The sequence below is a fragment of the Rhizobium sp. 18055 genome (assembly GCF_902706285.1).
In the GTDB taxonomy this organism is placed as follows: domain Bacteria; phylum Pseudomonadota; class Alphaproteobacteria; order Rhizobiales; family Rhizobiaceae; genus Rhizobium.
The window spans coordinates 287,006-344,676 of the sequence record NZ_CACSKD010000001.1; the positions used below are offsets into that span (position 1 = coordinate 287,006).

Sequence of the window (57,671 nt, forward strand, 5' to 3'; positions counted from 1 at the left end):
TCAGGGGAGCGCCAGCCGCGAGGCGCACGAGTTGATGAGTGCTATCCTCTCCGAGAAGGCAGGCTTCACTGCCGCGTTCTGCATGAACGACTTCATCGCAGTCGGCGTTCTCGAGGCGGTGACCGAGGCAGGTCTTCGCGTACCAGAGGATTTCGCGATCGTCGGCTTCGACGACCTGCCCTGCGCCGTCATGACCAATCCGCCGCTGTCCACCATGCGGGTCGATCGCGCCGCGCTCGGCCGTGAGGCCATTGGGCTGATGGCAGCGCGCTTCAGCAATCGGGCAGCACCCGCCCGCCATGTCTGCCACGCGGTCGTGCCGGTCGCTGGCGGAACCGTACCGATGCCCGCAACCGACGAGTGATACAGATGACCTATGATCCGGCCAGCGCCAATCCGCTCGCGGGCAATCCGCTGGAAACGCGCGAGGATATGAGCCGCGCACTGCACGATCTGTTCGAGCCGCTGCTTCCCTACTTCTCCGAGGGCAACGCCCGCGTTCGCCTCGATGGCGCGGCAGCGCATTTTGACAGGGCAGCAGCCGATCTCGAAGGCTTTGCCCGCCCGCTCTGGGGCCTAGCGCCGTTGGGGGCCGGCCAGGGTGACTTTGCCCATTGGCATCGCTATGCCGAAGGCCTTGCCAACGGAACCGACCCCAGCCACCCGGAATATTGGGGCGCCGTCAACGGCCGCGACCAGCGCATGGTGGAACTTGCGGCACTCGGCTTTGCACTGGCGTTGGTTCCCGACAAAATATGGGAGCCGCTAAGCGCGACTGCGCGTGCCAACGTCATCGCCTATCTCAAGCATGCGCGGCAATTCGACTATGCCGACAACAACTGGAAATTCTTCCGCATCTTCGTCGATATCGCGCTCGATCGCGTCGGCGCCGATTTCGACCGCAGCCTGACGAAGCAATATCTTGAAGAGCTCGAAGGTTTCTATATCGGCGATGGCTGGTACCGCGACGGCAATGTGCGCCGGATCGACCACTACATTCCCTTCGCCATGCATTTCTATGGGCTGATCTATTCCAAGCTTGTCGATGACGACTATGCGAAGCGGTACCGCGAGCGGGCCGTTCTCTTTGCCAGGGATTTCCAAAAATGGTTTGCGCCGGATGGCGCCACCGTCCCGTTCGGGCGCAGCCTCACCTATCGCTTCGCCTGCGCCGGCTTCTGGTCGGCGCTGGCCTTTGCGGATGTCGAAGCCTTGCCGTGGGGCGAGGTCAAGCATCTCTGCCTGCAGCATCTGCGCTGGTGGCGAGACAAGCCGATAAGCAATCGCGACGGCATCCTGTCGATCGGCTTCGGCTATCCCAATCTGCTGATGTCGGAAAGCTACAATTCGGCAGGATCGCCTTATTGGGCGTTCAAGGCCTTCCTGCCGCTCGCGATCCCGGCGGAGCATCCATTCTGGACTTCGGCAGAAGAAGCCTCGGCCTCGTCGGAAAGCGTCTCCCCGCAACGCCATCCCGGTATGGTCCTGATGCGCGCCGGTAGCGATGTCGTGGCGCTTTCGTCAGGACAGGAAAATCTCCAGATGCGCTTCGGTACGGAGAAATATGCGAAGTTTGCCTATTCTGCGCGATACGGCTTCAGTGTTGAAGCCGACGAGCGGAGTTTTGCGGGCGGAGCGTTCGATTCGGCGCTTGCCTTCAGCGATGACGGCCTGCACTACCGCGTGCGCGAGACCAATGCCGAAGCCAAGCTTGCCGGCGATGTGCTTTATTCGAAATGGGCGCCGTTCCGTGACGTATCCGTCGAGACCTGGTTGGTACCCGCTTCGCCGTGGCATATCCGCATCCACCGGATCAACTCGCCGCGCGCGTTGCAGACAGCCGAGGGCGGCTTTGCGATCGCCAAGCGCGATTTCGATCTCGATACACTTTCGGCAGAACAGGGCAGCTCCCATGTCATCGGGGAAACCGATTTCTCCGGGATCGTCGATCTGGGATCGAGCGTGAAGCGGATGGGCCTTGCTCAAAAGGCGCTGCCCAACACCAACATGATCGTTGCCAAGACGCTGGTGCCGCAGCTGCGCGGTGAAATTCCGGCGGGTGAAAGTATCCTGATCACCGCAGTTGTCGCACTCGACGATCCAGCAGCTCAGTCGACTATATGGCCAAAGCTGCCGGAGGCTCCAGATGTTGCAGCGCTGATGGCCAAGGTCGAGAGCGAGGGCATCACTGTCAGCGCATTCGAAGCCCCGGGCCAGATGTCATGAGGCGTCCGGGCATCTTGCTGGCCATGCAGCCGGATCGGACCGAGCATGTGCTGCCCGATCACCTGCTCGACCGTCTGGAAATGCTCGGCAGGCTGCTCGACCGCGAGCCATTGCAGACCTTCGGCGACGACCGCGCCAAACGACTTTTGCCTGACGCTGACATCCTGATCACCGGCTGGGGCGCACCCTATGTCGGGCGCGATGTGCTATCAGCCGCACCGGGCCTGAGGATGATTGCCCACGCTGCGGGAACGGTGAAGGGGCTGATAGGCCAGGAGGTGTTCGAGGCGAGTATTGCCGTCAGCCATGCCGCCGAAGCCAACTCGATTCCGGTTGCCGAGTTCACGCTTGCCGCCATCCTTTTCGCCGGCAAGCAGATATTCCGTTTTCGCGACCTCTACGCCGCAGACCGAAATCGCGACCGCACCCATTCGATGCAGCGGCTTCCAATCGGAAATTACGGCCGCACCGTCGGCATCGTCGGCGCATCCCGTATCGGTCGCCGCGTCATCGATGTTCTGAAGCCTTTCGATTTCAATATCATTCTGTTCGATCCTACTCTTGATTCCGAAGCATGCGCAGCGCTCGGCGCGGAGAAAGCCGACCTCTCCACGCTGATGCGGCGTGCCGACATTGTCTCGCTGCATGCACCATCCCTGCCATCCACGCATCACCTGCTTGATGCTCATCACCTTGCGTTGATGAAGGACGGGGCAACGCTGATCAACACGGCACGGGGCGCCGTCATCGACGAGGTGGCGCTGCTTGCCACCCTCGCGACCGGGCGGATCGACGCGATTATCGATGTCACGGATCCGGAGGTGCCCGACGCATCATCCGCCTTCTACGATCTTCCGAATGTCTTCCTGACCCCGCACATCGCAGGGGCCGTCGGACTTGAGCGCACACGGCTTGGCGAAATGGCGATTGACGAGATCGGCCGCTTCCTGCGCGGCGAACCGCTCGAATACGGGATCACGCTCGCCGATCTCGCAGGAATGGCATGAGGCGGTCCGCCGATTGCCTCACGATCGCATTGAAGTTTGCCGCACGGCCGCATTGACCACCGCAGCATTGGCGTTGGCAGCACCTTCCGCTCTCACCCGCGGCAGGCTCGACGGATATTCGCGCTGCACGAACTCGATGATTTTTTCGCGAACTTCGCAGCGGATATCGAAGGTCTTCGGTGCATTGGAGGCCGAGACGAGGATACGGATTTCCATGACGGCATCGCGGAAATCGGTGACCTGAACAGAAACCACCCGCTTGTCCCACAGCTTCGACGCTGCCGCGATCTCCTCCACCTTGGAGCGGATCACCGACACCGGCACCGAATAGTCGAGATAGATCATGACGGTGCCGATCAGCGCCGATCCCTCGCGGGTCCAGTTCTGAAACGGGTTTTCGATGAAATAGCTGAGCGGCAGGATCATTCTCCGCCAGTCCCAGAGTTTGACCACGACATAGGTGGAGGTGATTTCCTCGACATTGCCCCACTCCCCTTCAACGAGCAACGCATCGTCGATACGGATCGGCTGGGTCACCGCCAGCTGGATGCCGGCAAACACGTTCTTCAGCACCGGCTGCAGCGCCAGACCGAGCACAATACCGGCAACACCGGCAGAGGCGAGCAAGCTGACGCCATACTGCTGCACCGCCGGAAAGGTCATCAGCGCTGCAGCGATGGTGATGGCGACGATCATGAAGGAAGCGATGCGCTCGACAATCCGCGACTGGGTGACATGGGTGCGTGCGAGCAGGTTGTCTTCGGTATCGAGTTTGAACCGGCGAAGATAGACCGTCATCCAGATGTGAAGGCTGTTCTTGGTGGTCCAGCCGAGCACCGCGATGAAGCCCAGCAGCAGCATATGACGGATCACCTCGGCCTGCACGATCGTCAGCGGCGCGATGGTGGCGCCAAACGACAAGGTGAAGGTGAGAACGCCGAGGCGCAGTGGACGCTTGCCGCGCGAGACAAGCGAGCGCCAGAAGAGGTCCCGCGTCTCGACCAGCCGCGTGAGAAAGCGAAATGCAAAGCGATGCATCATGAGGCCGACGACAAAGGCAGCCGCGAGAACGCCGATGCTGACGAGCCAGGCCGGCAGCCAAGCCGTGTCTGTTTGAAATTCCTGAATGAAGTGTTCCATGCTGCATCAGCTAGGGTGCAATGCAGCATGGGAAAGGCCAGTCACAAAAATTCTTGGCCGTTGCGATCTTCCGAAGGGCGTCTTCGCGACGCAATCGAGGCCGTTCCCGACCCCGAGGCATGCTTATGCCGAAGCGAGCTTGTCCTGTGTCTTCGTCTCGAAATCGGATGCGTCATGACGTTCGTGCAACTGGCTCGATGGCTCACCGAAGGTGCGGTTGACCATGCGCCCGCGCTGTACCGCCGCACGCTCACCAATGGTGTTGGCCCAGCGCTGGACGTTTTTGTAGTCCTCGACCTGCAGGAACTCCGCGGCTCCATAAAGCCAGCCCTTGACCAGGCCACCATACCAGGGCCAGACGGCAATATCGGCAATCGTGTACTCAGAGCCTGCCAGATATTCGCTTTCGGCAAGCCGGCGATCAAGGACATCGAGCTGGCGCTTTGTTTCCATGGCGAACCGGTCGATCGCATATTCGATCTTGCTTGGTGCGTAAGCGTAGAAGTGGCCGAAGCCGCCGCCAAGATAGGGCGCGCTGCCCATCTGCCAGAACAGCCAAGAGAAACATTCGGCGCGGGCGGCCGGCTCAGTCGGCAGGAAGGCTCCGAATTTTTCGGCAAGGTAGGTGAGGATCGAGCCCGATTCGAAGACGCGGACCGGGTGGGCGCCGCTGCGATCCATCAGAGCCGGTATCTTCGAGTTGGGGTTGATATCGACGAAGCCGCTTGCGAACTGATCGCCATCGCCGATCTTGATCAACCATGCGTCATACTCGGCGCCGCCATGACCAAGCGCCAGCAGTTCCTCGAGCAAGATCGTCACCTTGACGCCGTTGGGTGTACCCAGCGAATAGAGTTGCAGGGGATGGCGGCCGATCGGCAGTTCCTTGTCATGGGTTGGGCCGGCGATCGGACGGTTGATGCTGGCGAAGCGCCCGCCGCTTTCCTTGTTCCACGTCCAGACTGCAGGTGGCGTATAATCGGTCGAAGTGGCCATTCTCGATCTCCTGTGAAGTCATGCCTGTGCACGATATGCGTTGGATGGATAATTCCGGGTTTTCGATCTGAGGACCTGCGTTACGCCTGCCGCTCGAGACGACCGGTGCCAGCGATGGAAGGAACAATGCCCCTGCCTGCCTCGGCGATCATCTCGAAAGATGTCAGCCGTTCACCATGATCATAGACGTCAGACACGATCATCAACTCGTCGGCTGCGGTTTCGTCGATCAGTGCCTGCAGGCCGGAGCGGACGGTTTGCGCCGAACCGACGATCGACCGCGCCAGCATCTGGCCTGCCTGCGCTTTTTCCATCGGTGACCAGTATGCTTCGATATCGTCGATCGGAGGCTGGCTGAGGCCGCGGGCGCCGCGGAAAATATTGGCAAACGACATCTGCTGGGTCGTCGCCAGGCGCCGCGCCTTGGCGTCGGTCTCGGCGGCGATCACATTGACACCCACCATCGCATAAGGCTTCGCCAGCTGCTCGGATGGCTTGAAGCGTGTCCTGTAAATCTGCAGCGCAGGCAACAGAAGCTCTGGCGCGAAGTGCGATGCGAACGCATAGGGAAGACCGAGTTCGGCAGCCAGCATTGCGCCGAAATTGCTGGAACCGAGGATCCAGAGCGGCACTTCGGTGCCGGCCGCAGGCACTGCCTGGATGCGCTGGTTGGGACCCGCAGGTGCCAGAAAGGCCTGCAACTCCATGACATCCTGAGGAAATTGATCGGCCGCCTCCGGCGCGCGGCGCAGAGCCCTAAGCGTCATCTGATCGGTGCCGGGCGCACGCCCCAGCCCCAGATCGATGCGATCGGGAAAAAGACGCGCCAGCGTTCCGAATTGTTCCGCGATCACATAGGGAGAATGGTTGGGAAGCATGATGCCGCCGGCGCCAACGCGGATCGTCTTCGTACCCGCAGCGATGTGGGCAAGGACGACGGATGTGGCAGCGCTGGCAATGCCAGCCATATTGTGATGTTCAGCGACCCAGATGCGATTGTAGCCCCAATCCTCCGCATGGGCGGCCAGATCGCGGGCATTGTCGAGCGCGCCGCGCGCGTCGGTCTCTTCCGTGACGCGAACGAGTTCGAGGATGGAAAGCGAAGACATGGCAATACCTTTTCGATGAAATCCAACAATGCTGCCACCCAATGCACCGGACAGCTCAAGCAACATATGGCGTCCGCGTTTTGGTCCAACAAGGTCGTTGGCCCCGGCATGTAGGTTCGACCGCAGCCGCGCTCAAGCCCCCCGCCTGTCATCGCGGCAGCATGGACCGCTTCAACGCTCGCTGCTGCAAGCAGATCAGTACTGAGTAAAATCACCGGTCTCCGACTGCAGCAGTGTCAGCGGATAGCGCGTTGGGTGATGGACGAGAGCAGTCATGTTGACCGGCCTGTTGTTGTCGTCGAAGGCGATCTGGTCCACGGTCAGGACCGCTGCCGGCAACGGCAACTGCAGCAGGCGCGCCTCATCCTCACCCGCAAGCCGCGCACTCAACGTCGTCTGTCCGCGCTTGGGGAATATCCGGTAGCGTTCGCGCAACTCCTCATAGAGGGAGCGGTTTGCAACACCCCAGTCGAGATCCAGCAGACCCGGCACGCGCGCGGCCGGTATCCAATCGGTCTGGATCACGGCCGGTATGTTGTCGAGCAGGCGTAGTCTGGATAGCACCACGACCTCCGCGCCAGGTGCCAGAAACAATGGCCGGCTGATCTCAAGCGGCGCCCGCACGAGACTGGCTTCGATCAACTGGTGGCCGGGGTTGCGGCCATTCGCCAGCGCAATGCTGGTGAAGCTCTTGAGAACCTGCAGTTCAAAGCCGCCGCCGCGCTCCGTGACGTAGAGCCCCTTGCCCGGCTGGCTATGAACCACGCCCTCCTGGATCAACTCGCGGATGGCATGGCGAATGGTGATTCGGCTCACAGCGTAGAGATCGACGAGTTCGCGCTCGGACGGCAGCTTGCCCCGTAGAGGCAGCCGTCCGTCGTCGATCGCGGCCAGCAATGCCTCGTACACCTGCTTATGCAGCGGGCGCGGGTCGCCACGATCGACCACGCTCTGTGCAGCAATCAATGTGTCTTCAGTTTCAAGCGTCTTCAAATTGCTTTTTCCTCTGGCCGGAATCTCGGCCTCGTCATCTTCGGCGCAATTCTCTCAAAAGTCCATGTTGACATAACTGGTCATAACCAGTCCTATTGTCGCGAGGAGCCAGAGAGTTCCGACGATGCCGATCGTTACCACAATCAAGGGAACTATTCATGTTTAAGAAGAGCCTTGCCGCCCTAGCGTTCTCCGCCGCCCTCTGGAGCGGAACGGCCCACGCAGAGACGATTTCCGTCTTCTGCGCCCCGACGGAGTTCGAACTGTGCACCAACGTCGCCAACGCCTGGAAGGAGAAGACAGGCAACGAGGCCAAGATCAACAAGATGCCCGCGCTGCTGGATGACGCCATCCCGATCTATCAGCAGCTGCTTGCGGCAAAGTCGACCGATATCGATGTTCTGTTCCTCGACGTTATCTGGCTCGGCATGTTCAAGAACGGCCTCCTCGACCTGAAAACGGTGATCCCGCAGGCCGACCAGGACAAGCATTTCGCCTCCACGCTGAACGCCGCCAAGCTGGACGGCAACCTGATCGCGATGCCTGCCTATATGGACGTCGGGCTGATGTTCTACCGCAAGGATCTTCTGGAAAAATACGGCAAGCAGCCACCGAAGACCTGGGATGAGCTGGCAGCCACCGCCAAGGAAATTCAGGACAAGGAACGCACCGCCGGCAATGGCGATATGTGGGGCTACGCCTGGCAGGCAAAGAGCTATGAAGGCCTGACCTGCGATGCGATCGAGCTGATTGCATCGAACGGCGGCGGCACGATCATTGCAGACGATGGCAAGGTGACGATCGACAATCCGAAAGCGGCCGAAGCGATCGAAAAGGCCAAGGGCTGGATCGGTTCGATCAGCCCCGAGGGAACGCTCAACTACGACGAGGAAGCATCACGCGCCGTCTTCGAATCCGGCAACGCCGTCTTCCATCGCAACTGGCCTTACGTCTGGGGCACGTCGCACAAGGAAGGCAGTGCCGTCGTTGACAAGGTCGGCGTGATGCCGCTGCCTGTCGGCATGGACGGCCAGAAGTCGAGCGGTTGCCTTGGCCCGATGTACTATGGCGTCTCCAAGTACAGCGCCAAGCCTGATGTCGCAGCCGACTTCGTGAACTTCATCACCGGCCCCGACATGCAGAAGAAGCGTGCACTTCAGGACGCGGTCAACCCGTCGATCCCGGCGCTCTACACCGATCCAGACGTGCTGGCGAAGATCCCCTTCCTCAAGGACAACCAGCAGGCCTTCGCCGATAGCGCCGTGCGTCCTTCCGGCTATACCGGCACCAGCTATAACAGGGTGTCGCAGGCCTTCTATCGCTCGGTCCACGACATGCTGTCCGGCGGTGGCGATATCAAGTCGGGCCTGACGACACTGGCGGGACGGCTGGAGAAGCTCAAGGAAAGCCGTTGAGCCTGGCCTGAATGCACAAGGGCAGGTCCAGCAGTGGTCCTGCCCTCCTGCACGCGCCGCAAATCGCCGCCGGCAAGGGGGCGAGCCTTTCATTGATATACGTCCGGGTGAAAAATGGCATCGGTTTCGCTTGAATCCGTTTCGAAGAATTTTGGTACGCACACCGTCATTCAAGGCGTCGATCTGCAGATCAACGACGGCGAGTTCGTCGTCTTCGTCGGCCCCTCCGGCTGCGGCAAGTCAACGCTTCTGCGCATCGTCGCCGGCCTCGTGGCCGCCACCAAGGGTGCCGTGACGATCGGCGGAGAAGACGTGACCGACGTTCCGGCATCGAAGAGAGGCGTGGCTTTCGTCTTCCAGTCCTATGCGCTCTATCCGCACATGAGCGTCGCGCGAAACATCGGCTTTGCGCTGGAAACACTGGGACTGGCCAAGGATGCGATCAGCCAGAAGGTCTCGACGGTCGCGCGCATGCTCAAGGTCGACCATCTGATGGATCGACGACCACGGGAACTGTCGGGCGGCCAGCGCCAGCGCGTGGCGATCGGCCGGGCGCTGGTGCGCCAGCCGGAGATATTCCTGTTCGACGAGCCGCTGTCCAACCTCGATTCGGATCTGAGGATGGAAATGCGCATGGAGATCGCCAAGCTACATGACGACCTGAAGACGACGATGATCTACGTCACGCACGACCAGTCCGAGGCGATGACGCTCGCCGACCGGATCGTCGTCCTCAACCACGGCCGGATCGAGCAGGTCGGGACGCCGCAGCAGCTTTACCACGCTCCTGACAATCGCTTTGTGGCCGGGTTCATCGGCAGCCCCCGAATGAACTTCCTTGCCGTCTCGCCGCAAACGGGCGCCAACATCGGACGGATTTCCGGCCCCGGCAATCTGTCCATCGCCATGGTCGCAAATAACCCTACCGGGCCGATCGCCGAGATCGGCGTCCGCCCGGAAGGTCTGCGACTGGTGGCGGAAAACGAGGGCCGTATCACCTGCACGCTGGAGCGTGTCGAGGACCTCGGACACGAACATTTTGCCTATTGCCGCATCACCGATGACACGGTCTGGGTGATCCGGCTGGCGAGCGCGCCTTCGATGGACAAGATTGGAAAATCCGTCGGGCTGGACTTCGCGGACGCTGCGATCTTCGCCTTTGCAGCCGATGGCAAACGCGTGCTGCTCAAGGGATCGTCGAGCGGACCTGCGGAGGTCAGCGAGCCATGAGCGCCAAACTTGCCCGCCGCGATCACCGGGCCGCCTGGCTCTTTCTCCTGCCAGTCATCGCCGTCATTCTTCTGGTCGCTGTCTGGCCGCTGAGCCGCACCTTCTTCTTTTCGTTCACCGACGCCTATCTCGATGACCCCACGGTCTATTCGATGGTCGGCTTCGACAATTTCATCGAAGTGATCAACGATCACAGCTGGTGGGTCGCGGTTAAGAACACGCTTGTCTTCACGGTGATCTCGGTCGCCATCGAGACAGCACTTGGTCTCGCGATCGCGCTGCTCCTCAACGAAGCGATTCCGGGCCGTGGGCTGGCGCGCGCCGCCATTCTAGTGCCATGGGCAATTCCTGTCGTCGTCGCCACCAAGATCTGGGAATGGATGCTCAACGACCAGTTCGGGGTGATCAACAAGATCCTGAGCGGCCTCGGCCTGGTCGATCACGGCATCGCCTGGACCGCCAGCAGCTCACTGATCATGAGTGTCGTGATCTTCATCGATGTGTGGATGACGACGCCCTTCATGGTGCTTCTTATCCTCGCCGGTCTTCAGCTGATCTCGCCGGAGATTTTCGAGGCAGCCGAGGTGGACGGCATTCCGGCATGGAAGCGGTTCTGGTCGATCACCCTGCCGATGCTGCGGCCAGCAATCGGCGTCGCCGTTCTGTTCCGCGTGCTCGACGCGCTCAGGATGTTCGATCTTGCCTATGTGCTCGCAGCCAGCAACGAGAACGTCATGACCGTGTCGATCTACGCCAGAGACAGGCTGATCAGCTTCCAGGAACTCGGCATCGGCTCTGCCGCTTCAACCTGGGTTTTCCTGCTTGTCGCGCTGGTGGCGATCATCATCATCGGGGTCCTGCGCCTCGATAAAGCGGCGGGGACCTGACCAATGGCCAATGCAATCGCCCAAAGATCCCAGCGCAAGCCTTCGTCCTTCTACCGGATGAGACGCCGCATCGTCCGGGGCCTGCAGATTTTCGCGCTGCTACTGGTGCTGATCTACACGCTGTTCCCCTATTACTGGGCCTTCGTCTCCTCGACCAAGCAGGGCGCGGCGCTCTATCGCTCGGCGCTACTGCCGGCGCTCGATTTCACCTATTACCGGCAGCTGATCGACAATCCCGTGTTCATGGGTTCGCTTCTGAATTCGGCCTATGTCGCGATCTCGACCACCTTGCTGTCGCTGATCATCGGCCTGTCAGCCGCCTATGCGCTCGGTCGCATCGAATTTCCGCAACGCCGGGCGGTGTTGATGATCGTGCTGATGATCTCGATCTTCCCGCAGGTCGTGGTCCTCTCGGGCATGTTCGAGCTGATCAACTGGCTCGGCCTTTTCAATCGTCCCAGCGCCCTGATCCTCACCTATCTGCTGTCGACCGTTCCCTTCACCACATGGATCCTCACCACCTTTATCCGCGAGTTTCCACGCGAACTGGAAGAGGCGGCAATCATCGATGGCTGCTCGCATTTCCGTATCCTGATGAAAATCCTCCTGCCGCTGATGGGACCATCGCTCGCCAGCACCGGCATTCTGGCGTTCATCCTGGCCTGGAACGAGTTCCTGTTTGCGCTGACCTTCACGCTCACCGACGAAAACCGCACGGTGCCGGTGGCGATCGGCCTGATCGCCGGCACCAGCCGCTACGAATACCCCTTCGGACAGATCATGGCGGCGTCGGTCACCGTGACGCTGCCCCTCATTGCCGTGGTCCTCATTTTCCAGAGGCGCATCGTGGCCGGCTTGACGGCGGGCGCGGTCAAAGGCTGACAGACATAGGACAAGACCATGGACATGCTTGTGAAACTCTACGAGCTGAAGCGCGACCCGGCGCTTGACAGCCGAATGACCAGCCAGGCGGTCGTCATCCGTCGCGTGCTTGCGCCCGAGCTGCCGGCGCTCACGGCGTGGATCGTACCGCGCTTCGGCGCCGGCTGGGCGGCGGAGGCGACGGCAGCCACCATGCGCCAGCCCCCCACCTGCTTCATCGCCATCCAGGCGGATCAACTGATCGGCTTTGCCTGTCATGAGGCGACGGCAAAGGGTTTCTTCGGTCCCACCGGCGTCGATCAGGCAGCCCGCGGCAAGGGCGTCGGTCATGCCTTACTGCTTGAAACGCTTCTGGACATGCACGCGCAGGGTTACGCCTATGGCGTGATCGGCGGCGCGGGGCCGATGGAGTTCTACCGCCGAAGCGTTGGCGCCATTCCGATCGAAGGATCTGTCCCCGGGATTTACCGGGGCATGCTTCCTCTGGCGCAGCCGAGCGAGGTGTCGGATTGACGTCTCTGACGAGCTGGATGCCGCCAGGGGAACGCGTTCAGCCGTCTTCTTCGGCTTCAAGGCGTCAGCTCCAGATCGTCGAGCTTCGAAAGACTCTTCCGTAAAGCCTTGATATCAAACCAACCGGCAATGCCGCCGCAGCGATTGATAGCCTTGCGGTTGCAGGCATCCGGAAGATATCCACAACCTGCGCCAACGCCCTGGAAAACGAAAATGCATTCCGTTAGCGACTCAAACTTGACTGTTATGATCAAGATAAGTAAACAATGCTGACGTAATATCGAGGCCGCCGTCCGGCAGCCTTTGCGTAGGTTCATTTTGAGATGACAGCACGAGCAAACAGCAAAGCGACGGCCGTAACGGTTGCGATTACGCAGCCGGCCGTTACCCGTGCGACCACGCGTAACGCCAACAAAAAACGCCTTTAAATCGACAGCGGAGGAGCGTCCCAGGTCACCTGCGGCTCCGCCCGCGGGACTGAAGCGACGCGCGCGCTGCGGCGCGGCCAAGGGAGACGGCAGATGAACGCACAGGAACAGGTCACGGGCCTTTACGACCCTACCGAAGACAAAAGCAGCTGTGGAGTCGGCTTCATCACCCGCAAAGACGGTGTCCAGACCCATGACGTTCTGAAGCGCGGCCATGAGGCGCTCTGTGCCGTGCCGCATCGCGGCGGCATGTCGGCCGAAGGCGTGGGCGACGGCGCCGGCATTTCGGTCGATCTGTCGCTCTCCTTCTTCCGTGGCTTGACCGGAGATCCCGACCTCGCGCTCGGCCGCTTCGGCGTCGGCAATTTCTTCCTGCCGAACGATCAGAGCCAGCATCAGCGCGCCGCTGACATCATCGAGAGTGCCTTTGCCGAGCAAGGCTTTCCGGTACTCCTCATCCGCGACGTGCCGATCGACGACAGTGCGATCAGACCTGCCGCCATCCGCCATCAGCTGCCGATCCGCCAGTGGATCTTCGCAGCACCCGAGACCACGAAAACACTGGCCGAATTCGACTGGCGCATCCACAAGGCGCTGCTGGCAATCGAAGCGGTCGCCTATACCGATCCGACGCTTGCGGGCTTCTATCCTCTGTCGCTGAGCGCGCGCACACAGGTGTTCAAGGGCCGCCTGAACTCCAACGAGGTGCTGCCCTATTTCCGCGACCTGGTGAACCCGGCGCACGAAATCCACACCATGTATTTCCACACGCGGTTTTCGACCAACACCGATCCGCATCCGTCGATGGCTCAGCCATTTCGGCTGATGGCGCACAATGGCGAGCTGAACACCGACAAGAAGAACCGGCTTTCGGAGGCGGCCATCGCGATGGCCCGGAACGCGGCGATCATCCGTCCGAAGGGCCAGTCCGACAGCTGCCGTCTCGACCAGACGCTGCAGAGCCGGGTGATGGAAGAAGGCCTCGATCTCGTCACCGCCGTCGTCTCGATGATGCCGCCGGCCTGGGAGAACGACGAGACGCTGTCCGAAGACGTGCGCGCCATGTTCGAATACTTCTCGCTTTACGAGGAGAAGAACGACGGCCCGGCGGCGCTGATCTTCGGCAACGGCTCCATCGTCGGCGCCAGGCTCGACCGTCTCGGCCTGCGGCCGCTTCGCACCGTCGAGACAGCGGACTATCTCTGCGTCATGTCGGAGGCCGGCCAGATCGCCTTCCCGCCAGAAACCGTTCTCAGCCGCGGCCGTATCGAAGCCGGCGGCATGCTTTATTATGACCACGCAGCAGGACGCTCCTTTGCGACAGGCGAAGCGCTAGAGATCCTGGCAGCGCAGCGTGATTACAAGACGTTACTGAGCGAATCTCGTGTCCGACTTGAAGATCTTCCCGAGATACCGGCCGACCAGCAGGGCTCTCCGCTGCGCTACAATGGCGATCTCGAGCGCTACCAGCGCTATGTCGCCTACTCCCACAATCAGGAAAGCTTCAAGTTCCTGATGGACCCGATGCTGGCGACCGGTGCAGAGAAGATCTCGGCCATGGGCTACGGCAATGCCATCAACGCGCTCTCCGATCAGGAAGGCGGTGTCGCCAAGTATTTCTCGCAGCGCTTTGCCCAAGTGACCAATCCGCCGCTCGACAGCATCCGCGAGGCCGACGGCATGACGCTGCGCGTCGCGCTCGGTGCCAAGCCCAACATCGGCGCCAAGGCTGCCCGGCAGATCGTCGTGCGGTCGCCGATCCTGACGCATCTCGACATGTTGAAGATCCGCGAACAGACGGAGACGCCGCTACGCCGTTTCGAGATGCTCTACACGCCGGTCGCCGGCGACGCCAAGGCCAATGAGCAGGCGCTCGAGGCGGCAATCTCGGCGCTGTGCGACGTGGTCGAAGCCTTTGCCGCGGAAGAGGGCGGCATTGCCGTCATCACCGACCGGCACGTGGCCCGTGACCGCGCGGCGCTGCCGATGATCATTGTTATCTCGGCGCTGAACCAACGCCTGATCGAGACCGGCCTTCGCCTGCGCATCTCGGTGATCGCCGAAAGCGGCCAGATTTCCTCGTCGCACCATATTGCGGCAGCTCTCGGCTTTGGTGCCGCGGCTGTCTATCCGCTTGGCGTCCAGTTTCGTGCTGAGGAAAAGTTCGGCGGCGAAGCCGATTATGCTTTCAAGCGCTTTGCAAAGGCAGCCGAGAAGTCACTGATGAAGACCATGGGCAAGGTCGGGCTCTGCACCGCCGAGAGCTATATCGGCGGCGAGTTCTTCGAGCCGAACTTCCTCGACACCAATGATCCGGTGCTGCGCCGCTATTTCCCGAATGTGAAGACACCCGTCGGTGGCGTGAACTTCGCCGTTATCGCCCAGGCCGTCTGCGACTGGCATACGCGGGCACTCACCGTGAAGAGTGAAAACGAGATCCCGCTGCTCGGCCTGTTCAAGGAGCGCGCCGAAGGCGCCGGCCATTCCTATGGCACCACGGCGGTGCGCGGCTTCGTCGACATGACCGAGGAAAAGATTGATTTCGACAAGGTGGCCAATGACGTCGATGAGGCCGACGTCTTCCGGTTGCTGCCGCTCAACCGGCTGGAGGATGCGTTCGGGCTCAACGATGCCGCCTATTTCAGCACCAGCTTCGAGAAGCTGACGCCCGACGCGATCGACCGTTTTGCAATCACGCCGGGATATCGCGCCTTCGCACGGATGATGATGGAAGAACGCATGCGCCGCCCGGCAGCGCTGCGCGACGTGCTGGAACTGCCGGCCGATATCAGCTTCTGCACCAGCCCCGAGGATTTTCGGCGCGAGATGGGCCGTTTCTCACGCAAGGGCAACAACTCCTTCATGGTGCGTGGGCTTGCCTGTGAGCGTATTGGCGACGAGGAGTTTCGACTGCAGCTGACCACAAACAGCGCCAGCCAACTCGCCCTGCTGGCAGCGCTCGGCCAGTCCCTGGTCATCCGCTTCAAGGCCGACGTCACCGGCCACTGGATCGAAGGCGGTGCGCTCGCCGTCCACGCGGTCGGACAGGCGCGCGATTACCTGTCGCTGCTGCGCACCGCGCCCGACAGCATTCCGCTGGCCGGCGTGCAGAAGGCAAGCGACATCACGCCGCTGCTCGCCTCCGGCGCCATGAGCCACGGCGCGCTGGTGGCCGCCGCCCATGAAGCGGTTGCCCACGGCACCAACATGGCCGGTGGCATGTCGAACTCCGGTGAAGGCGGCGAGCATCTGTCGCGCTACGGCACCATTCGCGCCTCGAAGATCAAGCAGTTCGCGTCCGGCCGCTTCGGCATCTGGGCCGGCTATCTCGCCGATCCGATGCTCGAGGAAATTGAGATCAAGATCGGCCAGGGCGCCAAGCCCGGCGAAGGCGGGCAACTGCCCTCCCCAAAGGTGACCGTCGAGATCGCGGCAGCACGTGGCGGCACGCCCGGCGTCGAGCTCGTCTCGCCACCACCGCATCACGACACCTATTCGATCGAGGATCTGGCTCAGCTGATCCATGACGCCAAGGCCGCCCGCGTTCGCGTCGTCGTCAAGCTGGTCTCGTCTGAAGGCATCGGCACCATTGCCGTCGGCGTCGCCAAGGCGGGCGCCGACGTCATCAACGTCGCCGGCAACACCGGCGGCACGGGTGCCGCTGCCGTCACCAGCCTGAAATACACCGGCCGCGCCGCCGAAATCGGCATCGCTGAAGTGCACCAGGCGCTCTGCGCCAACGGGTTGCGCGAAAAGGTAACCCTTCGTTGCTCCGGCGCTCACCAGACGGCCAGCGATGTCATCAAGTCGGCGCTGCTCGGTGGCGACAGCTTCGAGTTCGGAACCACCGCGCTGATGATGCTGAAGTGCGTGATGGCGAAGAACTGCAACATCAAGTGCCCGGCCGGACTGACCACCAACCAGGAGGCCTTCAACGGCGATCCCCGGGCGCTGGCGCAGTACCTGCTCAACATCGCCCACGAGACCCGCGAACTGCTGGCAGCGCTCGGCATGCCGTCGCTCCGTGCTGCCCGCGGACGCTCCGATCTTCTTCACCTGCTCGACCACCCCTCGAGCGTTGGGCAGCTTGACCTCCGTGCTATGCTTGCCGTGGTCGCCGAGGTAAAGATCGCCAATCCCGTCTACATGGAAAAGGACTATGCCGTCGACGACGGCTTCCTCGACCTCGTGCAGTCGGCGCTGATCGAAGGCCGCAAGGCCAGCATCGAGCTTGGCGGCAATCGCTTCCTCAACAATTGCAACAAGAGCGTCGGCGGCCAGCTGGCAGTCGATATCGAACGGATCCTGAACTACGAGCTCGATGTTGCCACCGCGGCAACGCTGCCGTCGGTGCGGCAGGACGAGCGCGGCCGGCGGTTCCTCGAGCCGGGTGCCGTCAGCATCGCCACCTCGGGCTCGGCCGGCCAGTCCTACGGCGCCTTCTGCAATGACGGCATGGTCCTGACCCATACCGGCACCTGCAATGACGGCGTCGGCAAGAGTGCCTGCGGCGGCACCATCATCGTGCGCTCGCCGGGCGGCGGTTCAGACGAGGCGGGCGGCAATGTGCTGATCGGTAACTTCGCCCTGTTCGGCGCCACCGGTGGGCGCACCTTCATCGAAGGGCAGGCCGGAGACCGCTTTGCGGTGCGCAATTCGGGCGCCACGGCCGTCATCGAAGGCGTCGGCGATTTCTGCTGCGAATACATGACCAATGGCGCGGTGCTGAACCTCGGTAGCTTCGGCAAGGGTTTTGGCAACGGCATGAGCGGCGGCTTCGTCTATCAGTACGACCCCTATGGCGATCTGCCGAAGAAGGTCAGCCACGACTCGATCCTGATCGGGTCGATCTCCGATAGTGGCGAACAGGCCGAGATCCACAATCAGGCCGTCCACATGCTGCTGACCTGGCATCTGGCCGAGACCGGTTCCGCCAAGGCGCGCTGGCTGCTGGAGAACTGGGCGAGTGAGCAGCACAATTTCGTCTACGGCATGCCGCGGGCGCTGCTGCTCTATCAGGACAGCGACGCGATCCTGAAGGCCAAGCCGCGCAAGGAGCTGATCGAGGAACTGGCATCCGCTCTGGCCGCCCATCAGGTACGCAAGTTCAAGCTCGCCTATCGCGACCGCAAGCCGGTGCTCAACGGCCGCGTGCCCGGCTATGGCGAGACCGATACGGAAGAGATGTTCGCGCTGCTGAACAACTACACGGTTCTTTCCATGGCGCAGGGGCTGGCGATGGCGCTGGTGCCGAATGCGCTCGGGCCTTCCGAACCTGCCGTCGAAAAGGCGGTGCGCAACCTGCTGCTCACCGAAGACTTCGCGCTGATGAGCAAGCTGATGCGCCATTCGCGCGATGCCGTCGATGGCCATACCGACGAGCAACTGGCGGTGATGATCGCCGCCAAGCGCCTCGCCGACTACAAGGAAGCCCTGTCGCGCAGGAACATCCTGTCGATGGACAGCCCCGGCACCTATGGCTGGATCATCCACCGGCATGCCCGCAACATCGAAAGGATTGGCCGTCTGCCGAGCTTCGAGGAGCTTTTTGCCAAGCGCGCCTTTGCCGACCTGACCACCACTGCAAGAACCAGCCGAGTGTGACGATGAAAGTACCCTATATCCCTGCCGACGCGCCCTTTAGCGACGACCAGCGCGCCTGGCTCTCCGGTTTCCTGGCCGGGCTTCATTCGCGTCTGTCGATCGATGGCGATGGCAACTCGGCTGTTGCAAACGCCCCGCAGCAGAAGGCGGCCAACCCACTGCACATTCTCTACGGCACCCAGACCGGCAATGCCGAGGGTGTGGCGATGGATGCCGCGGCGGTGGCGAAGGCTGCCGGCATGCAGCCGGCTGTCGAAGCACTCGACGATATCGACATGGCGCGCTTTGCCACAATGAAGCGGGTGATCATTGTGGCCTCGACCTATGGCGAGGGCGAGATGCCCGACAATGCCCAGCTGTTCTGGGAAGCGCTTTCGGCCGATACCGCACCGCGGCTCGAAAGCATGAACTTCGGCGTCCTGGCGCTCGGCGACACCGGCTATGACGGTTTCTGCCAGGCCGGCAAGTTGATCGACACGCGGCTGGAACAGCTCGGCGCGCACCGGATGACCAACCGGCTCGATTGCGACATCGACTACGAAGATGCGGCATCCGCCTGGGTGGGCGAGACCATGCCGCTGGCGGCGGCCATCGATGCTGGGCAGGCCGAGCCGGCAGCGCCCGTCGAGGCGGTTGCGCTGCCCGTTCGTGAAAAGTCGCAATGGAGCCGCAAGGCGCCCTACGCCTCGAGGATTGCCATCAACCGGGTGCTGTCAGGAGCCTCATCGGCCAAGGAAATCCGCCATTTCGAGTTTGATCTCGGTGATAGCGGCCTCAGCTACGAGGCGGGTGACGCGCTGGGCGTCATGCCGGCCAACAATCCGGCGCTGGTTTCGGCGATCCTGCAGCGCCTCGGCGCCGATGCAGACTCGGCTGTCGCCGGTCTGGCGCGGTCGCTTGGGCAGGAACTGACAACAGCCTTCGAGATTTCCACACCGTCGCGCGAGCTGATCGCCGAAGTCGAGAAGCGCGCCCGCCACGAAGAACTGAGCCACATCCTGCGTCAAGGCGACAGGCAAGCTCTGGACGGGTGGCTGTGGGGCAAGGACACGCTCGACCTGCTGCAACTCCTGCCTGAAAATGCGATCAATGCGTCCGAGTTCGTCGGCCTGCTGAAGCCGCTACAGCACCGTGCCTATTCGATTTCGTCGAGCCCGCTCGCCGCGGAAGGCCGGGTGCATCTAACGATTGCCAGCGTGCGCTACACCACCCATGGCCGTGAACACGGCGGCGTCTGCTCGACCTATCTGGCTGACCGCGCCGAGGGCGACACGGCCGGCATCTTCGTCTCGCAGAACAAGGCGTTCCGGGTGCCCACGGACGATACGGCGCCTGTGATCATGGTTGGTCCCGGCACCGGCATCGCGCCGTTCCGCGCCTTCCTGCAGGAGCGCCAGGCACGCGGCGCCAGGGGCCGCAATTGGCTGTTCTTCGGCGATCAGCACCGCGCCGACGACTTCATCTATGAGGACGAGCTGACAGAGATGAGCAGCGCCGGTCTGCTGACCCGGCTCGATCTCGCCTTCTCGCGCGACCAGTCGGAGAAAATGTACGTGCAGACGCGCATGCGCGAGAACGGCAAGGCGCTCTACGCCTGGCTGGAAGAAGGCGGTCATTTCTACGTCTGCGGCGATGCGACCAGAATGGCCCGCGATGTCGATCAGGCGCTGCACGACATCATCGCCGCGCATGGCGATCACTCGGCGGAGGCCGCTGTTGATTACGTCAACCGCCTGAAGCGCGAAAAGCGCTACGTCCGCGACGTCTACTGACGCGGCGGCCCCCCCCGAGAAGCAGGTTCCGCTCATCTGTCGATGCGAAATGCCGTCAGGCCCGACGCATCGGCAGGGCTGCGACTATTGTTCGGAAGGCAGCGCGGCACGCTTGGCCGAGCGAAGCCATGTTGCTGCTGCATTCAAACTCCCCGGTATTGAAACACTGCTGAAGCAGAGATCAGAGACATCAGGGTGCCCGCCCGCGCCCGTTACAGGAGCATTGAAAACTTTGCGGTGTCATTTTGAGACGTCCGCGACTATCGTTTATTGGATATTAAGAACGTTGACTAACACTCGCCCGGCCGTCGCAACGAAGCATGTAAATCGATGCAGGCAAGAATCGCTTGCATGAATGGCATGGCGGAAAACATGGAACATGAAGGTTTCGATTTACCGTTCCTCCTCAAGGAAATTGATATCCTTGCGGATGAACTCAGCAAGCTGGCCCCATCTATGGATAGGACAGCCCTTGAACTCAGGCTGGCACAGATGCGCCAGATCGTTGAACTGCGACATACGCGCCACGGCATGAAGAACCTCGATCCCAATTGAGGGCGTGACTGTGATCATATGCGACACAGCGTTTGCCGAAGGTTGCGGCAGACCTGACGACCGCATTCGTGAAGGACCGGGAGCATCAACGCTGGTGCCGATCAATCCCGTCAACGATTTGCCCTTCGAAATCGCTTTGAGACAGGGTATGGAGCCCGCAGAGCGATACAAAGGAGTTCTCAATGGAAACGGTAACGATCGACAACCGCAGCGATTTTGCACTTTGGGCGATCGAGCGCGCGAAACTGATCGTCAGCGAAGAAGGAACGGCGCTGGCTCTTGCAGCGCGCGGCGCGGATGATACCGAGATCGGGCAGGCAGGCAACGCACTGGGCCAGGCGATTGCCGATGCCATGCTCGAAGTCTTCGACGGCTTGATGAACGGCGTTGCCGAGGACTGATCGCTCTGCCTGCTCGTCCAAACGCAGGCCCTGTTCGTCGAAAATATCAGGACTGATTTTTGGGAACCTTTGAGCATCTCACGGGTTTATTGATCGCAACGTTTTGAAATCCACGTTGCCGGATCAGCAAGCCCAATGCAGTCCAACAAAAACCCGGTGCAGCCCCTCGCACCGGGTTTTTCTATCAAAAGTTGCTATGATCTGCCAGCATCCGGCGACCCTCAATCGGCGCCGGGGCGCCGGCGAGATGTGGTCGAATGGCTCCCGCGCTTGATATATGCCAAAAATACTATAAATTGAAAACATCAATATGACGGTTGCATGCGCGACATGTGGCATGGGGGTAGACGGCGTTGGATACCAGACCATGGACAACCCCTGTCATGATTGCTGGTCGGCGCAACGGATCGGTCCATACTGTCACGAGTACCCGCGAAGCGCTGAAGCTGCTCTTCACAGCCTGGCCGGTGGCCGAAGGCAAAGCTTATTTTTCCGCGTTGGAACTGTGCGATGGCGTTTCCGTGGGCAGCGTTACGCCTGAAGAAGCACGCTTGGCATTCCTCGCCGCCGCGGAGGAAGCGAAGGTGCGCTATGATATCGTTCCTGCAACTCCTGTGTCTCTGTAATCGCTGATGGAAAGCCCGTTGCGAGTGCCATCGGCCCTCGCCCGACAGCGAGAGGCGCCGGCGACATCGGCAATGAAAGCTGCTGCCTATTCCTCGAATGTATAGGAAGCGCACATCTCGTCTGCGCTTTTGGGCGCGCGCTTTCCGGTAAAGACTGCAATGGCCGAAAGCCCCTCGCCGGCCGTCCAGTTGGCGATATAGGTCACCGGCCCCGATCCGCATAGCCGATTGCCGTTCAGGAGCTCCGGGTCGGAAGGATCGGCGACGCGATAGACCGACGCAGGAACGCGCTCGCCATCGACGACGAAGTGATCGGCGACCAGGCTGGAGAACGAAAGTTCGTCGCCGGTCTCGAACGTGATGCTGAAGTCATCAAAGGAAATATCCCCGGTCACAGACATCGCGGTATTGCTCACCGCCTTGTAGTCGTCGGCCCGGGAGGGCGTTGCGCCTAGGGTCGCTAGAAACAGCACAGCAAGGAAGGGTTTGAAAGAGCGCAAGGGTGGCCTCTGGATGAAGGCAGGCACCGCAGCAGCGGCGCCCGCAAAATGTTATTCGGCGGCAGGCTTCAACGAGGTGATGATGGCCTGAAGTTCGGCAGCGTGGGCCTCCTGCGTGCCCTTCGATCCCCAATAGGTGATCACCAGCAGCTTGTCGGGCTTCGGAGAGACGAGAGAGAGGCCGATGTTGACGGCTCCATCATTGTCGGTCCCGGTCCAGTCGAAATTCGCCATGTCCATGCCATTGACGGCTTCTTCGGACGTCTTCTGCGTCGAGCCATCGACCTTCACGCCGTTCTTTGCAAGAAAAGCGATGGCGTCATCGATGACCTTGCCCATGCTCTTTTCTTCGGCGACGTCGATGGAGAGATAGATGGCCGAGTCATCGGAGGTCGCCTGGATGCCGGTTTCGGTCTCTTCGGGACCCCAGCTGTCAGGTATCGCAATCCGGGCGACGGGGGCATCGCTCGGGAAGGAGAGTGTCTTGGCCTGGCTGATGCCGGGTATCAGGGCGGCAAGAAACGCCCCGACGATGATCGTCTTCATGTGAAGTCCTCGAGAGTGAGAGCCTATGCTTTTGGCAGATTAGCGCTCTCGCGTTAAAAAGGCTCGCACGGGGCCGATAGAATACTCTCCATCCCAAAAATGGTCAGGGCCGGCGCAGACATTCATTGTCCGCGCCGGCCCTGACTATGTGTTCAACCGTGCCGTTATTCGCCGGGCACGACCGCCGGGTTGTCATGGACGGTTTCGGCTTTTTCGGCGGGCTTGGGGTCCTTCCAGGCGATCAGGCGATAGAACATCGGGATGAAGAACGTCGCGATGAACGTTGCCGCCAGCATGCCGCCAATGACGCCTGTACCGATTGCGTGACGACTTGCCGAGCCTGCCCCTGAGCTGATTGCCAGCGGCACGACACCCAGGATGAAAGCAAGCGACGTCATGACGATCGGACGGAAACGAAGGCGGGCTGCCTCGATCGCCGCCTCGCCGGCGCTCATTCCCTCATGTCGCTTCAGAACGGCGAACTCGACGATGAGGATGGCGTTCTTCGCCGCAAGGCCGATCAGCGTGACCATCCCGATCTGGAAGTAGACGTCGTTGGTCAATCCACGCAGCTCGGTTGCCAGCAGTGCGCCGAACAAGGCGAACGGAATGGCGGTGATGACGGCGAGTGGCAGTGTCCACTTCTCGTACTGCGCCGCAAGGATCAGGAACACCATGACAATGCCGAAGAGCATTGCCTGCGTGCCGGCGCCGCCAGTTGCCAGTTCCTGGTAGGCCGAGCCTGTCCAGGCGATCTGGTAACTCGCCGGCAGTGTCTGCGCGGCCACTTCCTGCAGCGCCTTGATAGCGTCGCCTGACGTGTAGCCGGGAGCAGGATTGCCGGTGATCTTGGCAGAGTTGAACGCGTTGAAACGTTCGACCTGATCCGGGCCTATGATGCGCGTCACCTTCACCAGCGCATCCAGCGGAATCATGCTGCCGCTGTCAGACCGCACGAACACCTGACGAAGATCATCAGGCGATTGGCGGAATGCATCTTCAGACTGGAGTTTGACCTGATAGTTGCGGCCATAGAGCGTGAAGTCGTTGACATAGAGGCTGCCGAAAGTGGCCTGCATGGCATCGAAGACGGTGTCGATCGGCACACCGAGCGCCTTCGCCTTTTCGCGATCCAGATCGGCATTATACTGCGGAACGCTGGCGTCGAACGTGGTGCGCACGGCTGTCAGCTCCGGGCGCTTTGAGGCTGCGGCCACAAGCTTTCCGGCCTGGTCGGCAAGATTGGCAATGCCGTTGCCACCGCGGTCCTGAACGTAGGCTTCGAAGCCGCCGGTTGTGCTCAGACCCTGGATAGGCGGCGGATTGAATGCCAGAACCATCCCGTCCTTGATACCACTATTGGCACCGATGATCGGACCGGCCATGTTTCGTGCATCCAGTGCCGCAGTGGTCCGTTCCTTCCAATCCTTGAGGATGATGAAGGAGACGCCCGCGCTGGTCTTCAGGCCGCCGGACAGAATGTCAAAGCCGGAGACGGCGAAAACATCCTCGATACCGGGTAGCTTGGTGGTGTTGGCAACCACCTGATCCATCACGGCTTCCGTACGCGGCAGCGAGGCCGCCGGCGGCAGGATGGCGATCTGCAGCACCCAGCCCTGGTCCTCGTTCGGAACAAGCGAACCCGGAATGGTGTAGAAGAGGTATCCGGTTGCGCCGAGCAGCCCCGCGACCAGCAACAGGCCGATTGCGAACCGCTTGACGAAGAACCGAACGCCCGCGGTGTATCCCGCCGTCAGCCGGTCGAAGGCACGGTTGAAAATGCGGAACGGCAGCGCCGGCTGGTGATGGCCCGGCTTGAGGATCAGACCGCACAAGGCAGGTGTCAGCGTCAATGCCACGATGCCCGACAGAATGACCGAGATGGCGATGGTAACGGCAAACTGCTTGTACATCTGGCCGGCAAGGCCGCCCATGAAGGAGACCGGGATGAAGACCGAGCAAAGCACGAGCACGATGGCGACCACCGGACCGGTGACCTCACCCATCGCCTTGATCGCCGCATCCTTCGGCGACAGCTTATCGACGGTCATGAGCCGCTCGACGTTCTCCAGAACCACGATCGCGTCGTCCACCACGATCCCGATGGCCAGCACGAGGCCAAAAAGCGTGAGCAGGTTGATGGAGAAACCGAGCATATACATGCCGGCAAACGTGCCGATGATCGAGATCGGCACCGCGATCACCGGGATGAGGGTCGCTCTCCAGTTCTGCAGGAACAGGAACACGACGATCACCACGAGCACGATTGCCTCGAAGAACGTGTGGATGACTTCTTCAATCGACACCTGAATGAACTTGGTGGTGTCATAAGGCACGCGATAGTCGATGCCGTCAGGGAACGAGCTCTTCAGCTCGGTCAGACGGGTTTGCAGCGCCTCCATCGTAGCAAGCGCATTGGCGCCCGGCTGCAGGTAGACCGCAATCGGGACCGCCGGAATGCCGTTCAGACTGCTCTGCACCGAGTAGCTTTTGGTGCCGAGTTCGATGCGGGCGACGTCCTTCAACCGCAGCGTTGCCGCATTGCTTGTCGATCTCAGGATGATGTTGCCGAAGGCATCCGCATCCGCGAGGCGCCCCTGCGTGGAGACGCTATAGGTGAATGGCTGCCCGGTGGCGCTGGGCTGGTCGCCGAAGCGGCCGGCCGCAAATTGGGAGTTCTGCTCCGTGATGGCGGCCGACACATCGCTCGGCGTCAGATTATACTGCGCCATCTTGTCCGGCCGCAGCCAGACGCGCATCGAATAGTCTATGTCGCCGAGAACGTTGACGTCGCCGACGCCCGGAATACGCTTGAGATCGTCGAGGACGTTCAAAAGCGCATAGTTGCCGACATAGGCACGGTCGTACTGTGTGCTTGTCGAGAACATCGCGACGAAAGCGAGAATCGAATTCGAGCGCTTCGCAACGACCACGCCCTGACGGGTGACCTCCTGCGGCAAGGTGGATGTCGCCCGCTGAACCCGGTTGTTGACGTTGATTGCCGCCTGGTCCGCATCGGTGCCGAGCGCAAACGTCACCGTGATCTGCATGGTGCCGCTGTTGGAGTTCGTCGACTGCATGTAGAGCATGTTCTCGACGCCGTTGATCTGCTGCTCCAGCGGAGCGGCGACCGTCTGGGCAACCGTTTCGGCGCTGGCGCCCGGATAGGTGGCTGTTACCACCACCTGCGGCGGCACCAGCTCCGGATACTGCGCGATAGGAAGTGCCCGCATGGCCAGCACGCCGGCAAGGACGATGACAATGGAAATCACCGCCGCGAAGACCGGCCGGTCAATAAAGAATCTGTTGCCCATCAGTTCGTCGCAATCTTCTTAGCGGCGGTGCCCGCATCCGCATCGACTGCCGATGCCTGCACAGGTGACCCGGGGCGTACCTTGATGATGCCTTCGGTGATGAGCTGCTCGCCGGCGGCAAGACCTGAGGTGACAATCCAGTTGCTGCCGACCTTCTGGCCAAGCGTTACAGTGTTGATCTTGGCCTTGCCGTCTTTTCCGACGGTATAGACGAATTGTCCCTGCGGGGTCTGCATCAGCGCCACCTCCGGGATGACGATGGCATCATCCGCCGTGACGCCGCTGACTGTCGCCCGGACGAATTGGCCGGGAATAAGCTGCCGGTCGGGGTTGTCGATGACGGCACGCGCCTGGATCGTACCGGTGTTGACGTCGACCGTAGCGGAGGTGAAGTCAACAAGACCTTCGTGGCCGTACGCCGAGCCGTCACCGAATGTCAGCTTGACGCGCAGCTTCTGGTCCTGGCCCTTGCTCTTCATCAGATCGATGAGGTGGCGGATCTCGCGCGCTTCAGCATCTGAGAACGAGAAGTTGACGTAGACAGGATCAAGCTGGGTGATGCTGGTGAGCAGGCTCGAATCCGTGCTGATCAGGCTGCCTTCGGAGACCTGATCGAGGCTCGTGATCCCTTCGATCGGCGCCGTGACCTTCGTATAGCCGAGATTGAGCTTTGCGGTCTGGATCTGGGCTTCGGCTGAAGCGACGGCGGCCTCGGCAAGTTCGCGGGTCGAAATCGCGTCGTCACGGCTCTTTTCGCTGCCGACATTCTGGTCAAAAAGGCTGATGTTGCGCTTTTCCTCGCGCATGCCCTGGTTCAGCTGTGCCTGTGCCTGCTTCAGGACTGCCTGTGCCTGCATCAGTGCCGCTTCGTAAGGGGCCGGATCGATCAGGAACAACACGTCGCCAGCCTTGACCTCGGCACCTTCGACGAAATTGCGCTTCAGCAGGATACCGCTGACGCGGGCGCGCACCTCGGTCTGGCGAAATGCCGAAATGCGTGCGGCATATTCATAGCTCAGCGGAACCGATGTGGCTGCGACATTGACCGTCGATACCGATGGCGGTGGGGGAGCTGCAGCCTGTTGGGCCATCGCTGTGGATGACAGAAGCGCCACGACACTCGTCATGAGCAAACAGTGGTGGATCGCTGAAAAATGCCGCCGATTTTTATTGTTCATTGTATTTCGCCTTTAATTCCGCGCCCGATTCAACCGGGCAACTTTATTCCCTCCTCCCCTGGCACCTCCGCCAGTCCGTTTAATTCAACCTTGGAATCCGGCCGATACGCTCCCCCCAAGCGGTCGATCAGATACCGTTCCCGCTCACCTCACTCGGTGACCGACTGCAATTCAATCAAGTTCTGGACGATCCAGGAAAAGATTGCGTTTTTTACGATCATTCCGGTTCGCACCCTGCGAGCAGATTGCACATGGTTGGTTCCACCAACGCAGTAAAACCCATTCCCAAGCCGACTTGGATATGTGAGTAACAGCTGGATCGCGACATGTTAAGCCACCGAGATCGGCATGGAGCCATGAGGCAAATTCATGAATAGCGCCGTCATGCGCCCCCGACTACGGAAGCCCGCGCGACATGTTGTGATACAAAATGGCCTCATTTGCCCAGAAGACGGCACTATTTTGCCCGAAAACGACGTATTGCCGCCATATTAGAAAGTGCCTTCATACCGTCGGCACGCCCTTTTCCCGACCGCGCGGTAGCGATCACCGCGGCGTCTGGTCGCAAGCAACTTTTCGTGTCCTTCTAAATCACGGCACCATCACCATCGCGCAGATATTAACGATTGGTTAACCATATCCGTCGTTTACAATCATTATCGGCCTTCAGGTCGTTGATTCGAAGGCCCGGCGCCAAATTTGCGTCGGATGCGGGGAAACGCGATTGCGGCGATCGGAAACATGGGTTTGCTAAGATTGATAGCCCTTGCAGGGCTAGCTGGTCTTGCGGCCGGCTGCACATCGACTGGAAGTGTCAGACAACCGAGCGCGGCCGAAACGATCGCGAGCGAGAAGGCACTTGTGTTGCCGCCGCCTGGTGGCCCGTCGATCGTCAGCGTCGTGGAGCAGAAGCGCGGCAATGGCGTGGATCAATCCATCTCGCTGTTCACCTCGTCCTCCGTTCCCGGCCAGAATTTCCTGAAGGTCCAGTTTCTCGGCGCAAGCGGCGCCAATCCGGGTGCAGGCAACGCCTCCTACAAAATGGTGAGCGAAAGCGGCACTGCGCGCGAGATGGCGGCATCCGTCCCGGGTGTGCGCATGGCGCGGTCGGCAACCTTCCTGCAGAACAGCTACGGACCGTTCGGCTATGCCTCCGGCACAAGCCGCAGCGGCGACACCTGCATCTACGCCTGGCAGCAGATCCGTTCGAGACGCTCGGATCAGACCCAGGCACGCAATTTCGGCATGATCCAGGTTCGCCTTCGCCTTTGCGATGCACGCGCGACCGAGCGCCAATTGCTGGGTGTGATGTACGGATATACCGTGATCGGCACTTTCAACGGCGAGATCTGGAACCCCTTCGGCATGACACAAGGGGCCGACCAGAGCCTCGGGCGCGCCGGCAACCCGATCTATCCGGATGAAGGCGGTTATCGAAACTCGCCGATGCCAATCGGCTATGAGCCAGCGGAAGAGCCCGTGACCAGGCGCCCGGCAGTCGCCCGCCAGACAGTGGCGAGACCTGCCGCTGCCGAAGCGCCGGTTTTGCCGCAGGCGGTTGGTCCGCGTGTACCGGGACCAGACCTGTCCGAGAACACCCAACAGACGCCGATGATCGCACCGGCGCTTTCGAATCCACCGGTTCAACAACAAGCCCGGCAACAAGCCCGGCAACAAGCGATGACGGCAAGCGGCGTGACCGTGCCGTCACCCGACTGCATCGGCACTGCGGCCATGACGGCCGCCTGCCAGAGATAGATGACGACAGGCCGGTGACGCCTCTGGTGTCCGGCTCAATGCCTTCGAAGGAAAGCCGATGCATAAGGCCCGCAGCATCCTGATCTGGGCAGTCGTTGCGCTCTGCGTGATTGTGCTGGTCACCTTGCCGGTGAACCTGCAGGCGCAGCTTATCGCCAGCATCACCGTGGTCGCCGTCATGGCCATCATCAAGGGGCTGAAGGGCGAAGGAACCTGGCGCCTGATCGCGCTCGCCTTCGGCACATCAATCGTCATGCGCTACGTCTACTGGCGCACCACCAGCACGCTGCCGCCCCTGAACCAGCCGGAAAACTTCATTCCCGGCCTGCTGCTTTATCTGGCTGAAATGTACAGCGTGGCGATGCTGGCGCTCAGCCTGTTCATCGTCGCCACACCGCTGCCGCCGCGCCCGTCGCGAGCCGGGAAGCTCGACCGCTTTCCGCATGTCGATGTCTTCGTTCCGACCTATAATGAAGACTCGCATCTTCTCGCCAATACGCTCTCCGCCGCCAAGGCTATGGATTACCCCGCGGACAAGCTGCACGTCTGGCTGCTCGACGATGGCGGAACCCTGCAGAAGCGCAATTCCAACAAGCTGCTCGAAGCCCAGGCGGCCGTCGCCCGGCACACCGAACTCAAGCAGTTGTGCGAGGATATCGGCGTTCGCTACCTGACGCGCGAACGCAACGAACACGCAAAGGCCGGCAATCTCAACAATGGCATGCAGCACTCGACAGGCGAACTGATTGCCGTGTTCGATGCCGACCACGCACCTGCGCGCGACTTCCTGCTGGAGACAGTTGGCTATTTCGACGACGATCCGAAGCTCTTTCTGGTGCAGACGCCGCACTTCTTCATCAATCCCGATCCGCTGGAGCGCAATCTGCGCACCTTCGACAAAATGCCGAGCGAGAACGAAATGTTCTACGGCATCATCCAGCGCGGCCTCGACAAATGGAACGCCGCTTTCTTCTGCGGATCGGCAGCGGTGCTGAGCCGCAAGGCACTGGAATCGCAACAGGGTTTCAGCGGCATCAGCATCACCGAGGACTGCGAAACAGCACTTTCGCTTCATGGCGCCGGCTGGAACAGCATCTATGTCGACAAACCGTTGATCGCGGGATTGCAGCCGGCGACCTTCGCCAGCTTCATCGGCCAGCGCAGCCGCTGGGCACAGGGAATGATGCAGATCCTGCGCTTCCGCTTCCCGTTGCTGAAGCGTGGCCTGACCATTCCGCAGCGCTTCTGCTACATGTCGTCCACGCTATTCTGGCTGTTTCCCTTCCCGCGCACGGTGTTCCTGTTCGCGCCACTGTTTTATCTTTTCTTCGACCTCGAGATCTTCACCGCCTCGGGCGGCGAGTTCCTCGCCTACACCCTCGCCTACATGCTCGTGAACCTGATCATGCAGAATTACCTCTACGGCTCGTTCCGCTGGCCCTGGATCTCCGAACTCTACGAATATGTGCAGACGGTGCATCTGCTGCCGGCGGTCATCTCGGTGATGCTCAATCCGCGCAAGCCGACCTTCAAGGTGACGGCCAAGGACGAATCCATCGCTGTCAGCCGGCTGTCGGAGATCAGCAGACCTTTCTTCGTGATCTTCGCCGTGCAGATCATCGCCCTGATCGTCACGATCTACAGGATCTATACAGAGCCCTACAAGGCTGACGTGACGCTGGTGGTGGGCGGCTGGAACCTGATCAACCTGATCATGGCCGGCTGCGCGCTGGGCGTGGTCTCCGAGCGCGGCGAACGCGCCTCGTCACGCCGTGTCCGCGTCAATCGCCGCGCCGAGTTCGGCATCAACGGCAAATGGTACACGGCCTCGATCGAAGACGTATCGGTGCACGGCGCCCGCCTGCATGTGTTCGACAAGCAGCTCGAGCAATCCCTGGTCGGCATCGAGGGAGAGGTTCGCTTCCGGCCCTTCAGCGGTGCCGAGGTCGAAACGCTGCCGCTGATCATCCGCAATATTCAACCAACCGATGGCTTGCTGGCCGTCGGCTGCCAATATGTGCCCAAGCGCGCACTCGACCATCGTCTGATCGCCGATCTGATGTTCGCCAATTCAGCGCAATGGACACAGTTTCAGGAGGGCCGGCGCCGCAACCCAGGACTTATTCGCGGAACCATCTGGTTTGTTGGACTGGCACTCTACCAAACCAGTCGAGGCCTGGTTTACTTCTTCCGCAGCATGCGGCCGGAGCGCGAGGAGCAACGGCGAGACGCAAAGGCGAACGGCTGATGAAAAAGCTCATCTGTTCACTTGCCATTCTTCTCGGTGCATCGGTCCTGGCCCATGCGCAGACGACGCCGTTCGACATGTCGGGTGAACGTCCGGCGGATGCGCCTGCGGTCGCGCCGCGGCTGACGCTTCCTGCAACGCCGGTAGCGCCGGTTCAAGCCCCGGCGGTTACAAGCACCCAGCCTGCGCCAGCAGCGCCCCCGGCGGCGACAGCCCCTCCTCCCATACAGCCATTTTCCATGGCGCCTGCAGCACCTGCCCAGCCTGCAGCGGAGCTCGCAGATCCCGCGGCGCAGCCAGCCGTGCCCGCATTGCAGCCAGCGGCTCCAGCCGTACAGACGCGTCCGGCGCAGTTCAAACAGGCCGCGGCACCGGCAGCAATTCCCCTTCCCGCGGGCACGTCACGCCGCTATGTCGTTCCGTTCGCCAAACTTGGAATGGACGGTGAATATGACCGTAGATCCTGGTCGGTCTACCTGACGCCAGAGCAAGCCGCAGCCACCGCGACTTTCAACTTCACCTATCAGAACGCGATCGTGGTTGCGCCCGAGACCTCGCAATTCACCATCCTGATCAACAACAGGATCATTGGCGAACAGCCGGTTGCATCGCCGGATGGCTCATCGAGCGTTTCGTTCAGCGTTCCACCGCGGCTGCTGCAGCCAGGCGCCAACCTGCTGACGATCGAGGCCACTCACCGTCACCGCACGGATTGCAGTGTTCAATCGACATACGAACTTTGGTCCGATATCGATCCATCACAGACATTCCTGAGCTTCGTTGGCGAAGAATCGGCCAAGTTTTCCAGCACCGATGCCATCCGGGCGATCGGCGTCGACGGCACGGGCCAGACCGCATTCAATTTCGTGGTTCCGGCGCTGGATCAACCGGGAACCACCAAACCGCTGCTGAGACTGGCCCAGGGGCTGTCGATCTTGAGCGGAATGCCGAACCAGAGCAGTTCCTTCACAACCGATACCCTGCCGCCTTCTTCCCCCGGGCGCATGACGGTGGTGGTTGGGACACCCAGCGAGTTGCAGCCGCTTTTTGCCGTTCCGATTGCGGCACAGACGGCTGCCCTGGCCACTTTCGCCACAGATCCGCGCTCCGGCCAACCTGTTCTATTGATCACCGGACCATCTTGGCCTGCCATCTCCACGGCCATCGATACCATCGTCTCGACCACCGATCGATCCACCACGGTTCGCCGCGACGCCTTGGCCACCCAGCGATGGGCAGCACCCGATGCCCCACTTATCTTCGCCGACAGAACAATCCCGTTCTCGCAACTGGGCGTCAAATCAACCGAATTTTCCGGCCGGCGGTTCCGCACCAATTTCAACATCGCCGTACCTGCAGATTTCTACGCCAACGCCTATGGCGAGGCGACTGTTCTGCTTGACGCCGCCTATACGCAGAGCGTTCTCCCCGGCAGCCATGTCGATGTCTATGTGAACGGAAATATCGCTTCGACCCTGCCAATCACCTCGACCGGCGGCGGCATTTTCCGCCATCTGCCGATCCGGGTGACCATGCGGCACTTCAAGCCCGGGCTGAACACGGTATCACTCGAGGCGATCCTGCTGACCAACGAGGACGAGATCTGCGTGCCCGGAACGACCGCGGGTACCGGCCCGCGTTTCGCGCTGTTCGATACCAGCGAATTCCACATGCCCGACTTCGCGCGTGTCGGTCAGCGTCCAAACCTTGCAGCACTTGCAGGGACGGGCTATCCCTATAGCCGCGCTCCAACGCCGACGCCGATCTTCATCGACCGCATCGATTCCGACACGCTCTCGGCAGCAGCAACCCTGCTCGGCAGGATTGCACTTGTCGCCGGGCGGCCGATCGACATTGAACCCGCCGCCTCACCGGCTGCGATCGGCGAGCGCGACGCGATTTTCATCGGCTCCATTTCACAAATGCCGCAGGCGGTACTTTCACAGCTCAACATCGCGACAACCAGCCAAGCCACATGGCGGCCGCTGGCGGCAACGCAGACAACGCCGAGTGAGACATCGGTGATGTTCGACCAATGGCGCTCCAAGGTGAGCGGCGGCGTCTGGCAGGGCCAGATCACCTCGTTCCAGGAATGGCTGCGGCGCAACTTCGATATCTCGCTCAGTTCGCTGCAATTCGTACCGGGGGCGGAAAAGCTGTTCACTCCATCAAATGCCAACAGCTTCCTGATCGCCCAGGGAACCAGCACGGCCGGCACCTCGACATGGACGATCGTGACCGCACCATCCGCAAGAGATCTTCGCGAAGGCGCAAATGCCGTCACGAGGCAGATGAACTGGCCTGCAATTGCAGGCCATGTCACGACCTTCTCGTCGGCCACGGGCAAGATCGAGACCGTCCCGGTCAGCCGTTTCGACTTCACGCCGACGGAGACCTGGACCTTTGCCAACTACCGCCTGATTGCTGCAAACTGGCTATCCACCAATATCCTCTCCTACGCGGTGCTGCTCGTCATCATGTCGCTCCTCGTCGGCGCGGCAACGGCTGGGATGCTTGGACGGCTGGGTCGCGGAAAATGAGTGTCTGGTGGAAGATCACCCTGATGGCAGCATTCGCCTCCCTGATCGCCTTCTGCCAGCCCGCAGCGGCCCAGACGACCCGTATCGATGCCAGTTCATGGAGCGCCTACAAGGCGAAATTCCTGGACACCAGCGGCCGCATCATCGACAACGCCAACGGCAATATCAGCCATAGCGAAGGCCAGGGATATGGCATGTGGCTGGCTTATCTGGCCAACAATCCGGCTGACTTCGAGCAGATCTGGTATTTTGCCCGCACGGAACTGCTGCTGCGCGACGACGGGCTGGCTGTGTGGAAATGGGATCCCAGCGCAACTCCGCATGTGACCGATACGAACAATGCGTCGGACGGCGACATGTTGATCGCCTATGCGCTTGCTCTGGCAGGGTCGGCCTGGGACAATCAGGATTACCTCGAAGCGGCGGCGAAGATCGCCAATGCTCTGTTGGCACATGCCGTCGTCAAATCAGGCGGCCGAACCATCCTTCTGCCCGGCGTTGACGGTTTCGATGCACCCGGGCGCAAGGACGGTCCGGTCATCAATCCATCCTACTGGGTCTATGAAGCCATCCCGGTCATGGCGTTGCTGGCGCCATCCGACGCATGGCATACCCTGACGATCGACGGGCTCGCTCTCCTGCGTTCGATGCAGTTCGGGCCGCGCAAGCTGCCAGCCGACTGGGTGAGCCTGCGGCGCCAGCCACAACCCGCCGAGGGCTTCGATGCCGAGTTTGGTTACAACGCGATCCGTATTCCTCTCTATCTCGCCCGGGCGGGAGTTTCGGACAAGGAATTGCTGCTAAGGCTTCAAGCTGGAATGACCGGCAGCGACGGTTTGCCGGCGACGATAGACTTGAAAACTGGCCAGGTAAAACAATCACTTCCGGACCCTGGTTATCGAATTGTTAACGATGTTGTGGCCTGTGTAACCCGGGGAACGAAGCTTCCGGAATCGTCCCGGCAGTTCGCGCCGTCGCTCTACTATCCATCGACCCTTCAGCTCCTGGGGTTGGCTTTCGTCGGGGAGAAACATCCAGAGTGCCTTTGAAATCCTCTCTTGTTGCAGTGTCGGTCGCATTGGTGGTGGCAGGTCTTGTCACCGCTCTGAAGGACCGTGCAGCCATTCAGGATATGCTTGGCATCAGCACCCCCTCGGCCGCCCCGCAACTGATGCTGATGGGGCGGATCACCGGACCCGACGGATTGCCCAGGCGACCCGCTGGCGATCTGCACGCAATTGCTGACCAGATACAGGCCCAGATAGGGGCACAGGCAACCGCTGCCGCACCTGCTCCGATCGACGAACAGTCACAAGGCGAGCCCGCTCCCGCAACGCCGGCGGTTATCGCGCAGGCGCAGCAGCAGCCAGCGGCGCAACGGCCGGCGCCCGCTGCTCCAGCGCCGCAGCCGGCAGCACCGAAGGTCGATGAGAGCGCACTTCGCTACTTCGCAAGTCGGGGCGACAAGGCAAGGCTGCAAGCGGAAATATCACGCCTGCAGGCGCTTTATCCCAACTGGGTGCCACCGGCCGATCCGCTGGCCATTCCTCAAGGTGGCGACAAGCAGCTTGAAGCGATGTGGCAGCTTTACTCCGAAGGTCGCTACGCCGAGCTTCGAAAAGCGGTCGCCGACCGGCAGATCGCCGAACCCGGCTGGCAACCGCCGGCCGATCTTCTCGACCGTCTCGACGTGGCAGAGGCACGTGCGCGACTGGTGAACGCTTCGGATCTCAAGCAATATTCGACGGTCGTGCAGATCGGCGCGACGACACCCAGCGTGCTGACCTGCGCCGATATCGACGTTCTCTGGCGCGTGGCGGAAGCCTTCGTCCATACCGATCGGATGCAGCGGGCACAGGACGCGTATAGCTACATCCTGAAAAGCTGCACGAACCCACAGGAGCGGCTGGCGACCATCCAGAAGGCGTCTGCCTTGCTGCCATACGCACCGATGCAGATCTTGCTGGGGCTTGAGCGCCCCGATGGCAATGGCGGCCGAGAATTCGACAGCATCCGCAACGATCTTGCGCGCAGCTTCGTCGCCGCGGGCAACGGCAACCCGGATCTGGCCGTTGCACCCGATTACCTGACGCTGGTGCAGCGTCTTGCCGAGACACAGGGGCTCGCCTCCGACAATCTGCTGCTCGGCTGGTATCATCTGCGCCGCGAAAACTATGCCGATGCCGAAAAATGGTTTCGTGCTGCGCGTGCCAAGGAAGATTCGGCCGGTGCGTCCCAGGGACTGGCGCTGGCGCTGATTGCTCAGAAGAAAGAGCAGGAAGCCGAAGACGTGATGTACAAGTGGCGCGGCGATTCCAAGGACGCGACCGCGACGTATCTTGCCGCAACCGCCAACCTGATGGCGCTGCAGCCGCCGGCAAGCATCGCCGAAGACGTGCTCAGCCGCATGGCTGCCGAAGTTATCGCGCAGAAGTACGTGCCGACCGCACAACAGTTCGGCTGGTACGCGCGCTCGCTGAACCAGCCGCAGACGGCCGCACGCTGGTTCGAGACGGCATTGCGGTGGAAGCCCGATGACGAACCTTCCGCCTATGGCCTTGTCATTACCCGCGAACAGCTGAACGATCGCAGAGGCGTTGCTGAAGTGCAGCGGCTGTGGGCAGGACGCTCGGCGCGCATCGCCCAGATGGGGGAGACCTCCGCGCTGACGCCTCAGATGCAGACACCCCTGCCAGCGCCCGGCCAAACTCTGCAGCCGCAGCAGACACAGACCTATACGCCGCAAGTGATTGCTGCCCCCGACCCCGTCTCCCAGGCGGCTGCCCCACGCCAGCGCCCCGCGCCTGCGCGCGAGGACACAGGCCGGCAATCCATGCGGAGCGTTTCCGTCAACCGCGGCGCACGGCAGCCACGCGGCTGCTCGACCACTGTCGATCCGCAACTGCTGGATGCCGGCACTGCGCTTAACCGCGGCTGGTGCCTGATGGACCTCAATCGTCCCATGGAAGCGGTCGAAGCCTTCGAGGCAGCACTCGCCAGCCCCACCCGCAAGGTTCGGGAAGACGCCGCCTACGGCCAGAGCCTCGCCTATCTGCGCGCCGGGCTATCGAACAATGCCGCCGTCGCAGCAACCAGGGCGCCGCAGAGCCGCCAGCGTGCCGCCGAGCTGCAGGTCTCCATTTTGTCGGACCGCGCGCTCGCCGCCTTCACCGCCAAGCGCTATCGCGAAACGCTCGTCTATCTCGACCAGCGCGCGCAGCTGCAGCAGGAACGCATCGATCTGATGGTCCTCAGGGGGTATTGCTACCTGAACCTTCAAATGTACGGCGATGCCGAGCGAATTTTCAATGCAGCGGCCACGGTCGGCAGCAGAGATGGATATCGCGGTCTCGCCGACCTCAAGGCCGCGACCCATCCGGACGCAAAGCAATAGCCTGTGCCAAGCTTCGATCGGCCTACGGACGAGGCACCAGCCATGGATACGCCTTCGGACGATGCCGAACCACGGCATCCAGCCTGCTGCCCATGTCGCTTGCCGCACTTGCCTGAAAGCACCCTATCGCGCTTACTCTTGACGTTCTGCAAAAAATAGAACATAACAAGAACAAATAGCGAGGTAAGCGTATGACAAGAACTGAGCAAGTCATAGCAAACGCAATGGCCGTTGTTGCAGCATCGCGCACAGAGCGCGAGCGGGACGCCGAGCGCCGGCGTCGGGTCTTCGGGAAGATCGAGATCGGTCTGCCGCTTCCGAAGATCAAGGGGCAGCAGCTGAGCCTCGATCTTCATTGATCGCCACGCCGGGCGCCCGATCATAACGAGTAACGGACGACGCGCTTCCGGGCTTATATTTTCGCGGATGGTTTCATTGCCGTTGCGGATCGGCTATTTCGAGTGGCAAGACCATGATGACCTCAGGGAGCGTTAGCTTCTCCCCGATCAGAAAGCCCGTCCATTGCCAGACACCAAGCCCTCATGCTTCGACCGCCCCTACGCCGCCTTTCTGTTCGACATGGACGGCACCATACTGAGTTCGCTTCTGGCCGCAGAGCGGGTCTGGGGTGCATGGGCAAAGCGACAAGGGCTTGACGTCGAGGCCTTCCTGCCGACCATGCACGGGTCGCGAGGTGTCGATACGATTGCCAGGCTGAACCTGCCCGGCATAGACCCGGTGAAAGAGGCCGCTGCGATCACCGAAGCCGAGATCGAAGACGTAGAAGGCGTTTTCGCATTGCCGGGTGCGGCTAGGTTTCTGAAGGCGCTCCCTGCGGATCGATGGGCGATCGTGACCTCGTCTCCGCTTCGCCTGGCCCACAAGCGCCTGGAAGCGGCCGGGCTTCCCGTGCCGCAAACCATGGTGACGTCCGAAGACGTCGAAATCGGCAAGCCCAATCCGCAGTGCTACATTCTGGGCGCTGAACGGATGGGCTTCAGCCCGAGCGATTGCCTGGTGTTCGAGGATGTGCAGGCCGGCATTCTGGCGGGCGAAGGAGCAGGTGCCGACGTCGTCGTCATCACGGCGACGCAGCACCACGACATCGAGACGCCTCATCCGACCCTTCATTCCTATGAGGACGTTGCTCTGCGCATCTTCAACGACGGCAAGATCAGCCTCTCCAGATAGATCGAGACAAGACTTGTTGCTGCATTCCAGCAGCAACGACGACGCACTTTTGGATTTGGTCCCGGCGCCAATACCCCCATCACGACAATGCCCGCCGCGAGACCAGCGGCGGGCATCTGCTCTTCGGCTCGGGAGAGAGTGTGAGCCTTAGATATTGGCAAGCAACTCGTTGATGCGGGACTCCATATCCGCGAGCGCCGCATCCACGTCCTTCTGGCCGGACACCGCAGCGCTCATTTCCTGACCGATGATGTCCTGGATTGCGAACTGGCGCTGGACGGTCGCGGGCAGCGGCGTGCCGAGCGTGGCGATTGCCGAGATGGTGTCGCGATGCGGCAGGGCCTTGAACTCAGGTGAAGCGAGCACAGCCTTGACGGCAGGCAGGTGGCCGGTGCGCGACCAGTCGAAGTCGTTGTCGCGGAAGAACTTCAGGAACTTGCCGATTGCGGCCGTTTCCTCGGGCGAGCGGTCCTTCTGCGACACCGCCCAGCTATGGCCGTCGGCATATTGGGCCTTCTTGCCCGGGAACAGCTGCGGATACGGGTAGACCGCGTAACCGCCCTTGTTCAGCGCAGTGCCTGCCGTCTCGGACGATGCGGTATAGTCACCGATCACCCAGGTCCCGTTCAGATGCACGCCACCTTCACCGGCAAGGAACGCATTGATGCTGGCGGCGTAGTCGAGATCCTTGACCGTGTCGCCATTGTCATAGATCGCCTTGTACATCTCGACGACCTTCTTGGCCTCCGGCGTATTGATCTTCACCTGCTTCGGATTGGCGAAGAAGTCGGAATCCTGCTGGAACAGGTAGGTGTAGAGATTGCGGGTGTAGAGTGCCACTTCATTGGCAAGGTTCTGCACGAAGTAGGGCTTTCCGGTCTTTTCCTTGAACTGCTTGGCTTGGGCGAGCAATTCTTCCGGGCTGGTCGGCAGCTTCGGCGTACCGTCAGCATTGACGAGATCGGCCTTTTTGAACAGATCCATGTTGATGTGGTAGAGCATGGTCCAGTTGTCGATCGGCAGGCCGTAGATCTTGCCTTCCTTGGTGACGCCGTTAAGGCTGGCATCGGTGAAATCGCTGGAGGCGACACCAACCGACTTCAGCACCTCGTCGAGCGGCATGATGAGGTGTTTAGACTGGTAATCGGCCAGGACAGACTGGTGGATGGTGACGATATCGGGCGGATCGCCAGCGGCAAACTGCGCCGTCAGTTGGTCGTAGCCCGGCCATTCCACCGTCGTCACCGAGACATGCACGTCCGGATTGTCGGCATTGAACTTGTTGATCAGCGAGGTGATGATGCCGCACTCGCCGACGGCCTTGGCAACATCGGTGTTGGTGCCCCAATCGGCATCGCAGGCGCCGAAGAAGCGCTGTACCGAAAGCTCGGTTGCCGCGAATGCCGGCGACGCGCCTGATAGCGCGATCACCGAGGCCGCCGCCAGCATGTATTTCCTCAAGGTATGCGTCATGTCCACTCCTCCTCTTTGGGCTTTCAACCCTTGGCTAGCCCCCTCCCCGGGAGCCGGTTGGTGTCACCGCAACGTCAGGCTCAGCGCACGGCGGCGCCGGACACTGCCGTCACGATGTATTTCTGGAAAAACAGGTAGAGAATGAGGATCGGCGCGCTGGCAAAGACCGCCTGCGACATCAGGAAGCCGAGGCCCTCCGACTGCGCGAAATTGGTCTGTGTCGAGGCGATGCCGACCGTCAGCGTGTACATTTCCTTCTTGGTGCCGGAGATCAGCGGCCAGAAGTAATCGTTCCAGGCGCTGAGGAAGGTGAAAATCCCAAGTGTCGCCTGCGCCGGGATCGTCAACGGCAGCAGCACCTTCCAGAAGATCTTGAAGCGGCTGGCATTGTCGAGCAGCGCCGCCTCGTCGAGTTCCTTGGGGATGGCGCGGAAATACTGCGTCATCAGGAACACGCCGAAGGGGGCGGACAGGCCGGGCAGGATCAGCCCGTGATAGGTGTTGTGGAACTTCAGCCAGCTGAACAGCTGGTGGCGGGCGATCAGCACCGCCTGCTCAGGAACCGCCAGACCGAGCAGCACGATGATGAACAGAGTATTGCGGTATGGAAACTGCAGTCGGGCAAAGCCATAGCCGGCGAGCGACGACAGAACCAATGTACCCAGCGTCAGCCCGCCGGAGACGATGACGCTGTTCAGGATCCAGCGGAATACCGACGAGGTCGCCAGGATATTGATATAGTTGCTGATCGTGTAGGGCGCGGTGAAGACGGAGTTCATATCCGCCATCAGTTCCTTGTTGTCCTTCAGCGACAAGCCGATGACCCACAACACCGGCGCCATCATGATCAACGCGCAGAGGATCGTCAGGAAGAGGATCACGCGGTCGCCGGTGGAGCGACCGACCATATTGCCACCAGACACGGCGCTCATCCTTCTTCTCCCTTTCGGCGCGAGATGACGTACTGCGCCATGGCAGCGATCAGGATCAGTATGAAGAGGATTTCAGACGCAGCCGCGCCAAGCCCGAGGTCCCATTTGGTGAAGGCGGCCTCGTAGATGTAATAGACGATCGGCTTGGAGACGTTGTTCGGGCCGCCAAGTGTCATCAGCTTCGACTGGCCGAACAGCTGGAACTGCAGGACGATCTGGATGATGACAACCAGTGCGAAGGTGCGCCGGATCGATGGCAGCGTGATGTACCAGAGGGTCCGCCAGCGGCTGGCATTGTCGAGGGCTGCCGCCTCGTAGATGTCGGCGGGTATCTGCTGCAAAGCCGAGAGAAACAGCATCATCGGCAGGCCGATGCACCACCAGATGGTAGCGATTGCGATGCCGATCATCGCGAGCTTCGGATCCGACAGAAAGGCTGGCGGTGCCGCGCCGAACCAGCCGTAAATGGTGGCGAGCAGGCCGAAATTGCCGATGAAGACGATGCGCCAGATCAGCGTGACGATGGTGACGGACAGCACCGACGACGAGAAGTAGATGGTACGCAGGACGGCTGCCGTCCTGGTCTTGCGGTTCAGCGCCAGCGCGAGCGCCAGGCCGATGATGGCGAGTGCCGGCACGGTCAGGAAGACAAAATAGAAGGTGTTGCCGATCGTCTGGATGAAGATCTTGTCCCGAAACAGGCGGAAGTAATTGTCGATGCCGACGAAGCGTCCGACACCGAAGGCATCGGCCTTGTGCAGGCTGAGCCAGATGCCCCAGAACAGCGGCACCACCAATAGCGTCACGAAGAAGAACAGATAGGGCAGGACGAAAAGTGCGTTTCGCCAGAGCGGCGCATTGATATTCTGCACCTTGAGGCGAGCAGCGGCTTTGGCGGCTGCGCCGGTGCCGGAGAAGGTCGCCTCAGCCATGCCCCGGCTCCTCATTGTGCCAGGCGCTGCCTTCGGCATTGAAGAGATGGCTACGGCTGCCATCGAGCGTCAGCCCGACTTCGTCGCCGATCGCCACGCGGCTGTTGCCGATGTCCTCGGCAACCAATGTGCTGCCATCACTCAGTCGCGTATAGAGCAACGTCCGGTCGCCGAGCCGCTCCAGCACATCGACCTTGCCGGTCGTCGTAGCCGGGACGCCATTGGCAAGCTTTACCGCCTCGGCCCGAATGCCAAGCGCATGCCCGCCACCATTGACGCCAGCAGCACGGATCGCCGTTTGAAGTTCGGTGCCGTCAGGCAGCCTGGCGCTGACGAAACCGTTGCGCTCCGACAGGCCGACATCGAGGAAATTCATCGTCGGCGAACCGACGAAGGTTGCCACGAAGCGACTGGCCGGCCGCGAATAGATCTCCATCGGCGAACCGATCTGCTCGATCTTGCGGTTGTTCATCACCACAATGCGGTCGGCGAGCGTCATGGCCTCGATCTGGTCGTGAGTGACGAAGATCATCGTCGACTTGACGCGGTTGCGAAGCTGGGCGAGTTCGACGCGGGTGCGTACCCTGAGGGCTGCATCGAGGTTCGACAGCGGCTCGTCGAACAGGAAGGCTTTCGGCTCCTTGACGATGGCGCGGCCGATGGCGACACGCTGACGCTGGCCACCGGAGAGCTGGCCGGGCTTGCGCTCCAGCAGATGGCCGATCTCCAGCATCCGCGCCGCTTCCGCCACGCGCGCCGAGATCACATCGGCTGGCACGGCGATGTTGCGCAGCCCGAAGGCCATATTGTCGGCGACCGTCATATGCGGATAGAGCGCGTAGCTCTGGAACACCATGGCGATGTCGCGCTGGCCCGGCGGCAGCGTATCGATGCGCTCGCCGTTGATCGAGATCGTCCCCTCGTCAACGCTTTCCAAGCCGGCGATCATCCGCAGCAGCGTCGATTTCCCACAGCCCGACGGCCCGAGAAATACCATGAATTCATTGGCCTTGATCGACAGAGACAAGCCATCGAGCACGGTCATCGAGCCGTAGCGCTTGCTGACATTGTTGATTTCGATGCTGGCGGTCATCCGACTGCTCCAATGCTACAGTCAGAACCCAAAAATCCGATACGAACAGTTGGCTGGCACGAACTGCCGGGATTGGCGCCCGCTTTGAAAAGCAGGCCCCATTCCGTCAGTGCTAGTGCCAAAACAGAAGCGTTTGCTCCCATCTTCTCCTCCCAGTGGCACGTCAAGACCGGTGTACTGACGTTAATTTATACGATGACGATGTCAACATATCTTTGATATGTATCAAATATCCTGATTTACAATATCAGGCCTGCAGCCGGATCATCCGGTAGGACAAGGGTGCGATCTTGGCGCTGAGTTTGCCCTCCGCAAACGCAGTACCGCTGACTTTCACGGGCACGACATTGTCTGGTTTTTCCGCAGTGTTGGTGATGCTGAGATCGGCATGCGAAATCACCTGGTCGTCGATAATCTCAAGCGCACCGAACTCCAGCAGGCTGACATCGAGATCGAGCGTCTCCTTGCCATGGCGGTTGACGATGAAGAAGGTCACCGCCTTGGCATCCTTGTCGTGGACGGCGGAGACATCGAGATACGGCACACTACCGAGGTCCGCGACCTCATAGGTTGGGCTATCAACCATCAGCTTCAGCGCCGTGCCGCGGCCAAAGACCGAGGCGAAGTAGTAGGGATAGAAGATCGTCTGGCGCCAGGCAGCACCGCCAGGTGTCGTCATGATCGGCGCGATGACATTGACGAGCTGCGCCAGGCAAGCGATCTTCACCACATCGGCGCGGTTGATGAAGGTGTTGAGGATGCAGCCGACCTGCAGCACGTCCTCGAAATTATAGTCGTCCTCCAGCAGCGCCGGCGCATGCGGCCAGCCATTGGCGCCGGCGAGCGTTGCCTTGTCGCGCTCCTTGGAGTGATACCAGACGTTCCACTCGTCGAAGGAGATGTAGACGTCCTTGGTCGAACGCTTCTTCGCCTTGATATAGTCGATAACGCCGGCCACTGTGCCGATGTAATTGTCGAGCTCGACGCTGCGGGCGAGGTAATCCGCCGTGTTCTTGGCGCGATTTTCGAAATACATATGCAGCGAGATGAAATCGACCTCGTTGTAGGTGTGATCGAGAACGGTCGCTTCCCATTCGGGATAGGTCGGCATATGCGCGTTGGACGAGCCGCAGACGACCAGTTCCAGAGAACTGTCGAAGGCGCGCATTGCCTTGGCTGTCTCGTGCGCCAGACGGCCATACTCGTCGGCCGTCTTGTGACCGATCTGCCAGGGGCCATCCATCTCGTTGCCGAGGCACCAGAGCTTGACATCCCAGGGTTCGGAACGGCCGTTGGCGATGCGCTTGTCGCTCCACTCGCTGCCGCCGGGATGATTGACGTATTCGAGGAAGTTGCGGGCTTCGTCGAGACCGCGCGAGCCGAGGTTGACGGCCAGCATCATCTCGGTGTTGGCGGAAACACACCAGTCGGCGAACTCATGCATGCCAACCTGGTTGCTTTCGGATGTATGCCAGGCGAGATCGAGGCGAGTCGGGCGGCTCTCCTTCGGGCCGATGCCGTCTTCCCAGTTATAGGCAGAAACGAAGTTGCCGCCGGGATAGCGCACGATCGGAACGTTGAGCTCCTTGACGAGGTCGATGACATCCTGGCGCATGCCGTTTTCGTCGGCGGTCGCATGATCCGGCTCGTAGATGCCGGTGTAGACCGCGCGGCCAAGATGCTCGATGAAGGAGCCGTAGAGCCGCGGGTCGATGTCGGAAATGGTGTATTTGCTGTGCGCGGTAATCGCAGCCTTCATGATATCCTCCACTATATCATTATTTGTGATTTATATCACAATTTGAGATGAATAAAGCGGAAGCTCCCGGCTAGGTCAAGCGTAAAATTCAGAAAATCGGATACGGTCAGCGAGTCTTCAGGCGCAGCAGGATATCCTGATCGTAATTGCCGAAGCCGCGACCGAAAATGTTGATGCCACCGGGGTGCTTGGCATCATCGCGGACACCGATCCGCAGACGAATCGAGTGGTGCTCATCGAGTTTCAACTCGGCCAGCGTGACATTGGAAATGCGTAGTCCATCGACGAAGGCGCCATCATCGTTGATGCGGAAATTCTTCAGCTTGCCGTATTGCGAACCCTTGAGTTTCCACCAATCCGGGGTGAAAACGCCGCGTTTGTCGCCGAAATCGCCAGGAGACGTCCATGTTCCGATATCGGTTCCGTTGACTGTCAGCGTGATGTCGGAAGGCCAGTCGGCGCTGGTGCCAGGCACTTCCGAGCTCAACTCCATGACGAATTCGATCTCGCGGATGCTGGTATTGGTCAGTCGCGCATTGTTGGGGAACTGGTACTCGACATGGCCGCGGGTGAACCAGATCAGCGCCGTTTTCATCCGGTCCGGGTCGAGAAAGGTGCTGGGAACATCGAGCAAACCGATGATGCCATCGACCGAACAGAGCCCGCAGGGCGCCGTCACCTCGAAGCTGGTATAGAGCCCGAGCGGCATCGCCACCTCGATCGCATCCGGTTCGGTTTCCTTGATCTCGTTCTTGAAGACCACCAGGATCTCGTCATAGACGCTGTGGCAGACCTTCTGGTTTCCCTTGCGGGCCTTCTGTGTCTCGGTGCGGATCAGTCCTGCCTCTTCCAGCATCTGCACGTTGGTGGAGACGCTCGACTGCGGAAGCGCAAGGATTTCAGCGATTTCGTTGACGTTCAGCGGTCCTTTTTCATGCAGCAACTTCAGCACGGAAACCCTTGCCGGCGATGCGAGCCCCTTGAGAACCGGCATGCCCTCTTCGGGATCGACGACAAGAAAATTGCGGCTCATGGGATTCCGATCGGCAGGACAGAGATGCGTGATCCTGTTCTATATCAAATATTTTGATTTGTTCAATTGGCCATGTTTCAAACGCCCGGGTGACAGTGCATTACCCCGTTAACGAACTTGGCCGATTGCGCGCCTCGTCCAGTTGCGCGAAAGCCGATGCCGTCTATTTTAGCAGTACAGCGCTTCGCTCAGCCGAACCCGCTGAACGCAATGTGGAGCCTTCGATCTTGAAAGCCGTATTCCTCACCATCCTCGCCTGCTCTGCTGTCATTCTGCCGGCGATGGAATCCGCGCAAGCGGAAGGCTGGCAATCCAATGGCAGGGGAACGAGCACCTGGCACGTCTCGCCGTCGCAAGGCCAATGCAACGTCAGCATAGCGCGCAATCGCGCCAGGCGTGCCGGGTTCGATCGGGTCGATCTGGTCTACAGCGATGAGAATGTCCTGACGTTCAGAGGCCTAATGTCATCAGGCGACCGCGGCGAGATCAGCTTTGCCAACGTCCGCGGCTGCCCCGAAGTCGGCTTCGCTGATCCGCGGCAAGCACAGCCGACACGCTGATCAGAGCCGGCCTGCGAAGCAGCCATTCTCTGACGGAAAAGTTCCGCGACAACGCCGCGGGACTTCTTGAGGCCCCTGACCGGGAGAGAGTTGGTCAGGCTGCCTGCACCTTGCGGCCCGTGCGCGCCCAGGCCGGCAACCAGTCGCCGTGGGCGGCAAGCAGATCGTCTACCATCGACCAGATCTGGTCGAGGTCGAGTTCCGCAGCCGTATGCGGGTCCATCATCGCGGCGTGGTAGATGTGCTCGCGATTTTCGGTCATCAGCGCCTGAACCGTCAGCTCCTGCACATTGATGTTGGTGCGCATCAGCGCGGTGAGCTGTGGTGGCAGTTCGCCGATGAAGGTCGGCTGGATGCCTGATGCATCCACCAGGCACGGCACTTCGGCAGCGCAATTGTACGGCAGCGAGGTGATGCAGCCATTGTTGCGGACGTTGCCGTAGATCACCGATGGTTCGCCGGTCCAGACCGAGTTGATGATCGAGGAGGCATATTCCTTCGACTGCTTGACCTCGATCTTCTCGGCCGAGCGATAGGCTTCCGCCTGCCCCTTCCAGCGCTCGATCTGTTCGATGCAGCGCTTCGGATATTCATCGAGCGGAATGCCGAACTTCTCGATCAGGTCCTCGCGGCCTTCCTTGATGAAGTAGGGCGTATACTCGGCAAAATGCTCCGAGCTTTCGGTAACGAAGTAGCCGAGACGGGTCAGCATCTCGTAGCGCACCTTGTTCGGGCAGCGCGGGTTCCAGGTCGGCTTCGGCGCCCGTCCTTCGCGGTAGCCGCGCACCAGATCCGGGTAGAGGTCCTTGTAGGACCCATCGGGCTGGCGATGCTCGAACTTCAGATAAAAGGCCATGTGGTTGATGCCGGCCGAGCGGTAGCGGATATCCTCGTACGGAATGTCCAGATCCTCGGCCAGTTCCATCGCGGTACCCTGCACCGAGTGGCAGAGACCGACCTGCTTGATGGTTGGATATTTCTCGGCAATCGACCAGGTGTTGATCGCCATCGGGTTGACGTATTGCAGCATGATCGCCTCGGGGCAGACAGCGAGCATGTCCTCGCAGATCTTCCACAGATGCGGCACGGTGCGCAGACCGCGCATGATGCCGCCGACGCCGAGCGTATCGGCGATCGTCTGGCGCAGGCCGTACTTCTTCGGAATCTCGAAGTCCGTAACCGTGCAAGGCTCATAACCGCCTATCTGGAAGGCGACGACCACGAAGTCGGCACCGGCGAGCGCCTTGCGCTGGTCCGAATAGGTCTCGGCCTTTGCCTTGGCGCCCACCGTCGAGATCAGCTTGTTGACGACGATAGCGCTTTCTTCCAGGCGCTGCGGATTGATATCCATCAGCGCGATGGTCGCGCCCGACAGCGCCGGGCGCTGCAGCACGTCGCCGATGATGTTTTTCATGAAGACGGTGGAGCCAGCTCCGATAAACGTGATCTTGGGATTTCTTGCCATAATATCCTCCGGCATGGGCAATCAGGCTACTTCGAAAGCGGCTTTGACGAGCCGTTCGGTGTAGGCGGTCTTGGGATTGGTGAGCACTTCGTTGACGGGTCCCTCTTCCATGATCTTGCCATGCTGCATGACAATCACCCGGTGGCAGAGGGCACGCACGACCTTGAGATCGTGTGAGATGAAGAGATAGCTGAGGCCTCGTTCGTCCTGCAGCTTGTGCAGCAGTTCGATGATCTGCGCCTGGACCGAGAGGTCGAGCGCCGAGGTCGGTTCGTCGAGCAGGATGAATTCCGGCTCGAGCGCGATGGCACGGGCAATGGCGATGCGCTGGCGCTGGCCGCCCGAAAACTCGTGCGGGAAGCGCGACAGGATGTTGCCGGGCATGCCGGCTGCAGTCAGCGCCTCGCGGACACGGTCGAGCCGCTCGGCCTTGTTGGCGCCGAGCTTGTTGACGACAAGGCCCTCCTCGATGATCTGGCCGATCGTCATGCGCGGGTTGAGCGAGGAGAACGGGTCCTGGAAGACGATCTGCATGCGCGAGCGCAGCGGCCGCATCTCGGCGCGCGACTTGCCGTGGATCGGCTGCCGGTCGAAGTAGATTTCGCCATTGTCGGCGTCGTTCAGGCGCAGCAGCGCCTGGCCGAACGTCGTCTTGCCGGACCCGGATTCGCCAACGATACCCAGCGTCTCGTGCTTGCGCAGCGTCAGGCCGAGACTGTCGACGGCGACCAGCTCCTTGAGCTCCGGCTTGAAGAAGGTGCCGTGCCGCATCATGAACGAGACGCGGACGTTCTTGGCATCGAGGATGACTGCGGACCCCTCGGGCAAAGGGTTGGCCTGCCCGCTCGGTTCCGAGCTCAGCAGATGCTTGGTGTAGGCATGCTGCGGATTGGCGAACAGCTTTTCCGTGGTGTTGTGCTCGCGCATCTCGCCGTGCTGCATCACGTAGACATAGTCGGAAAACTGCCGCACGACGGTCAGGTCATGGGTGATCAGGATCACCGCCATCCGCATTTCCTTCTGCAGGTTGCGGATCAGGTTGAGGATCTGCGCCTGGACGGTGACGTCGAGTGCCGTCGTCGGCTCGTCGGCGATCAGCACGTCGGGCTCGTTGGAGAGCGCCATGGCGATCATCACCCGCTGGCGCTGGCCGCCGGAGAGCTGGTGCGGATATTGCCGCAGGCGCGCTTCCGGATCGGGGATCTGAACGTGCTTCAGCAGTTCCAGCGCACGCGCATAGGCCTGCCTCTTGCTCATCTTCTGATGTACCCGGATCGCCTCGACGATCTGGCTGCCGATCGTGTAGATCGGGTTGAGAGAGCTCATCGGCTCCTGGAAGATCATCGAGATCCGGTCGCCACGCAGCTTGCGTCGCTCGCGCTCGGAGTATTTCAGGATATTGGAACCGTCATATTCAACGGTGGACTTTGGAGCGATCACGGCGCGCTTCGACAGGAGCCCCATGACGGTTCTGGCGGTCACGGATTTCCCAGATCCGGATTCGCCGACGATGGCGATGGTTTCACCGCGGTAGAGCTGGAAGGAAATATCCTTTACCGCCTCCACCGTGCCGTGCTCGACCTTGAAGTTGACGCCGATGTTGCGGGCATCGATGACGGGGCTTTCCGTGCGGCCTTCGTGATCGAGGCGGACGGGAGGGGCAAACGAGTTGACGAGTGCAAGAGCCATGTTCTTCACCTCAATAAGGATCGACGGCATCGCGCAGACCGTCGCCCAGCGCATTGAACGCAAAGACTGTGATCAGGACGAAGCCGACGGGCGCCAGGATCCATGGATAGGTGCCGATGACGGAATAGTTGGCCGTATCCTGCAGCATCAGACCCCAGGAGATCAGCGGCGGCTTCACGGCAAAGCCGAGGAAGCCGAGGAAGGATTCGAGCAGCACGACGCTCGGAATGTGCAGCGTCACCGCAACGATGACGTGGCTCATCACGTTCGGGAAGATGTGCTGGAAGATGATGCGCCGATCGGTGGCGCCGACGGCCATCGCAGCGCGGACATAGTCGATGCGGGCGAGCGCCAGCGTCTTGCCGCGCACTTCGCGTGACATCTGCGCCCAGCCGAGCGCCGACATGACGATGATCACGAAGCCGAGGAAGACATTGGTCGGCGCCGTCACCGGGATCAGAGAGGTCAGCGCCAGATAGAGTGGCAGCTGCGGGAAGGCCAGCACCACTTCGACGAAGCGCTGCACCCAGGTATCGAACGAGCCACCGAAATAGCCGGAGACCATGCCGACCGTGGTACCGATGACGGTGACGATGAAGACGACAGTGAGGGCGATGGTCAGCGATATCCGTGAGCCGATGATGGCTCGGGACAGCACATCACGGCCGAACTTGTCGGTACCGAGGAAATGCACCGGCTGGCCATCAACCGAGCCGAAGAAGTGGCGGCTGGCCGGAATGAGACCGAAGAGCTTGTATTCGGCACCCTTGACGAAGAAGCCGAGATTGCGCGGATTGTCGTAGTCAGGGCCGACGATCGGCTGGAAAGTGACGGGATCGAGTTCCTCGGATTCGCCAAGCGCATAGACACGCGGCGGGAAGGTGAGGCTACCCTCCTTGTCGTGGAAGCTGATCATCTGCGGCGGCGCGAAGCCGACATCGGTCGCCTTCGGGTCCATCGGTGCGAAGAAATCCGCAAAGATCGACATCAGGATCAGCACGCAGACGAGGATGAGACCGATCATGCCTGTCCAGGAGCGCCGCAGACGGCGCCAGACCAGCGACAGATAGCTTTCATTGCCGCCGGGCAGGTTCTTGACGGTTTCCTCGTGCGGGGGCGGAGGCGCGGAATCGAAGGCGAGCATATCAGGCTCCTCCGTACTGGCGGACACGCGGGTCCAGCATGGCTAGAAGCAGGTCGGCGATGATGTTGCCGACAATCAGCGTGGCGGAGAGCACCATCATGAAGGTGGCCGTGACATAGACGTCACCGACCGCCATGGAACCGACGATGGCTGGACCGACCGTGGGCAGCGAGAAGATGATCGCCGTCTCGATTTCGCCCGTCAGCATGTAGGGAAGCACGACGCCCTGGTACATGACGAGTGGATGCAGCGCATTCGGCACCGCATGGCGCATAACGACGGCACTCCCCGACAAACCCTTGGCCTTCGCCGTTTCGACATATTGCGCATTCAGCGTATCGAGCAGATTGCCGCGCATGACGCGCATGTTGTAGGCGAGGCCGCCGAAGGTGGCGATGGCGACAACAGGCCAGACGTGGTGGACGAGGTCGGCGAACTTGCCCCAGGACCATGGCGCTCCGCCATATTGCGGCGAGAAGAAGCTGCCGATCTCCGAGACGTTGAAATGGAACACCATCAGGTAGACGATGATCAGCGCCATCAGGAAGCGCGGCACCGTCATGCCGAGGAAAGAGATGCCGGAGAGCAGGCTGTCGATCCAGGAATACTGGCGTGTGGCCGCCCAGATACCGAAGCCGATGCCGAGCACCGATGCGAAGATGTGGCAGACCAGCGCCAGGAGCAGCGTGCGCGGCAGGCGCTCGCCGACAACATCGGCCACGGGCTTGTTGTAGTACATGCTGTAGCCGAAATCGCCCTGGGTCACGATGCCCTTGATCCAGGCAAAGTACTGGATGACCATCGGCTGATCGAGACCGTGGGCGACGCGGTAGGCCTGCGCCTGCTCTTCGGCCTGGGCAAAGGACGCGCCGCTCTGGTTGATCAGCTGGGAACGGATATAATCGGCATAGTCGCCGGGCGGTGCCTGGATGATCGCGAAGGTCACGATACTGAGGATGATCAGCACCGGGATCGCGGAGGCTATGCGCACGAGCAGAAATCGGAACATCGGAGGGTTCGCCTCTCCTTGCGGCCTGTCGCGCCATATCGGTGCGCCCGGCTTGTTGATCTTCGCCGGCCGCGCATCACGCGCGGCCGGTCATGTTTTTTGGGAGGGGAACGCTTAGTTGATCGGGCCTTTTTCGCCGGGCTTGCCGGGCAGCTGCTGTGGGAACAGCTCGAACTTGCCCTGCTTGTCGGCAGCCACCCACAGACGTTCGCGGATGACGGAATCTTCGGCCCAGTTGAACATGAAGATCGGAGTACCCTCGGGCACGTTCGAGAAGCGCTTGTTGATGATCAGCGCACCCGGATATTCCGTGAGGCCGACCGTATCGACATTCTCGGTCGCGATCTTCTGGTACTGCTTCATCAGGGCGACGCGCTCGTCATTGTCCTGGCTGGTGCGGAACTTGTTGACGACTTCGACCAGCTGCTGCTCGTAAGGCATCAGGTCAAGCTTGTCGTCCTTGCCGGCGCGGTGCTGCCAGCTGGTGCGCGGACCCACGGGAGCGAGCTGCTCGGTGTTCTGCACCACGGAGGCAAGCTCCGTCGGGTTGCGCTGGATCAGCCAGTCGAAACGGCCGCCGTAATGGGCGTCGTCGCGCTTCGGCCCATCAAGCGCATTGATGATGACCTTGATCCCGAGCTTCTCCATCTGCCCCACCACGCCTTCAGCAAGGCTCTTGTCTGTCGTGTAGGTGTTGTTGACGAGAAGCACGACTTCGAGGTTCTTGCCGCCTTCGGTCGCAGCCGGGAAGTTCACGAAGCCATCGCCGTCCGTATCCTTCAGCCCGACCTTTTCGAGCAGCGCCTTGGCGCCCTTGAGATCGAACGGATAGTAGACCACCGAGTTGCGATCGTAGAAGCTGGTGCCTGACGACAAGCCGCCCGGATAGATCGCCGTGAACGGACCCTTGACCAGCGAGTCACCGATCGCCTTGCGGTCTAGCGCCATGGTGATGGCCTTGCGGAAGTCCTCGTTGCGGTTCAGCTCCCGGATCGCCTGGCTGCGTGAATCGGGTTCGCCCCAGCCATTGGCCGAGAAGTTCATGCGCATGTTGTAGCCGATCAGGCGCGGACCGAAGGCAAGGCGAGCAGGTGCGGTCTTGTCGGCGGCGCGCTTCAGCGACGCGACGAAGTTCTCCGGCTGCTCCAGGTTGGAAATGTCGCCTGAGCCGGCAACGGCCTGCACGTCACGGTCAGCCCAGGTGGAGAGCTTGTAGTGCAGCTCGTTGAGGTAAGGCAGCTGGTTGCCCTTCTCGTCGACCTTCCAGTAGTAAGGGTTGCGGCGCATGACGATGATATCGTCCGCACGATATTCGACCGGCACCCAGCCCCCCATGACCGGCATGTTCATGAACTCGGGCGGGAACGCATTCTTGAACTGGTCGTAGGTGTTCTTTGAATACTTCGGATGCTGCGGCTTCAGGATATGCGATGGGCCCGGGCAAAAATTCGGGTAGGCCATCGTGTAGAGATACTGCTTCGGGAAGGCTTCCTTGAAGGTCCACTCGACGGTGTAATCATCGATCTTCTTCAGCGTCGTGCCGATACCGAACGCTTCCGGCGAGGCGCCACCGCCGAGCGGCGAGACGTTCGGATCAACGACTTCGTCTTCCCAGTAGAACATGATGTCGTCAGCACCAAAAGGCGCGCCGTCGGACCACTTGGCACCTTCGACCAGATGCATCGTCAGCTTGTGGCCGTCTTCCGACCAATCCCAGCTCTTGGCAAGGTTCGGCAACGGTTCGGTGTCCTTGGCCTCAACCTGGAACAGCGGTGCGGTGCGCGTCAGGCACTCGGAGAGGCCGATGTCGATGCCGCCCCAGCCCTGTGTCTGGCCGGCGCCATAGTTCCAGCCTTCCGGCCGGCCGCCGATGACGTGGCGCAGCGTATCGCCATAGACGCCGACGCCATCCACCATGTTGTCGGTCTTGAAGACCAGCGGTTCCTTGGGCAGGCGGTCCTTGACCGGCGGCAGCTTGCCGCTATCGACGAAATTCTTCGTGACCCAATCCGGCTCGTGATATTCAGGCAGCGCCTTGAATTCCTCGATCGAATCTCTGGATACGTATTTGATCTTGCCTTCGGCCGGAAACTGCGGCGGAACCGGCGGAGCGCTCGGATCGGCGGCGTATGCGCTCAAAGCCGAGACCGACACACTCAGCGCCAGTCCGGCAAGCACGCCGATGTTGCGGAAATTTCTCATCGTCTCTCCCTCTTGTTACGAGGCGCTTTGGGCGACCCCGGTTCTCCTCAAACGATCCGGAGACGGGCTTGCGGCGATGGGTTCCCTCCCGGAGCCCCATCGCCACCCGTCCTCCGGGAAATTATACGGCCTGCTTCAGCGCCGCCTTCTCGGCACGCAACTCGTCGATCGAGCGAACATTGCGGCGTGCCGCACCGGCCCAGTCGCGGGTCTTGACCGTGGACTTCGTCAGTCGCTCCTTGGCGGCCGGAACGGCGTCTGCATATTGCGGCAGCCAACGGGCCTGGGCGACGACCATTTCATCGACCATCTGCCAAACCTCCTCAGGTGTCGAGACCGCACCGACCAGCGGGTCATGCAGCACGGCGAGCTTCAGGAGATCGATATCACCGGTGACGGCCGCATGAACCGACATGCGCTGGACGTTGATCGATGCCATGCAGGTGGCAGCGCAGGCTTCCGGAATGGTGATGCCGGAGACCATGTTGATGCCGAAGCGATCGACGAAGCCGGGCGATTCGATGATCGCATCGGCTGGCAGGTTGGCGATGACGCCGTTGTTCTTCAGGTTGAAGTGACCGCGGTAGACGCGACCGGTTTCCAGTGCCTCAAGGATATGGCTGGCATGCTCGTTCGAACGCTTCGACACGTCGATCGGTTCTTCGGCGGATGCCAGGAACTGCGGGAATTCCGTCTCGAACCAGTTGCGGGTCTCGGTGGAGTGGCGCAGATAGCCGCCGGTTTCGCCGTGGATCCAGTCGGACATGTCGATCCACTTGGTGATCTCTTCCGGCCGCTTGCGGTACCAGGGAAGGTACTCCGACAGGTGGCCGTTGCTCTCGGTCGAGTAGACGCCGAAGCGCTTCAGCACGTCGATACGCAGCTTTTCCTGCTGCGAGAACACCGGATGCGCCTCGAAGCCGGCAACCAGCTCGTCCTTGCCGATCTTGCGGCCGTTGAGGCGCAGATCGACGAACCATGTCTGGTGGTTGATGCCCGAGCAGATGTAATCGAGTTCGGAGAGCGACTTGGCGCCAAGCACCTCGGCGATCTGTTCGGCGCCATGCTGCACACCGTGGCACAGGCCGACCGTATCGACCTTGCCGTATTCGATCGCAGCCCAGGTGTTCATGGCCATCGGGTTTGCGTAATTCAGGAACTTCGCGCCGGGCTCGGCGACCTCGCGGATGTCCTTGCAGAAGTCGAGGATGACGGGAATGTTGCGCTGGCCATAGAGAATGCCGCCCGCACAGATCGTGTCACCGACGCACTGGTCGATGCCGTATTTCAGCGGAATACGGATATCGTCGGCATAGGCTTCGAGACCGCCAACACGCACGCAGCTGATGATGTAGCGTGCACCGCTCAGCGCCTCGCGGCGGTTGGTCGTCGCCGTCACCTTGGTTGGCAGCTTGTTGGACGAGACGATCGTGTCAAGGATTTGCTTGATCATCTGCAGATTGTGTTCGCTCATGTCGGTGAGCGCGAACTCGACGTCCTGAAATTCAGGAACGCACAGGATGTCCGTGAATAGCTTTTTCGTGAAGCCGACGCTGCCAGCGCCGATGATAGCGATTTTGAAACTCATGATCTTTACCTCGATGCGATCAGAATGCCGGCAATGGATGACGAGAAGAAGAATTAGACCCAGACTTGCGCGCCGGGCCAAAAAAGGCCAGAAATCCGGCTTATTCTCCTCCCCGCTGCTCCTCTGTGCAGGCGGTGCTCTCTCTCTTGGGGCGGATTATGCGTATATTCGGCGAGGCCGCCAGAGAAGGATTATGCTTTCATGGGTAATTCTGTGCTGCAGAAATTGATCGACAACGGACCGGCGATGCGGACCGTTTCGCTGCCGCGCGGCCGACAATCCCTGCACACCATGCCCACCAGCACGGGTTACGAGCAGCGCAGGGATGCCACCTATGACTGGGACGGCCGCAAGCGCGGCCAGACACCATTCACCGTGCTGCAGCACACGATCAGCGGCGCGGGGAATCTGCGCTACGAGAATCGCACGCTGCGGGTCAAAGAAGGAGAAACGCTGCTGGTGCTGGTGCCGCACAATCATCGCTACTGGCTCGATGACGGCGACAGCTGGGAGTTCTTCTGGATATCGATGAACGGCGACGAGGCACTGCGCATCCACCGCTCCATCCTGGCGGTGACGGGGCCGATCCTCAAGCTCCAGCCGCAGACGATCGAGCATCTCGCCGACTGCAGCCTGCGCCTGATCAACGGCGCCGAGACGCCAGGGCTGGCCTCTGCGATAGCGTATGAATCCGCCATGGCGCTCTATGACGACGTGTTCGGCTCACACCCGGTGTTCAGCGAGGAATACCGGACCATGCAGCATGTCATCGACTACATCACCGACAATCTGGAAAAGCCCCTGCCCGTCGAGGACCTCGCCAATGTAGCAGGCCTCAGCCGGGCGCATTTCTCGCGGATGTTTGCGGCAAACGAGGGCCTGCCACCGGCCGAGTACGTGCTGCAGAAGCGGCTGAAGCGCGCCGTCAAGCTGTTGACGAAGACCGCCAACATGCCGGTCAAGGAGGTGGCGATCCGCTCCGGCTTCGAGGATGCCAACTATTTCTCCAAGGTGTTTCGCCGTGTCTACGGCACCAACCCGACGGAATTCCGCACCACCGGCATGTATGCCAGCGTCGGCAAGGTCCGCTGACGCCAGCATTGACGGCTGGGAACAGCCGGGACGACATGCGGCGCGGGAATAACGTGCGCGGCGCGCTTCGGTCTGTTCACTCCGCGAGCTTTTCTGGCTGATCATCAGGACCGCTATCCGAGACCGGCTTTGTCGATGGCAGCGGTCGCGAACCGACATAAGCGGCACAGCAGGCGATCAAAATCCCGACAGAGAGCGCGAGCACCAGCCCGGGCCTGACAGTGACAAAGAAGATCACGTAGCCAGAGAGCATGCCGATCAGCGCCATGGCTTTGGCGCGCCCCGAAATCGCCCCCTGGTCGCGCCACGCCCGCAAGGTTGGCCCGAACCTCGGGTGGTTGAGCACCCAGGCTTCCAGACGCGGCGACGAGCGGGTAAAGCACCATACGGCGAGGATCAGGAAAATGGTCGTCGGCATCAGCGGCAGCAGCGCGCCGATGAAGGCGAGTACCAGCATCAATATGCCAAGGACCAGGTATCCTGCGCGCAAAGTATAAGAGGTGATGCGGCCAGGCGTCACGATTGCCTTCCAATCCAGGTTAGATGGTGTGGATAGCGCCTTTCCCTCGCGCCGTCGAGCGTCGCGGCATGACGATGCGCTGACCGCCACGCGGAAGCAGCAGGTGGCCGCTGCCCAACGTTTATCGACGGAATGGCTCGCCAAGCGTGTGCATCAGACGGTTGGCAAGGTGCCGACCCGCCCGAGGACGACGTCGGCTGCAGCCTCGTCATTCCGCGGCCTGCCCCAACGCGTCAGGCCGCACAGCACGGAATTCCGGCGCATCGGGAAACAGGTTGTGACGAAGGGCAACCAGAGCCATGCGGGTCGCCTGTGCCGCTGACGACCCGGCGGGCGATTGAACGGCATCGAGAGATTTGTCGAGGGCGATAAGCAACTCCCGTCCGGGCTGGGCTTCCGTCAGACGCCGCCGATCCCGGTAATACGTCCCGATGGCATCGAGAACGGCATCAACGGCTTGTCGTTCATCGCGCAGCAGCAGCCCCTTCTGGCCCTGCAGCCCAATCACATTGATCCCGACACGTGTGTCTTTCAGCATATCGCTGGCAAGGATCGGAGAGTCTCCCGGAATCGAAGCCATACGCGGAGCAAGAAGGGAGATCCTGTCGAGCATCCTGTGAAGCAGGCGCTGAAGATCCGGAGTCTGCGACCTGCGCGCCGCGCCGGATATATCCGCCCATCCAGCCCGCAGCAGGCGCCGCGCGCTCCATTCGCTGCCAACCGACCG

At 61.1% G+C, this 57,671-nt stretch carries 45 protein-coding genes (2 of these 45 running past the window's edge); 22 read left to right on the plus strand and 23 right to left on the minus strand.

Annotated elements, in window-relative coordinates; translation table 11 throughout:
- The 3 genes in view from GVL52_RS01320 to GVL52_RS01330 are tightly spaced (at most 5 nt apart) and all read left to right on the plus strand, a layout consistent with a single transcriptional unit that may run on beyond the window.
- Nucleotides 1-364, plus strand: partial view of a LacI family DNA-binding transcriptional regulator gene (locus GVL52_RS01320; protein WP_160003453.1) — the end only. The gene continues 668 nt to the left of window position 1, outside the view; 364 of the gene's 1,032 nt are visible here — the last part of the coding sequence; the start codon falls outside the window, past its left edge; the stop codon is at nucleotides 362-364.
- A gap of 5 nt (nucleotides 365-369) precedes the next feature.
- Nucleotides 370-2,226 (plus strand): DUF2264 domain-containing protein, encoded by a 1,857-nt coding sequence (locus GVL52_RS01325; RefSeq protein ID WP_160003454.1) that lies wholly within the window; start codon nucleotides 370-372, stop codon nucleotides 2,224-2,226.
- Nucleotides 2,223-3,233 (plus strand): hydroxyacid dehydrogenase, encoded by a 1,011-nt coding sequence (locus tag GVL52_RS01330; RefSeq protein ID WP_160003455.1) that lies wholly within the window; start codon nucleotides 2,223-2,225, stop codon nucleotides 3,231-3,233. Before GVL52_RS01325 ends, GVL52_RS01330 begins: the two co-directional genes overlap by 4 nt.
- Before the next feature lie 18 nt (nucleotides 3,234-3,251).
- Here the strand turns inward: GVL52_RS01330 and GVL52_RS01335 are convergent, their stop codons facing one another.
- From GVL52_RS01335 to GVL52_RS01350, 4 genes are all read right to left on the minus strand, one after another.
- Nucleotides 3,252-4,373, minus strand: a complete 1,122-nt coding sequence (locus GVL52_RS01335; RefSeq protein WP_160003456.1) for a mechanosensitive ion channel family protein — start codon at nucleotides 4,371-4,373, stop codon at nucleotides 3,252-3,254.
- Between the two features lie 123 nt (nucleotides 4,374-4,496).
- Nucleotides 4,497-5,369, minus strand: coding sequence for a glutathione-dependent disulfide-bond oxidoreductase (gene yghU / locus GVL52_RS01340; protein WP_160003457.1), 873 nt, complete (start codon nucleotides 5,367-5,369; stop codon nucleotides 4,497-4,499).
- A gap of 80 nt (nucleotides 5,370-5,449) precedes the next feature.
- Nucleotides 5,450-6,478 carry an LLM class flavin-dependent oxidoreductase gene (locus GVL52_RS01345; protein WP_160003458.1) on the minus strand — a complete coding sequence of 343 codons (1,029 nt, stop codon included), beginning with the start codon at nucleotides 6,476-6,478 and terminating at the stop codon, nucleotides 5,450-5,452.
- A gap of 195 nt (nucleotides 6,479-6,673) precedes the next feature.
- On the minus strand, nucleotides 6,674-7,471 hold the full coding sequence (locus GVL52_RS01350; protein WP_160003459.1) for a GntR family transcriptional regulator: 798 nt from the start codon (nucleotides 7,469-7,471) through the stop codon (nucleotides 6,674-6,676).
- A 158-nt stretch (nucleotides 7,472-7,629) separates the two neighbouring features.
- On the opposite strand from GVL52_RS01350, the gene GVL52_RS01355 reads away from it, so the two are divergent.
- From GVL52_RS01355 to GVL52_RS01375, 5 genes are all read left to right on the plus strand, one after another.
- Nucleotides 7,630-8,886 (plus strand): ABC transporter substrate-binding protein, encoded by a 1,257-nt coding sequence (locus tag GVL52_RS01355; RefSeq protein WP_160003460.1) that lies wholly within the window; start codon nucleotides 7,630-7,632, stop codon nucleotides 8,884-8,886.
- Nucleotides 8,887-9,000: 114 nt separating this feature from the next.
- A complete protein-coding gene (locus GVL52_RS01360; RefSeq protein ID WP_160003461.1) occupies nucleotides 9,001-10,116 on the plus strand; it encodes an ABC transporter ATP-binding protein in 1,116 nt (371 codons plus the stop codon).
- Entirely contained in the window at nucleotides 10,113-11,003 is an 891-nt protein-coding gene (locus tag GVL52_RS01365; protein WP_160003462.1) for a carbohydrate ABC transporter permease, read from the plus strand. The genes GVL52_RS01360 and GVL52_RS01365 overlap by 4 nt, the downstream gene beginning before the upstream one ends.
- A 3-nt stretch (nucleotides 11,004-11,006) precedes the next feature.
- Nucleotides 11,007-11,885 (plus strand): carbohydrate ABC transporter permease, encoded by an 879-nt coding sequence (locus GVL52_RS01370; protein WP_160003463.1) that lies wholly within the window; start codon nucleotides 11,007-11,009, stop codon nucleotides 11,883-11,885.
- A gap of 18 nt (nucleotides 11,886-11,903) precedes the next feature.
- On the plus strand, nucleotides 11,904-12,398 hold the full coding sequence (locus tag GVL52_RS01375; protein ID WP_160003464.1) for a GNAT family N-acetyltransferase: 495 nt from the start codon (nucleotides 11,904-11,906) through the stop codon (nucleotides 12,396-12,398).
- 56 nt (nucleotides 12,399-12,454) lie between these two features.
- Here GVL52_RS01375 and GVL52_RS01380 read toward each other — a convergent pair whose 3' ends face one another.
- The gene (locus GVL52_RS01380) at nucleotides 12,455-12,907 is read right to left on the minus strand and encodes a hypothetical protein (RefSeq protein WP_160003465.1); all 453 of its coding nucleotides are present in this window, start codon (nucleotides 12,905-12,907) and stop codon (nucleotides 12,455-12,457) included.
- A gap of 12 nt (nucleotides 12,908-12,919) precedes the next feature.
- On the opposite strand from GVL52_RS01380, the gene GVL52_RS01385 reads away from it, so the two are divergent.
- The 5 genes from GVL52_RS01385 to GVL52_RS01405 all read left to right on the plus strand — a co-directional run bounded on the left by GVL52_RS01385 (nucleotide 12,920) and on the right by GVL52_RS01405 (nucleotide 21,784).
- A complete protein-coding gene (locus tag GVL52_RS01385; protein ID WP_160003466.1) occupies nucleotides 12,920-18,430 on the plus strand; it encodes a glutamate synthase-related protein in 5,511 nt (1,836 codons plus the stop codon).
- 2 nt (nucleotides 18,431-18,432) lie between these two features.
- Entirely contained in the window at nucleotides 18,433-20,202 is a 1,770-nt protein-coding gene (locus GVL52_RS01390) for a sulfite reductase subunit alpha (protein WP_160003467.1), read from the plus strand.
- A 351-nt stretch (nucleotides 20,203-20,553) separates the two neighbouring features.
- Nucleotides 20,554-20,757, plus strand: coding sequence for a hypothetical protein (locus tag GVL52_RS01395; protein WP_160003468.1), 204 nt, complete (start codon nucleotides 20,554-20,556; stop codon nucleotides 20,755-20,757).
- A gap of 182 nt (nucleotides 20,758-20,939) precedes the next feature.
- A complete protein-coding gene (locus tag GVL52_RS01400; RefSeq protein ID WP_160003469.1) occupies nucleotides 20,940-21,158 on the plus strand; it encodes a hypothetical protein in 219 nt (72 codons plus the stop codon).
- 383 nt (nucleotides 21,159-21,541) lie between these two features.
- Nucleotides 21,542-21,784: a DUF982 domain-containing protein gene (locus GVL52_RS01405; RefSeq protein ID WP_160003470.1), complete on the plus strand. Its 243-nt coding sequence runs from the start codon at nucleotides 21,542-21,544 to the stop codon at nucleotides 21,782-21,784.
- An 86-nt stretch (nucleotides 21,785-21,870) separates the two neighbouring features.
- On the opposite strand, the gene GVL52_RS01410 is transcribed toward GVL52_RS01405, so the two are convergent.
- The 4 genes from GVL52_RS01410 to GVL52_RS01425 all read right to left on the minus strand — a co-directional run bounded on the left by GVL52_RS01410 (nucleotide 21,871) and on the right by GVL52_RS01425 (nucleotide 27,322).
- Complete coding sequence (locus GVL52_RS01410; protein ID WP_244619054.1) at nucleotides 21,871-22,284, minus strand: hypothetical protein; 414 nt, start codon at nucleotides 22,282-22,284, stop codon at nucleotides 21,871-21,873.
- Between the two features lie 51 nt (nucleotides 22,285-22,335).
- The gene (locus tag GVL52_RS01415) at nucleotides 22,336-22,830 is read right to left on the minus strand and encodes a histidine kinase (protein WP_160003471.1); all 495 of its coding nucleotides are present in this window, start codon (nucleotides 22,828-22,830) and stop codon (nucleotides 22,336-22,338) included.
- A 164-nt stretch (nucleotides 22,831-22,994) separates the two neighbouring features.
- Nucleotides 22,995-26,144: an efflux RND transporter permease subunit gene (locus GVL52_RS01420; RefSeq protein WP_160003472.1), complete on the minus strand. Its 3,150-nt coding sequence runs from the start codon at nucleotides 26,142-26,144 to the stop codon at nucleotides 22,995-22,997.
- Entirely contained in the window at nucleotides 26,144-27,322 is a 1,179-nt protein-coding gene (locus GVL52_RS01425; RefSeq protein ID WP_244619055.1) for an efflux RND transporter periplasmic adaptor subunit, read from the minus strand. Before GVL52_RS01425 ends, GVL52_RS01420 begins: the two co-directional genes overlap by 1 nt.
- A 741-nt stretch (nucleotides 27,323-28,063) precedes the next feature.
- Here GVL52_RS01425 and bcsN point away from each other — a divergent pair.
- The 7 genes from bcsN to GVL52_RS01455 all read left to right on the plus strand — a co-directional run bounded on the left by bcsN (nucleotide 28,064) and on the right by GVL52_RS01455 (nucleotide 38,453).
- Entirely contained in the window at nucleotides 28,064-29,080 is a 1,017-nt protein-coding gene (gene bcsN / locus GVL52_RS01430; protein ID WP_160003473.1) for a cellulose biosynthesis protein BcsN, read from the plus strand.
- 58 nt (nucleotides 29,081-29,138) lie between these two features.
- The gene (gene bcsA, locus GVL52_RS01435) at nucleotides 29,139-31,328 is read left to right on the plus strand and encodes a UDP-forming cellulose synthase catalytic subunit (RefSeq protein WP_160003474.1); all 2,190 of its coding nucleotides are present in this window, start codon (nucleotides 29,139-29,141) and stop codon (nucleotides 31,326-31,328) included.
- Nucleotides 31,328-33,868, plus strand: coding sequence for a cellulose biosynthesis cyclic di-GMP-binding regulatory protein BcsB (locus GVL52_RS01440; protein WP_160003475.1), 2,541 nt, complete (start codon nucleotides 31,328-31,330; stop codon nucleotides 33,866-33,868). The genes bcsA and GVL52_RS01440 overlap by 1 nt, the downstream gene beginning before the upstream one ends.
- Before the next feature lie 23 nt (nucleotides 33,869-33,891).
- A complete protein-coding gene (locus GVL52_RS01445; RefSeq protein WP_160003971.1) occupies nucleotides 33,892-34,917 on the plus strand; it encodes a glycosyl hydrolase family 8 in 1,026 nt (341 codons plus the stop codon).
- Nucleotides 34,914-37,262, plus strand: coding sequence for a cellulose synthase (locus GVL52_RS01450; protein ID WP_160003476.1), 2,349 nt, complete (start codon nucleotides 34,914-34,916; stop codon nucleotides 37,260-37,262). Before GVL52_RS01445 ends, GVL52_RS01450 begins: the two co-directional genes overlap by 4 nt.
- A 224-nt stretch (nucleotides 37,263-37,486) precedes the next feature.
- Nucleotides 37,487-37,621 carry a hypothetical protein gene (locus GVL52_RS31135; RefSeq protein ID WP_280179090.1) on the plus strand — a complete coding sequence of 45 codons (135 nt, stop codon included), beginning with the start codon at nucleotides 37,487-37,489 and terminating at the stop codon, nucleotides 37,619-37,621.
- Nucleotides 37,622-37,784: 163 nt separating this feature from the next.
- Nucleotides 37,785-38,453 carry an HAD family hydrolase gene (locus GVL52_RS01455; protein WP_368735324.1) on the plus strand — a complete coding sequence of 223 codons (669 nt, stop codon included), beginning with the start codon at nucleotides 37,785-37,787 and terminating at the stop codon, nucleotides 38,451-38,453.
- A gap of 147 nt (nucleotides 38,454-38,600) precedes the next feature.
- Here GVL52_RS01455 and GVL52_RS01460 read toward each other — a convergent pair whose 3' ends face one another.
- The 6 genes from GVL52_RS01460 to GVL52_RS01485 all read right to left on the minus strand — a co-directional run bounded on the left by GVL52_RS01460 (nucleotide 38,601) and on the right by GVL52_RS01485 (nucleotide 45,675).
- A complete protein-coding gene (locus GVL52_RS01460) occupies nucleotides 38,601-39,926 on the minus strand; it encodes an ABC transporter substrate-binding protein (protein ID WP_160003477.1) in 1,326 nt (441 codons plus the stop codon).
- A gap of 80 nt (nucleotides 39,927-40,006) precedes the next feature.
- A complete protein-coding gene (locus GVL52_RS01465; RefSeq protein WP_160003478.1) occupies nucleotides 40,007-40,858 on the minus strand; it encodes a carbohydrate ABC transporter permease in 852 nt (283 codons plus the stop codon).
- The gene (locus GVL52_RS01470) at nucleotides 40,855-41,790 is read right to left on the minus strand and encodes a carbohydrate ABC transporter permease (protein WP_160003479.1); all 936 of its coding nucleotides are present in this window, start codon (nucleotides 41,788-41,790) and stop codon (nucleotides 40,855-40,857) included. The genes GVL52_RS01465 and GVL52_RS01470 overlap by 4 nt, the downstream gene beginning before the upstream one ends.
- Entirely contained in the window at nucleotides 41,783-42,883 is a 1,101-nt protein-coding gene (locus GVL52_RS01475) for an ABC transporter ATP-binding protein (RefSeq protein WP_160003480.1), read from the minus strand. Before GVL52_RS01475 ends, GVL52_RS01470 begins: the two co-directional genes overlap by 8 nt.
- Nucleotides 42,884-43,130: 247 nt before the next feature.
- Nucleotides 43,131-44,642, minus strand: a complete 1,512-nt coding sequence (locus tag GVL52_RS01480) for an alpha-N-arabinofuranosidase (protein WP_160003481.1) — start codon at nucleotides 44,640-44,642, stop codon at nucleotides 43,131-43,133.
- A 106-nt stretch (nucleotides 44,643-44,748) separates the two neighbouring features.
- Nucleotides 44,749-45,675: a transcriptional regulator gene (locus GVL52_RS01485; RefSeq protein ID WP_160003482.1), complete on the minus strand. Its 927-nt coding sequence runs from the start codon at nucleotides 45,673-45,675 to the stop codon at nucleotides 44,749-44,751.
- Nucleotides 45,676-45,902: 227 nt separating this feature from the next.
- Here GVL52_RS01485 and GVL52_RS01490 point away from each other — a divergent pair, with 227 nt between their 5' ends.
- Nucleotides 45,903-46,235: a hypothetical protein gene (locus tag GVL52_RS01490; RefSeq protein WP_244619056.1), complete on the plus strand. Its 333-nt coding sequence runs from the start codon at nucleotides 45,903-45,905 to the stop codon at nucleotides 46,233-46,235.
- Between the two features lie 94 nt (nucleotides 46,236-46,329).
- Here GVL52_RS01490 and GVL52_RS01495 read toward each other — a convergent pair whose 3' ends face one another.
- From GVL52_RS01495 to GVL52_RS01520, 6 genes are all read right to left on the minus strand, one after another.
- Nucleotides 46,330-47,700: an alpha-glucosidase/alpha-galactosidase gene (locus GVL52_RS01495; RefSeq protein ID WP_160003483.1), complete on the minus strand. Its 1,371-nt coding sequence runs from the start codon at nucleotides 47,698-47,700 to the stop codon at nucleotides 46,330-46,332.
- Nucleotides 47,701-47,721: 21 nt separating this feature from the next.
- Nucleotides 47,722-49,389, minus strand: coding sequence for an ABC transporter ATP-binding protein (locus GVL52_RS01500; RefSeq protein WP_160003484.1), 1,668 nt, complete (start codon nucleotides 49,387-49,389; stop codon nucleotides 47,722-47,724).
- Nucleotides 49,390-49,399: 10 nt separating this feature from the next.
- On the minus strand, nucleotides 49,400-50,533 hold the full coding sequence (locus GVL52_RS01505) for an ABC transporter permease (protein ID WP_160003485.1): 1,134 nt from the start codon (nucleotides 50,531-50,533) through the stop codon (nucleotides 49,400-49,402).
- 1 nt (nucleotide 50,534) lies between these two features.
- On the minus strand, nucleotides 50,535-51,542 hold the full coding sequence (locus GVL52_RS01510) for an ABC transporter permease (protein ID WP_160003486.1): 1,008 nt from the start codon (nucleotides 51,540-51,542) through the stop codon (nucleotides 50,535-50,537).
- Between the two features lie 114 nt (nucleotides 51,543-51,656).
- Entirely contained in the window at nucleotides 51,657-53,744 is a 2,088-nt protein-coding gene (locus tag GVL52_RS01515) for an ABC transporter substrate-binding protein (RefSeq protein ID WP_160003487.1), read from the minus strand.
- Between the two features lie 121 nt (nucleotides 53,745-53,865).
- Nucleotides 53,866-55,332: an alpha-glucosidase/alpha-galactosidase gene (locus tag GVL52_RS01520; RefSeq protein ID WP_160003488.1), complete on the minus strand. Its 1,467-nt coding sequence runs from the start codon at nucleotides 55,330-55,332 to the stop codon at nucleotides 53,866-53,868.
- 201 nt (nucleotides 55,333-55,533) lie between these two features.
- Here GVL52_RS01520 and GVL52_RS01525 point away from each other — a divergent pair, with 201 nt between their 5' ends.
- Nucleotides 55,534-56,424 carry an AraC family transcriptional regulator gene (locus GVL52_RS01525; protein ID WP_160003489.1) on the plus strand — a complete coding sequence of 297 codons (891 nt, stop codon included), beginning with the start codon at nucleotides 55,534-55,536 and terminating at the stop codon, nucleotides 56,422-56,424.
- 76 nt (nucleotides 56,425-56,500) lie between these two features.
- Here GVL52_RS01525 and GVL52_RS01530 read toward each other — a convergent pair whose 3' ends face one another.
- Both GVL52_RS01530 and GVL52_RS01535 read right to left on the minus strand, forming a co-directional pair.
- Nucleotides 56,501-56,944, minus strand: coding sequence for a YbaN family protein (locus GVL52_RS01530; protein WP_306440345.1), 444 nt, complete (start codon nucleotides 56,942-56,944; stop codon nucleotides 56,501-56,503).
- Between the two features lie 208 nt (nucleotides 56,945-57,152).
- Nucleotides 57,153-57,671: the end of an FUSC family protein gene (locus GVL52_RS01535; protein WP_160003490.1), read on the minus strand. The gene runs 1,560 nt beyond the window's last position; the window shows 519 of its 2,079 coding nt (coding positions 1,561-2,079); the start codon falls outside the window, past its right edge; its stop codon occupies nucleotides 57,153-57,155.

Bases quoted from the DNA above. Each gene is read 5' to 3' on its own strand.
- GVL52_RS01325 (WP_160003454.1), top strand. From the start codon at position 370: ATGACCTATGATCCGGCCAGCGCCAATCCGCTCGCGGGCAATCCGCTG.
- GVL52_RS01330 (WP_160003455.1), top strand. From the start codon at position 2,223: ATGAGGCGTCCGGGCATCTTGCTGGCCATGCAGCCGGATCGGACCGAG.
- GVL52_RS01335 (WP_160003456.1), bottom strand. From the start codon at position 4,373: ATGGAACACTTCATTCAGGAATTTCAAACAGACACGGCTTGGCTGCCG.
- yghU (WP_160003457.1), bottom strand. From the start codon at position 5,369: ATGGCCACTTCGACCGATTATACGCCACCTGCAGTCTGGACGTGGAAC.
- GVL52_RS01345 (WP_160003458.1), bottom strand. From the start codon at position 6,478: ATGTCTTCGCTTTCCATCCTCGAACTCGTTCGCGTCACGGAAGAGACC.
- GVL52_RS01355 (WP_160003460.1), top strand. From the start codon at position 7,630: ATGTTTAAGAAGAGCCTTGCCGCCCTAGCGTTCTCCGCCGCCCTCTGG.
- GVL52_RS01360 (WP_160003461.1), top strand. From the start codon at position 9,001: ATGGCATCGGTTTCGCTTGAATCCGTTTCGAAGAATTTTGGTACGCAC.
- GVL52_RS01365 (WP_160003462.1), top strand. From the start codon at position 10,113: ATGAGCGCCAAACTTGCCCGCCGCGATCACCGGGCCGCCTGGCTCTTT.
- GVL52_RS01370 (WP_160003463.1), top strand. From the start codon at position 11,007: ATGGCCAATGCAATCGCCCAAAGATCCCAGCGCAAGCCTTCGTCCTTC.
- GVL52_RS01375 (WP_160003464.1), top strand. From the start codon at position 11,904: ATGGACATGCTTGTGAAACTCTACGAGCTGAAGCGCGACCCGGCGCTT.
- GVL52_RS01385 (WP_160003466.1), top strand. From the start codon at position 12,920: ATGAACGCACAGGAACAGGTCACGGGCCTTTACGACCCTACCGAAGAC.
- GVL52_RS01390 (WP_160003467.1), top strand. From the start codon at position 18,433: ATGAAAGTACCCTATATCCCTGCCGACGCGCCCTTTAGCGACGACCAG.
- GVL52_RS01395 (WP_160003468.1), top strand. From the start codon at position 20,554: ATGAATGGCATGGCGGAAAACATGGAACATGAAGGTTTCGATTTACCG.
- GVL52_RS01400 (WP_160003469.1), top strand. From the start codon at position 20,940: ATGGAAACGGTAACGATCGACAACCGCAGCGATTTTGCACTTTGGGCG.
- GVL52_RS01405 (WP_160003470.1), top strand. From the start codon at position 21,542: ATGATTGCTGGTCGGCGCAACGGATCGGTCCATACTGTCACGAGTACC.
- GVL52_RS01415 (WP_160003471.1), bottom strand. From the start codon at position 22,830: ATGAAGACGATCATCGTCGGGGCGTTTCTTGCCGCCCTGATACCCGGC.
- GVL52_RS01420 (WP_160003472.1), bottom strand. From the start codon at position 26,144: ATGGGCAACAGATTCTTTATTGACCGGCCGGTCTTCGCGGCGGTGATT.
- GVL52_RS01425 (WP_244619055.1), bottom strand. From the start codon at position 27,322: ATGAACAATAAAAATCGGCGGCATTTTTCAGCGATCCACCACTGTTTG.
- bcsN (WP_160003473.1), top strand. From the start codon at position 28,064: ATGGGTTTGCTAAGATTGATAGCCCTTGCAGGGCTAGCTGGTCTTGCG.
- bcsA (WP_160003474.1), top strand. From the start codon at position 29,139: ATGCATAAGGCCCGCAGCATCCTGATCTGGGCAGTCGTTGCGCTCTGC.
- GVL52_RS01440 (WP_160003475.1), top strand. From the start codon at position 31,328: ATGAAAAAGCTCATCTGTTCACTTGCCATTCTTCTCGGTGCATCGGTC.
- GVL52_RS01445 (WP_160003971.1), top strand. From the start codon at position 33,892: ATGGCAGCATTCGCCTCCCTGATCGCCTTCTGCCAGCCCGCAGCGGCC.
- GVL52_RS31135 (WP_280179090.1), top strand. From the start codon at position 37,487: ATGGCCGTTGTTGCAGCATCGCGCACAGAGCGCGAGCGGGACGCCGAG.
- GVL52_RS01460 (WP_160003477.1), bottom strand. From the start codon at position 39,926: ATGACGCATACCTTGAGGAAATACATGCTGGCGGCGGCCTCGGTGATC.
- GVL52_RS01465 (WP_160003478.1), bottom strand. From the start codon at position 40,858: ATGAGCGCCGTGTCTGGTGGCAATATGGTCGGTCGCTCCACCGGCGAC.
- GVL52_RS01470 (WP_160003479.1), bottom strand. From the start codon at position 41,790: ATGGCTGAGGCGACCTTCTCCGGCACCGGCGCAGCCGCCAAAGCCGCT.
- GVL52_RS01475 (WP_160003480.1), bottom strand. From the start codon at position 42,883: ATGACCGCCAGCATCGAAATCAACAATGTCAGCAAGCGCTACGGCTCG.
- GVL52_RS01480 (WP_160003481.1), bottom strand. From the start codon at position 44,642: ATGAAGGCTGCGATTACCGCGCACAGCAAATACACCATTTCCGACATC.
- GVL52_RS01485 (WP_160003482.1), bottom strand. From the start codon at position 45,675: ATGAGCCGCAATTTTCTTGTCGTCGATCCCGAAGAGGGCATGCCGGTT.
- GVL52_RS01495 (WP_160003483.1), bottom strand. From the start codon at position 47,700: ATGGCAAGAAATCCCAAGATCACGTTTATCGGAGCTGGCTCCACCGTC.
- GVL52_RS01500 (WP_160003484.1), bottom strand. From the start codon at position 49,389: ATGGCTCTTGCACTCGTCAACTCGTTTGCCCCTCCCGTCCGCCTCGAT.
- GVL52_RS01505 (WP_160003485.1), bottom strand. From the start codon at position 50,533: ATGCTCGCCTTCGATTCCGCGCCTCCGCCCCCGCACGAGGAAACCGTC.
- GVL52_RS01510 (WP_160003486.1), bottom strand. From the start codon at position 51,542: ATGTTCCGATTTCTGCTCGTGCGCATAGCCTCCGCGATCCCGGTGCTG.
- GVL52_RS01515 (WP_160003487.1), bottom strand. From the start codon at position 53,744: ATGAGAAATTTCCGCAACATCGGCGTGCTTGCCGGACTGGCGCTGAGT.
- GVL52_RS01520 (WP_160003488.1), bottom strand. From the start codon at position 55,332: ATGAGTTTCAAAATCGCTATCATCGGCGCTGGCAGCGTCGGCTTCACG.
- GVL52_RS01525 (WP_160003489.1), top strand. From the start codon at position 55,534: ATGGGTAATTCTGTGCTGCAGAAATTGATCGACAACGGACCGGCGATG.